This is a genomic window from Paenibacillus ehimensis NBRC 15659 (genome assembly GCF_004000785.1).
Classification (GTDB): domain Bacteria; phylum Bacillota; class Bacilli; order Paenibacillales; family NBRC-103111; genus Paenibacillus_G; species Paenibacillus_G ehimensis.
On record NZ_BILX01000028.1, the window covers coordinates 1 to 57671 of the forward strand.

Below are 57671 nucleotides of genomic sequence, written 5' to 3' on the forward strand. Positions count from 1 at the left end.
GAGCCGCTGCTCGAAGCGCGCGGCCTGACCAGCGGCACCAAGGTGCGCGGCGTCGATCTGACGGTGCGCCGCGGCGAAATCGTCGGCGTAGTCGGTCTGGTCGGCGCGGGCAAGACGGAGCTGTCGCGCCTTCTGTTCGGCGCAGACCCGCTCGACGCGGGCGAGCTGCGGCTGCACGGCTGCGAGCTGAAGCTCCGGGCCCCGGCCGACGCCGTCCGCGCGGGGCTGGCGCTCATCCCGGAGGAGCGGCGCAAGCAAGGCGTGCTCGTCGAGCTGTCGGTGAAGGCGAACCTTGCGTTGACGCTACTTGAGCGGCTCAGCCGGCTCGGCTTCGTCAACCGCCGCAAGGAAACGGAGAATGCGGACGCCCGCATCGCCGAGCTCGGGATTCAGCCGCCGAACCGGGAGCAGCAGGTCAAATATTTGAGCGGCGGCAACCAGCAGAAGGTGGCGGTCGGCAAATGGCTGCCGACGGACGCCGAGGTGTATTTGTTCGACGAACCGACCAAAGGCGTCGACGTGGGCGCCAAAAGCGATATTTTCCGCTTGATCGGACGACTCGCTCAGGAAGGAAAAGGCATTGTGTACTTATCGTGCGAAATCGCGGAAATTCTGGGCATTGCCGACCGGATTCTCGTCATGAGCTACGGACGGATCGTGAAAGAGCTGTCCCGCGACGAAGCGACGCAGGAGAAAATATTGTACTATGCAAGCAGCGGGGAGGCATAAGCAAGTGAAAGGCAAATGGCTGGATGTTTCTTATAAATACGGGGCCTTGTTCATCATCGCCGCCGTCATTGCAATCTTTTCTTTCGTCAATGAAAATTTCTTGTCCTACGACAACATGGCGGACATTCTCCGCTCTATCTCGATTGTAACGTTCATCGCGATCGGCGTGACCTTCTCGCAGATCGTCGACGGATTCGACCTCTCGGTCGGCTCTACCGTTTCGCTAACGACGGTCGTCACGGCGACGCTGATGGTCTGGTTTCAGCTCCCGCTTATCGTCGTACTCATTGTCCCGCTGCTGATCGGCATCGTCATCGGGCTGCTGAATGCGCTCTTGATTGTCAAAGTCAGGATACCGGACTTGCTGGCGACGTTAGCCGTGATGTACATCATCGGCGGCGTCCACAAAACGTATACCCAAGGCTTCTCGATCTATAACAACATGCAGATGACCGACGGAACGAAAGCGCCCGGCAAATTCACCGAGACGTTCCTCTGGATCGGCCAAGGCAAGCTGCTCGGCATCCCGGTGCCGGTTCTGCTGATGATTATCGCCGTCGTCCTCGTTCACGTCTTCCTTACGTACACCCGTTGGGGCCGCCAAATGTACGTGACCGGCGGCAACCAAGAGGCCGCCCGCCTCTCCGGCATCGCCGTCAATCGCGTGCGCACATTCGCATACGTGCTGTCCGGCATCTTTGCCGCCGTCGGCGGCATTCTGTTCGCCGCCCGTGTCGGCTCCGGACAGATCGATGCCGGGGCGCCGCTGCTGATGGAATCGGTCGCCGCCGTATTCGTCGGGTTCTCCGTACTCGGCGCGGGCAAGCCGAACGTGATCGGCACGTTTTTCGGCGCCGTCCTGATCGGCGTGCTGCTGAACGGGCTGACGATGCTCAACCTCCCTTACTATGCCTTTGACATTATCAAAGGATCGGTGCTTGTGCTGGCGCTTGCCATTACGTTCATTCATTTGACCCGGCGCCGTGCCTAACATTACTGTGACGGTCCGGCTGAAGTGCCGTTCCTCGCCAGTCCGTCTATGCCCGCTGCCGCCGGAACGCGCTTCCGTGCCGCAAGCGGGCTTTTTTTTCCGGGAACAGCAAGCCGCCGTCAGTCCAGAGCGGCCACGTGCCCTTGGTGGCGGCGGATCAAATCGACGATCTCGTCGTACTGTTCCTCGGCCACCTTCGCGCTGAGCGCGTAGCGAAGCTCCCGGTCGTCCACGCCGTCGCCGTCTTTGTCGTGCCCGGCTTCGTCCAGCGTGCGGAAGCCGAGATAAGCCCCGGCTGCCGCCGCGCCGGTGGCGGCGATCGGTCCGGCCTCGCTGCCCGCATAACCGACGCCGGCCGGAATCGTCCCCGCACCTGCGACAGCGATCGGAAACAACAGCGGCGTATCGCGGTCCAATGCCTCGTCCAATTCACCGATTTCGACCTGCTCCACCCGGTACGTTTGCAGCTTGATCCGAACGTCCTCGGCTTCGTTTTCCGTATGAAAATAAGCTTGGATCGGTCTGCTCATCCTCCATCGCTCCTTTGTCTGGAAATAGCTTTCTCTTTTTCCTTACCCTTTATTGCCCGTTTTTACTCAAGCACGTCCGCTCTTTCCGCATGTGGCGGGGATTTACCGTCTCTGCCCGATGGAGCGGAGCTCGCGAGTTGCAACCGCCATGACCGGCGTCAGCAAGCCCGTCCCTTCTGCATAACGTTAAGGTTTTAAAACGATGGTGCCTACGGTTTGACGGGATTCAAGCAGCCGGTGGGCTTCCGCCGCTTGCTCCAAGGGCAAGATATGCCGCACGACCGGCTTTAACTGATCGGCGGATATCATTTCGTACAAGTGTTCCAATCCGGCTTTTGCACTCTCGGGGCGGGACGTAAGGAAATGGGCGATATTGAACCCTATGATCGATTTATTTTCAAGCAGCTTGACGAGATCCGCGCGGTCCCATTTTTCATTTACCGCACTTGCCGATCCGAAATAAATAAGACGCCCAAATGGAGCCAACACTTGCAGACTGCCTTGCAGAATGTCTCCTCCCACCATTTCCAATATCAGGTCTGCGCCTTTTCCTCCGGTACACTCCAGCACTTGCTTTGCCCAATCCGGTTCACTGTAATTGATTGCGGCATCCGCCCCCAAAGAGAGAGCCAGCTCTAGCTTGGCGGGCGCGCTTGCCGTTGCGATGATTTTCCCGGCCATCATTCTCCTCGCGATCTGAATCGCCAGACTGCCGACTCCTCCGGCAGCGGCATGAATCAACACTGTTTCACCGGGCTGGATACGCCCCACGCTCTTTAGCGTATGGTATGCCGTCTGCCCCTGTGTTAAAAGCGCGGCGGATTGAACAAGATTAAGCCGGTGGGGAACAGGCAGCAGCATAGAAGAAGGCACGACAACATATTCCGCATAAGCGCCTTGCGGCACTTGCGCGATGACACTTCTCCCAATCTCGACGTTTGTCACGCCTTCGCCCGCTTCAGCCACTTGACCGACCACTTCGGCCCATTGGCCCAAAACGGCCGGAAGGGGAACCGGGAAAGGATAGGTCCCTTTCCGCTGCTGAACTTCTGCATAGTTAACGCCGATCGCTTGAACTTTAAGCAACACTTCGTGCATCCCGGGAATCGGTTTTTCCATGTCTTCCACCTTTAATACTTCCGGTCCTCCGCATTGGTACATTCGAATTGCTTTCATTCCTTCTCCTCCTCAAAGTCTTTGCCTTAAAATTATAGTTGAGCGATCATCTATTTTTAGGTTAAAAAAAATTACTTTTTAGGGTTTGCCAGCCGAAGCGCTCCCTCGGCCATTCTTGAGAAAGTCTCCGCGTCATTATGTATCCTGGCTATTAAGGCTACCCCTTCGGTATAACAAAGCAATGCCTTTGCGGTATCCGGAATTCGTTCTTTGGGAAGCGCTATTAGCTCGTCCTCGTAAGCCTGCGTTATCCACTCTTCAAAATAACCCGTAAAAAGGGAGAAAATTTCTTGAACTTTACGGTTAATTACCTGATCCTGAGTGGCAAGCTCTCCTCCAAGGACGGCAAACGTGCATCCCAGTACCGGCTTCCCCTCGCTGCTCCGATGCGCATGGAGATGACAGGTGCGCATAAAGAACTCCCGGATCTTTTCCAGGGGACTCAGGTTTGACGTTTGAATAGGCGTGAAGATATAATTCCGCGTATCTTCCCACGTTTTCTCCAAAACCGCAATGACCAATTGCTGCTTGGACGGAAACAAATAATAAAAACTTCCGGGTTTAATACCGGCAACATTGCACAATTCCTGCACTCCAACTCCATGATATCCGCGTTCCGGCACTAACCGCGCTGCCGTTTCCAGCAACCGTTCTCTGGCATCGCTTTTTCTCCCCATCTTGCCCACCTCTTTATAGATGTTCACTCAACTATTTATTAATCATACTTCAGACACTTTCAATTTTCAATTAAAAACGTAGACAAATACCACATGGCCTATTATAATCATTATTGATAATGATAATGTTCGAGGTGAAGGCTGTATGAAAGACTCCAAAGCCGACCTGATTTTACACCCGGTCCGCTTCCGCATTCTTGGGCTGCTTGTCGGCGGACGCAGCATGTCCGCGCTCGAAATGGCCGAGGCGCTGCCCGATATTCCTCAAGCGACGCTGTACCGGCATTTGAACAAGCTGTACAAAAGCGGCGTTCTGACGGTAGCCAACGAACGCCAGGTTCGCGGAACGGTCGAGAAGATTTATGCGCTCCCGGATAAGCAAGCCGTACTGTCCGCAGCGGATTTGGCCCATGCCGACCGGGACGACCACCTGCGCTACTTCATGACGTTTGTCGCCTCGCTGGTGGACGATTACGGACGCTATTTGCGGCAGCCCTCGGTGGACTTGGAGGCGGACGGCGTCGGCTACAGGCAGGTGCCGCTATACTTGACGGATGAAGAGTTTGCCGAATTCGTTCAGGCCATTCGCCCTCCGATCCGGGAAGCCATGGCGAATTCTCCCGAACCCGGACGACGGAGGCGCTTATTCACTACCATCATCATCCCGGAGCCGCAAGCATCCGATTCGGAAGGAAAAGAGTGACGATCATGAAACCAATTAGAACCGAATCAATCGAACCGACCGATGCATATGATCGTATCAGACGCCGCTTTTATATGGCGATTCCGCTTTATTTGGCTGTTCCCGCCGTTTTCTGGCTCGCATTCCGCTATGCGGGGTTTCCGGCCGATTGGGCCGCCTTCGGGATCGGAGCGGCCGGTTGGTGGGCCGCGCTCCTGCTTCGCGGTCCGATTGCGCTGCTCGTCCGCAAGCAGCCGAAGGAGCGCGCGGGCCTGCTCGTCGGTGCCGCCTCCGGACCGCTGGAGGAAGGCGTCCGGCTGCTGGCGCTCTGGATAACCGGCTTCTCGTTCAACTCCGCCCTTTCTCTTGGGCAAGGATGGGCCGCCATTGAGGTTGTATTCGCCGTCGTCAACGGGATCGTCCTGGCCACCGTCATCAAGCGGACGGACGAAAAAGCGATGCAGGCCAAGGCCTTCCTCGAGTCGACCGGCCAAATGAACAGCTCTCCGCTATGGGGCGTGCTGGAGCGTCTTTTCGCCAGCATGTTCCACATCGGCAGCACGCTGCTGATCGCCCATATGCCATGGCTGCTTATCCTGATGATCCCGGCGCATACCGGCTTGAACCTGATCTCCGTCCGGTTGGCCAAACGGTCGCTGCCGCTGACAGAGCTGTTCGTAGCCGCGGTCGGAATCATCACCTTAACCGCAGGTCTGCTTGTATGGCAATAAGCCCCCAAGAAAGGAAGTGAACCGCCATGGTCAGCCCGTGGTCCATTGGTTTCATGATCATGACCGCCGTATTGTCCGTCGGCGTACCGACAGCGTTTTTTATCTTCTACTACCGCAAAGAAAGGTTCTCGCTCAAAGCCTTCGGGATCGGCATTCTGGTGTTTATTTTGTTCAGCCAAGTGCTGGAAAAGGTTCTTCACGTCTATGTTTTTCAAGGCAATCCGTACACCGCAAGCCTCATGAGCCGCAATCCGCTGGCCCTGGCAACGTATGGCGCGCTGGCAGCCGGCATCTTCGAGGAGGTCGGGCGCTACATTGCCTTCCGCTTTTGGCTTAAACGCAACCGGGAGCGGAAGGACGGCATCGCGCTCGGGCTCGGCCACGGCGGAATCGAAGCCGTGCTCATCGGCGTGCTGGGCAGCGTGCAATCGCTCTATATATCGCTTCTGATCAACGCCGGACAATTCGACAAGCTGCTGGCTTCGGGCGCTCCGAGCGAACCGCTGCTCGCCGTGAAGTCGCTGCTGCTCACGATGCCCGCCTCGCATTTTGCCTTAGGCGGAATCGAACGGGTCTCCGCGCTGCTGATTCAGATCGCGATGTCGCTCATCGTGCTGCACGCCGTCCGCAGCCGCAAGCTGCTGTATTTGGCGTATGCAATCGGGATTCATGCGCTGATCGACTTTTTGCCAGGGCTCAGTCAAGGGATGAAATTGAACATCTGGCTGCTCGAAGCCGTCGTGGTGGCATTTGGACTCGCTTCGCTGGCCTTCATGCTCAAATCGAAGACTTGGATAAAATGATGAAATAATTCGCCCCTCCTCTTGGTACGCTAACCAATAGAATGGAGGTGAGCAGCCATGTCAGGAAGAAACAACAAGCCGGACAACGACGGACCGGCCAGCCAGCCGGGACGCCTTGACCAATTCGGCGACAAGCTGGCGGAGGAGACGGTCTCCCGCGAGGCAAGCCCTTGCGATACCGGCAAGAAGAAGTAGCTCCGTGCTCCATCAAAAGAACAGAACCGCTCGCCTGCCCCTTCCAAGGGACCCAAGCGAGCGGTTCATTTTCGTCAAAACCGACCATTTTATTCCATTCTATGCTTGGCGGACTTCCAGCCGTTTGGCCAGCAGCGACAACGTGTAGTTGACCACAAAATAGATCAGCGCTCCGGCGATAAAAACCGGGATCACCCAGTTCGGATTTTTCGCAGCCACGATCTGCATATTGTGCATAAGCTCGGCGAGCACGATGACCGTCGCCAGCGACGTATCCTTGAGCAGCGAGATGAACTGGCTGACGATCGGCGGTACCATCCGGCGCAAGGCCTGCGGCAAAATCACATGCCACAAAGCCTGAACGTAAGTGAGCCCCGACGAACGGGCCGCTTCCATCTGCCCCTTCTCGATCGACAGCAGGCCGCTGCGGACAATCTCGGCAATCATCGCCGCTTCGAACACGGTAAGCGCTACGATCGCAGAGTACTCGGCATTTTGAAACATTTTCAGCCCGACCTCGGGCAGCGCAAAGCGCGTGAAAAAGATAATGAGCAGAAGCGGCAAATTGCGGATCGTCTCTACGGCCACCGCAAGCATCTGAGAAAGCACGGGAACGCGCGCGTATCTGAGCGTGCCGACAAGAGCGCCGAGGATAAAGCTGAAAATGATCGAGAAAAAGGCCACTTTTAACGTCACATAAAGCCCCTGCATTAGAAACTTGAGATTTTCCGGGGCATAAGCTCCCGCGAAGTCCATATCGCTTCCCCTCCCTCCCGCGCCGGGCATTAGAACGCCAGCCGTTTCTCCAAATACCGTACGCCGAAGCTTAATGGAATCGTCAGCACGAGATAGAACAGCGCGATAAAAATATAGACGCTGAATGTGACGAACGTCTGCGTCGAGACGATATCGCCGAAGTACATCAGGTCAAGACCGGCGACGACGCCGAGCACGGACGTATTTTTGACCAGGTTCAAAAATTGGTTGCCAAGCGGCGGAACAACGATCTTGATCGCTTGGGGAAGCACCACATGACGCATCGTTTGCAGGTACGTCAGCCCCGACGAACGGGCCGCCTCCGTCTGGCCCTGCGGAATGGCCAGGATGCCCGCCCGGATCGCTTCGGCAATGAAGGCCGCCGTGTAGACCGACAGCGCGATGGTCCCCGATGTAAATCCGTCGAATGGCAGCCCGAGCGTCGGGGCCGCCAAATAAATCAACAGAACGATCAGCAGTAAAGGAATGTTGCGGATAAATTCGACGTATGCCGTACCCAGCCAGTTCAGCGGCTTCAGCGGAGCCATCCGGAATACGGCGATGACCGTTCCTAACACGAAGCTTGCCAGCAGCGCAATCACACTCGCTTTGACCGTATTGCCGAAGCCGAGCATGTAGGTATCCCAATGCTTGATCAAAATATCGAAACGCAGGAGCTGGTCGTTCATGTCCGGTTGAGCCTCCCTTCGGACAACAAGGATGTAAGCTTAGCTGTTTATTTCGCCGGCTTTTCTCCGAACCACTGCTCATACAGCTTGTCGTATTCGCCGCTCGCATTCATCTCCTTCAGGAACTTGTTGACGTAAGCGACAAACTCACCGTCGCCCTTCCGGATCGCCATCCCGTACGGCTCGTCGGTGAAGTTGCCTCCGGCCAACCGGAAGCTCGGATCCTGCTTCACCATCCCGAGCAAAATCGCATTGTCCGTCGTCAGCGCATCCCCTTGACCGGCTTTAAGCGCGGTGAACGCGTCCTGGTAATTGTCGAACTCCAGTACGGTCGCTTCCGGCGCTTTCGCCCGAATATTGACCGCCGACGTGGAGCCTTTGACCGCCATGACCTTCGTGCCTTTCTTCAGATCCGTGATCGATTGAATCGCGCTGTCTTTCTTCACAAGCAGCGACTGGCCCGCTTTGAAATAAACGTCAGTGAAGTCGACCTGCTGCTTGCGCTCTTCATTGATCGTCATCGTGGCGATTATGATGTCGATTTCGCCGTTCTGCAGCATCGGAATCCGCGTTTTGGAGGTAACCTCCTTCAGTTCGACCTTCGTTTCGTCGCCCAAAATGCTTTTCGCCAGCCGCTTGGCCATATCGATATCGAAGCCTTCAACCTTGCCGGTGCCCGGATCCTTCAGCCCGAACAGCTTCGTATCGTATTTGACGCCGGCGATAAGCTTGCCGCGTTTCTTAATGGCTTCAATCGTAGAAGCGGCCGCTTCCGGCTTCCCGGGCGTTCCGCCCCCGGCTCCCGGCTGTTCCGCCGGTTTGGTGCCGCAGCCCGCCACCATCGTAAGCATGAGCATCGAAACGAGCGTAAAGGAAAACAGCTTCTTCATTTTAAGCATTTTCACAGTCCAGTCCCCTCTCCATTGGATATACGACTATCGGATTAGTGATTTAACACCCGGCTGAGAAACGTGCGCGCCCGCTCCTCACGCGGATTCTCGAAAAATTCGGCCGGAGGCGTGGTCTCGAGAATTTGCCCTTGATCCATAAAGACGATCCGGTCGGCCACTTCGCGGGCAAAGCCCATCTCATGGGTGACGACGACCATCGTCATGCCTTCCCGTGCCAAATCGCGCATGACGTCGAGCACTTCTCCGATCATTTCCGGGTCAAGCGCCGACGTAGGCTCGTCGAACAGCATGATCTTGGGCTTCATGGCAAGCCCGCGCGCGATCGCCACACGCTGCTGCTGCCCGCCCGACAGCTGCGAGGGATAGGCTTTCGCTTTTTCGGGAATGCCGACTTTGTTTAAATAAATCATGGCCGTTTCCTCGGCCTCCTGGCGCGAGAGACCGAGCACCTTCATCGGGGCAAGCGTGATGTTCTCCAGCACGGTGCGGTGCGGGTATAAGTTAAAATGCTGGAATACCATGCCGATGTTGCGCCTTAGGCTGTTAATGTCGGTTTTCCTGTCATGGACCTTAATGTTGTCCACCGTCAGCTCCCCTCCCGATATCGTCTCCAGCCGGTTGATGCAGCGGAGCAGTGTGCTTTTTCCCGAACCGGAAGGTCCGATCACGACGACGACCTCGCCCGGTTCAATCGTCAAATTGATGTTTTTCAGTACGTGAAAATGACCATAGTGCTTGTTCACATCCCGGAATTGAATCAAGACGCAACCCCCTTTGTGCATATCGGCTTTGAAGTTGATGCTTTTTGTCCTACGGTCTCAGATTAAGTATGCGGAAACGATGTCAATTATGACTTGGCCATCGAAATTCCGCTTAACAGCAAACGCTTTCATAAAGCTTTTTTATTTCGCTTGCCCGGCTGCCGCTCCCTTTGGGCCGCCCTTGCTGGTTAAGATTGACATGGACAAGGAAAGAAGCGGCTTATATAGTTAATGGAAACGATACCATTAGGCAAAAGGAGGAAGGCGCTTTGCACAAACGTTGGTTAACTTATGCTCTGCCTATTGCCCTGAGCTTCACTTCCGTCTTTTCCGCTTCCATCCCTTCGCATGCCGCCGACGCTTCCGCGTTTACCGATACGAACCGTCACTGGGGCGCCGAAACGATCTCATGGGCCGTACAGAACGGCATCGTTAACGGTTACGAGGACGGTACGTTTCGTCCGAATGCCGTCGTCTCCGAGCCGGAATTTCTCGCGATGCTGCTGCGCGCCTATCCGGACAATGCGGTTCCCGCGCCCGAATCCGGAACGCCGTGGTACGAACCTTATTACTCCTATGCCGCCGCTCGCCATTGGCCGCTGCTCCAAAATACGGACCGGAATTCCTATAACCGCGGCCATGTTGCCCGGCTGATCGCAGCCACACAGCAGCAAGCATTGAATTTGAACGATTCCATCCGCTACTTGCTCGATAAGGGGCTGTCCCGGGGAAAAACGTCTGCAACCGTGGAAGGCTACAAAGCTGCGGATCGCCTGTCGCGGGCGGAAGCGGTTCAGTTCATCCGCAATCTGAAGCAAAACGTTTCCGCGCTCCGTCCCGCCCCCGTTACTTCCACAGAAGCATCGGACGTTCCGTCCGCCTCCCAAGCCGCCGTCTCGGTCAAAGGCGTAGCCATCGGCGATTCGGCCGATGCTGTGGTTCAGAAGCTGGGACAGCCGGCGCGCAAAGACGCAGGCGAATACGGCTTCCAATGGTATATTTATAACCGGGACTATACAGACTATGCCCAAATCGGCGTCAGCGGCGGCAAAGTCGTGGCCTTGTATTCACCGTCCGCCAACTGGCAAACAGACCGCGGAATCGCCGACGGCTCGGGCAAAGCCGAAGTCGAGAAGCAGTACGGCCGTCCGGTCTCTTATATTATGAAGGGAAATACCCGCTTCATGATAAACTACGGCAAAGGCGAATACGGCACGTACGAAATCGCCGGAGCTTATGTCACCTTCTTCTACGATATTCATCGGGGCAGCATGGTGACGGGCTTGCAGGTCATCGAAAAATCGACGGAGCAGGCACTGGCTGCCTTTTATCCGGATGGCAGCGACGCGCTCGCACGCGCGTTCGAGCTTCAGAGCTTCGATCTTGCCAACGCGGCCCGGGCCAAGCTCGGTTTGCAGCCGTTCGTCTGGGACGACAAAGCGGCGGAAACAGCCCGGAAGCATAGCCAGGATATGGGCGCCAAAGGCTACTTCGACCATGACGACCCGAGCGGACGCAGCCCGTTCGACCGGATGAAGCAGGACGGCATTGCTTATCGTGCTGCCGCCGAGAATATCGCCGCCGGACAAGCCAGCGCCATCTTCGCCCACCACGGCTGGATGAACTCGGAGGGCCACCGCAAAAACCTGCTGAGCGACATCAAGCGTCTCGGCGTAGGCGTCAGCTTTGGCGGGCAAATGCACATTTATTACACACAAAACTTTTACACTCCGTAACCCCGTTTGAAACAGCAAACGCCCCGTTCCCGGCGATACATCGCCGGAAAACGAGGCGTTTTTTCATTTGATACGAGACTAAGGCCCTTGCTTCTTTATAAATTCGAATAAAAACGATTGTCCGCCCCGGTAAAAGCGCGGATCGTACAGGCCGAGCCGGGTCTCGTCATCGACGATGACAACGAACGGCGACCATTCATACAGCGTCTTCGCTTTCGGATTGGCGGCAAACAAACGGTCCAGATCCGCGTTCTCTTGGGATTGAAGCTTCGCAACCGGCTTGACGCCCGTCCAGACCGAGCCCTTCAGCAAGTCGACCGTGCCGCCTTGCTTGCCGATCACCGTAAACACTCCCGGCACGAAGTCGGCGGAAAGCGCCACCTGCTCGTACTGTCCGGATGCCTGCTTGTACAGCGCGTAGCCTTGAACGGATTGCACCCCGACGTAGAGCGCCATCAGCATCCAGACGAAGCGGTACACGCGATGCGGAGAACGATCCCGGTCCGTTCTCCGGATGCGTACCCGGAGCCATCCGGCGAGCATAAGCGCCCAGAAGACGAGGTCGACGATCGGAATCGTCCCGAACGTAATGCGCATCGTCGAGATCGGCTCGAAATAGCCGGTCCCCCAGGCGTTGAACAGATCGCTCGTATCGTGAATGAAGACGGCGAGACAGCCGATCAGAAACAAGCGCCAGCCGCGGGTTTTCCACAGGAGCCGCGAGAGGCCTGCGAGCAGCGCCGCCCAGACCGGCACCAGAAAGACCGAATGGGTCAGCCCGCGGTGCCACATCTGGTAACGCCCCGCCGTATCCCACCATGAGGAGATGACATCGATATCGGGAATTTGCGAGCCCGCGACGGTCGTAAACAGCAGCGCCCGCTTTTCCTCCCGGGTCATGCCGCGTTTATCGACCGCTCCGTATAATGTAAGCCCAAACAAGGTATGCGTAATAGTATCCACGGTCTCTCCTCTTCCATTCAGCCGCCTAACCTTCGGGCATTCCTGCTTTCACCGGCATACGCATGACCGGAAGCATGACCAACACGCCAAGTGCAAACAGAACGGCCGACGCTTCATACATCCCCACGATCGAAAACAGCTCCTTCAGCTTGCCGGCCAAGCTCATCGTGATAACCATCGAGCCCATAAAAATCGGGTTCAAAATACCGTTCACGCGCCCGACGAACGCCGTGTCCGTGTTTTGCAAAATCAGCGTGTTAATGCCAATCTGAATACAGGGCATGACCAAGCCTGCAAGAAACTGGGCGAACAGCGTAAACCACAGCACCGTCGAAAATCCGGTCAGAGCGACGCTTATGGCGCTGACCGTCATGCCGATCATGAGCAGCACTTGCGGCGCAAATTTCTTCGACAGCCCCATCGCAAGCGCGCCGCCGACAATCATCGCTACGCCGCTCGCGGTCATCAGCCACTGTAAATTTTCTTTATGCAGCCCGAGCCGTTCCGTCACCAGGAAAACACCGAGCGGCTGAATGAGACCGATCGCGAAACCGGCGATCATGAAGCAAAGGCCGAGCGTGGTCAGCAGTTTCCGGGACAGCACATAGCGGAACCCGGCCATCATTTCCTCGCGAATCGAGGTACGCTCTCCGGCAGACTCCGCTTCGGTATCCGGCGGCAGCATGACAAGCACCAAGGCGGACAGCAGAAAAGCGACGCCCATGATGGCGATGGCTACTTCAATGCCGTAACGCTGGTAGACGAAGGTCCCGAGAATCGGCCCCAGCACCATGAACAGCGCGAACATCGTCTGGTAAATCGACATGCCCGCTTGAATGAGCGCCTCGGGCACGTGCAGCTTGAACAGCCGCATCCCCGAAGGCTGCGAAAACTGGGAGAGGATGGCCGAAACCAATGTAGCGAAAAATACGGCCTTCCAAGAGCCGTATACCAGAGTCAGCAGCACCGCAAAAACGGATACCGCACTGAGAATATCGCACCAGATCATCGTCCGCTTCGGTCTCCAGCGATCCGCGAATGTACCGCCGATAAACGAGAAAATAAAGATCGGAGCAAATTCCGCCACCGAAATCATCGAAACGGCCGTCGCATCCCCATTCGTCTGATCTACGACAAACAGCAAAATGGCAAAGTTGCGCACCCAAATGCCGATTTGCAGCAGCAAACCCGACAGCAGGATGACCTGAACGAACCGGTTGCCAAACAAATTGCCCATTCCCGGTGAAGAAGTGGTCATAGGTTCTCATCCTTTCTCTTGACGAAGCTGTTTTTTACAGGGATTTGAAAAACAATCCGCAGGAAACCATAAGTAATACGCAGCCAATGAAAAAAAGGTTGCTATCTTGTGACGGGGCGGACAAAAATAACGGCCGGACAGCTAAAGCCGCACGGCCATTTTATCTTCGATGCAGCGGACCTGTATCGTAAACACGAAGACGGCTCCGTTTCCCGGGGAAGATTCCGCCCGTATGCTGCCGCCCATCAGCTCCACCAGTTTTTTGCATATCGCCAGACCGAGGCCGGTGCCCCCGTGCTTGCGCGCCGTGGAATCCAATTGATAGAATGGCTGGAATAAATATGGAATCGCTTTTTTCGGGATGCCGATTCCGGTATCCCGGACCGTAAACTCAAGCTCCAATTGCTCTCCCCTGCGATACACTTGCCGAATACGGACCTCAATTCCCCCCTGTTCCGTGAATTTGACGGCATTTCCGATCAGATTGATCAAAACTTGCCTGAGCCGGACTTCGTCTCCGATCAGAAACTCGGGGACACCGGAATCGGAATGCACGTGCAGCTCAAGCGCGCGGTGCTGGAGTTGCGGCGTGAACAGCCGCAGCGTCTCCTGCAGGCATTCCGCCAGATGAAAAGGCTCGTTTTTTAACTTCATTTTACCCGATTCGATCTTGGAAAAATCAAGCACGTCGTTGATGACGGATAGCAGCGCCTTGCCGCTTTTGCCGATAATCTTCACGTACTCGCGCTGATCCTCGTTCAAATCGGTTTCAAGCAGGAGGTCGCTCATCCCGATCACCCCGTTCAAAGGGGTGCGGACTTCGTGACTCATGACGGCGAGAAATTCGCTCTTGACCCGGGCCGCGCGTTCGGCCTCCAGCTTCGCTTCGATCAGCTGCCGCTCCGTTTTTTTCTGTTCGGTGATGTCCTTCGAGATCGTGTAGATATCGACGATCTTTCCGTCCTCCTTCATCGGCACGATGGTCGTGCTCAAATGTACGGTCCGTCCGTCTCGGCGGCGTATAGAGCATTCGACCGTCTGCGGCGTTCCCTCCAGCACTCGGGCAAAGCAGGCGCGGATCTTCATGCTGTCCTGGCGGTTCATAAAGCGGGTGAAGGGCTGGCCGACAAAATGCTCACGGGAATATCCGCTAATGCGCTCGGCGGCGGGATTGGCCTGGAGAACCCTGCCGCTCAAATCGAACAGACAAACCATGTCGGGATTATGCTCGAAGACGGAATCGTACCTTTGCTTGTTCACATCCGCAAGCCGCTGCGCAAACCGCCGTTCCAGAAACTGGCTGAAGGCCAGAAGCAGCAGCACAATAAGCGCCGCCGCTCCGATCCATGAAGCCAGCAGCATATCGTCCAAGCCTTGAAGGTCCTCTCCTGCATCGTGCATCCAAGCCCCGTCCGCTTGAAAATTGGCCGCCACCATGCCGCTATAGTGCATCCCTGCCATGGCGAAGCCAAGCAGAGCGGCCGTCGTGCATTTGGCCCAAAACGATGACGGCCTCCCCTCACGTGTTGTCCGGTACACGGACGCCCAACGGAAAGCGACGAACGAAATGCCAAAAGCGATGAACAGCGACAAGCCGACCCAATACGGGTCGTACGTAATGATGCCGGGAATTTGCATCGCGGCCATACCGGTATAATGCATTCCCGCAATCGCCAGGCCCATCCATAGAAAGCCGGCAAGCGACTGCCGCCGGGCCGGCGCATCCCCGGAGATGGCCGATAACGCGGCCCAAGCGGCGCCTATCGGCAAGAGGATGGATAAAACCATATAATGAGAATGATAACGAACGTCAACGGGGAGATGTAAGGCCAGCATGCCGATAAAATGCATCGACCAAATGCCGAGGCCCATAATGACGGACCCGATTACCATCCATAGCGACTTGGAACGGCCGCAGAGCTTCGGCATCCTTTCACTTAAATCCAGTGCGCAATACGAGGAACAGATGGAAATAAAGACGGACAGCAAGACAAGAGGGATACTGTAGGTTCCATGCAGATGCTGCATACATACACTCCCATCCCTTTGCAATTTTCGCCAAATTTCATCTTCTTTTAATCTATTTCTACCGGAAGACAAGGGATTCCTGCTTTTTCATGTTTTTTCATAAAATTTACTTTATAATGACTCCGCCGAACGGAAGCGCTTCTCTTAGAATCCGTTTGAACAAGGAATCGCTCTGCAAAGGATCGGCCAGCCCGAATCTCGGTCGGGAAGGCTGCAAAAGCACCTTGCCCGAGCCGGTAATTTCCCAATGGTAGTTCATGCGCTGACTTGCAAGCGGGTTGCCGTAGACGCACAGCTGCAGCTTGGCTTCCTCCGGATAAGCGACGAGACACCCGATATCGACATAGACCGGCTCCGACGGATCGATCGTCAGCTCGCACAAAGGGCCGCAGCTGAGCAGACCGAGCGTGCCGCCGCCGGAAAATTTCATCCGAATCCAGTCCTGCGTCACGACGGCTTGTTTGATTTTTTGGAAGCGGCTCTGCAGCTTCATTCCCTCGCTGTACAGCAGCACATACCGGATATCGAACAGCAGGCTGCTATCCTCCGGCAGTTCCATCGCCCGGAAGCTGTAGCCCGCCGGGACTCCCAGCACAAAGCGCGCAGGGCCGGTCAAACGCGACTCGATCCAGCGCTTCTTCCGGTAAACCCCGGCCACATTCAATAGACGGTCCTCCCGGCTTCCAGAACGGCCCTGAAAGGCGATGATCTGCTTCGGATGCAGCACCAAGGCGGCTTCGCCGGCGGCAAGCTCCACGGCAGCCGCTTGTCCGTCGCTCCCCGCTCCTTCTTCGACATGAATCTTCATCCGTTCCCTCCCCGATGGCTTGCGCTGCGGTTCCGGCGCCATACGGCCAGCCGGATCACGCGCATCAGAACAAAGTAGAGCACAACCAGAAGTACTCCCGTCAACGCCGTCCGGACAATTTGTCTCGTACGCTGCGCATTCGCCTGCTCCGTCTCTTCCAGTCGGCGGATCAGCTCCTCCAATTGCTCATTGCGGCTGCGAAGCTCGCGGTTTTCCTCCATCAACCGCTGCTCCGTCGCTTTGTATTGCTGCGCGGCTTCCTCCGAGCGTTTAAGCGTCGTCTCAAGCTGCTCCCGGTTCCGCTCCAGCTCCTGCTTCGTCTCGTTATACTGATCCTGGATCTGTCCAATCTGCTCCGGCATGTCGTAAATGTCTTTCACCCGGTCCAGAAAGCCTGCTTGCGCGACAGGCCAGGGAAGCGTCAGCAGCAGAAAAAGGCAGGCCGTCCCCGCTTTGACCTTGATTCCCCATTCCGGTTTTTTGAACGGACGCGGCATCGTTTTCATCCGTGCTCTCCCCTTCCTATCGTGCGAATTACAGGCTTATTTCCTTTATTTTACCTGTTTTTTCGACAAAAAGGAACATGCTCCCCTTCATCGCGGACAAAGAAAAGACCGCGTTCTTCCGAAAGCTTTCGCCTGCGGAAAGTGCGGTCTTATGACAATAGGCAAATGAAGAGCGGGACGTCCGGGACCAGTCCTCGGACTATCTTAGCGGTACTTTGCCCGTTCGTTAGATGATATGATAGCGGAATAAATAGGTTACAGCGGAGCCTACAAGCTTCATCCAGCCGATGGCGGATACCCACAGCGGTATACTGAGCATCGTCCCTACAACGAGCCCGACGGAAAACCTTCCCTCCATGGCGTCAAGCCTCCTTTTACAGCGATGCCGCTGACAGGTTAATTCCATTATATGATGAAAGCGCTCTATTTTGAATTATTTTTCAGAATTTTATTGAAATTTACCGTTGTCTAGCGATTTGAATTTGCTCTTCCGTTACTTTACAATAAAAGAGGATGTTTTTTTCATTGGCCTGAGCCGTAAGGCTTGGGCTCTTTTTTAAAGGGGGCTTGCTCCTTTATACGAAAGACTCAGCGTTTGGCACGCTCTATTCTCTTGCACCGATCCTCTTTTTGAACCTCTCTTGATCCTTTGCTTTTCCGTTGATTGCTGTTGCGTCCCAAGTTCCGATTCCGATCGATCCGCTGCAAATTTAAACTATTTTAACGATTTTTGGCGTAAACTATAGCTATGGGGTCATTTTCAATCTTGGAGGGAGTTGGATGACAGATGATGTTCCTTAGCCCGACTAGAGGTTCCGTTGCATTGGAGGAAATGGTGAAAATCCTGCACGACTTTGTCCAAGAAGATCAGGAAGCAAGCTATAAATTGGTTATTGGAACGGATTCCCATACGACCCGGCGCAGCACGACGCTCGTTACGGCCGTCATCATTCACCGGATCGGTAAGGGAGCCCGCTTTTTTTACCGCAAACGGACCAGCCGTCCGCTCTTCGACCTGCGCACGCGCATATACCGCGAAACCGAGCTCAGCCTTGAGCTGGTCGAGCTGCTGAACCGCAGCGGAATGAGCGATCTCACTTCCCAATGGCCGCTGGAAATTCATATCGACATCGGCCAGCAGGGCGAAACGAAGGTGCTGATTCAGGAAATTTGCGGCTGGGTCACTTCCGTCGGCTACGAAGCGCGGATTAAGCCGATGTCGTTCGGCGCCAGCTCGGTGGCGGACCGATTTGCGGAGTGAACGCAAAAAAGAGGGCTTGGAGGCCCTTCAGAGTGTGAGAAAGTGAGCTATAGATCTAATAGAGGTGTACGTGGGGGTGGGGTATCTACTTCCGGTCGCTGTTGTCATCGGGAAATTTGATTGGAAGCCGCTTAACAGCGGACATTTCCCGAAGACAAAGGCGAACGCTATCGCTCCTCCAGTAGATACCCCACCTCCGTATGTATCTCTCTATTCTTAGTCAAAACCACATTCTCGCCCCAAGGGGCTTGTCAGCCCTCTTTTTTGTGTCTATATAATAGTAGATAAAATTCGGTCCAGGTTCGCGATCGAACCGGCTGCGCCGGATTTCTGCTCGTCGTCGCCTTCGTACTCGACGGTCAGCCAGCCGTCGTAGCCCGCTTGACGCAGTCTTGTTATCAAGGCGTTTAGATCGATGCTGCCTTCTCCCGCGATACGCCCGGCAAACCGTTCGCCAGACAACGATGGGTACGCCCGGCCTTCGTAGTTTTCGTCCACTCGAACGAAGTCCTTGAAGTGCACATGGGCAACTTGCGCATGCAGTGTCTCCAGCGCTTCTCCCGGGTTCTCGTTCACGAGCAGGAAATTGCCCGTGTCGAACGTGCTGCGCAGGAACGGCGAGTTCACTTCCTGCAAGATACCGAGCACCTGATCGGCCTTTCCGGCGAATACGCCGTGGTTCTCCAGGCACAGCAGGATGTCCTTCTCCGCAGCGTACGCAGCGGCCTCCCGCAGTCCTTCGACAATCCAGCCCTTAACCTCGTCATAGGAGCGGCCGTCCGGCGGAACGTCGCCCGCGAATACGCGTACGATGCGGGTGCCCAATGTCAGGGCCAAATCGACCGCGCCCGTAATCTCGCGGACCTGTTCCGCTCGTTGGGCCGGATCGCCAAAGGAGAAGTTGTTGGAAGCCCCGATTGCGGCTACTTCCAATTGATGGCGGTCGAGCGCAGTCCGGAAGCTTTCCAGCTCCTCCGGCTTCCAATACCGTGTCAGCACCTCGATGCCGGCCGCTTTCGTCTCGTTGGCCACAAATGCAGCCAAATCCGCATGCGACCACTCGCCGCTGTTGAAATAAGAATGAACGCTCCATACGCTCAGCGCAATTTTCATGCCCGTTGCTCCTCCGCTGTTGTTGACCGAGTTTCCATTGTCCGCATTCGTTATTTATAGCGCCGGATAAAATCGACCGCGAGCCGGATATCCACTTCCGGCTGCACGCCGACTTCGCGCTCGATCGTCAGATAGCCTTGATAGCCGACTTCCTGAAGCGCGGCGAAATAAGCGTCAAACGGTACCCGCCCTTCGCCGAGCGGCACTTCCTTGAATATCTCGCCGGATGTGACCATCTGCGCAATTTTGCCGTGATCCATCGGCTCGAAGCCGAGCGCGCCGTACACCTCGCGCGGGTCCACCTCGCGGAACCGGATGCCGTCCTTCACGTGCGTATGAACGATATAATCCTTAAGCAGCCGTACGCCCTCTACCGGGTCGTCTCCCGTGACCATGACCATGTTCGCGGGGTCGAAGTTCACCGAGACGCCGTTCGTACTGAGCGTATCCAAGAAGCTCTTCAGATGAGCGGACCGCTCCGGGCCGGTCTCGATGGCGAAATAAGCGCCGCAGCTTTTCGCATATTGTCCGAGCTCCTCGCAGGCCGTCTGCATGTGGTGGTACACTTCGCCGCTCGTATCCTCGGGCACGATGCCGATATGTGTCGTTACGATGTTGGTGCCCAGATCAAGCGCCAGATCGAGAATGCGCTTCGATTTCTCGACCTTCGCCGGATTCGCCGCGCCGTCCTGGAAGCCGTGCCCGCCCAGATCGCCGCAAAGCGCGGAAATTTCAAGCCCCAGCGAAGCGATGTACGCTTTCAGCTCACGTCTTGCCTCCGCCGTCAGCGCGGCCGGGTCCATCTCGCCGCTGACCGCGTAAATCTGCACGCCGTCGGCGCCGACCTCCTTGGCCTTGCGCAGCCCTTCGCGAACCCCGATACCGAAGCTGTCGACGATGACGCCGATTTTGTTCGTCAATTTCATCTCCGCTCTCCTCCATATTCAGAAGTCCGGCGAACGAAACGAAGCAGCGGATCGTTCTTCCACCCGCGCAGCGCGCCATTCACCAGACTTGGTTTAGAATTGAATTTCGATGCCTTTTTCGCTCGACTCGTAAATGCCGGAGATGATCTTGGTCAGCTCTACGCCGTCTTCGACCGGGCTGATCAGCTCGGCCCGTCCGAGACAGCAGTCGACGAAGGTATTGATTTCGTTCTGGAAGCCTGCCACAAAATCAAAGGTCGAATTGTCGATCTGCGGCGTCAAGTTCAAAATCGTATCGTGCTTTTCCGTGACGATCGTAAAGTCGGGTTCGACCTCCGCGCCGCCCCGATCGCCGAATATTTTTACGGCCACCTCGTTGCTCTTCGCATGCAGCGTAAAGCTGACGTCCACCATCAGCGACGCGCCGTTCTCGAAGCGGATTAAAGCGTTCGCCATATCCTCAACGGTGTTCTTGGAAGCGTCGAAGTCCGCCGCCTGATAATAACTCAAATTTTGTACATTCGAGCGGTTGCCGAGCTTCTTGTACGTATTGCCCGTCACCGATTTCACCTTCGGACGGCCCATCAAGTACCAGCACAGATCGATCACATGCACGCCGATGTCGAGTAGCGGTCCGCCGCCTGAACGTTCGACGTCCGAGAACCAGCCGCCCGGATTGCCGAGGCGGCGCAGGTAAGACGCTTTCGCATAATAGATCTCACCGAGCTCGCCCGCGTCGATGAACTTTTTCAGCACCTTGGTGTTCGTCCCGTACCGGCGCACGAAGCCGACCTGCAGCAGCTTGCCGCTTCGGCGAACCGCCGCTTCCACCTCAAGCGCCTTATCGACGGTCGTGCACAGCGGCTTTTCGCACAGTACATGCTTGCCCGCTTCGAGCGCCGCAATGCTGATCTCGCCATGAGAGTTGTTCCAGGTGCAGATGCTGACCGCTTCCACTTCCGGGTCCGCCAGAAGCTCGCGGTAATCGGTGTATACCTTTTTCGCGCCGAACTTGTCGGCGGCTTGCCGCGCCCGTTCTTCCACCAAATCGCAGACGGCAACGAGCTCCGCCTCGGGATGATTACGGTACGAGGTTAAGTGCATTTCCGAAATCGAGCCTGCGCCAATAACAGCTACTTTTAAACCAGCCATGCTGATTGATCCCCCTCTCTCCACCCGGATACTACCACATTTGTACAAGTCTGTGAATTGCAAATATTTCTCCCCGCATGAGATCAATTTATCCCTTGACCGCTCCGGCCGTCATCCCTTTCATAATCTGCTCCTGGAACAGCAGATAAACGATAATGGTCGGCAGCACCGCGATCGACATCGCAGCCATCGTCAGCTTGTAGTCGGTCGAATACCCGGTGGCGAAAACGGACAAGCTGAGCGGAATCGTTTTTAAAGCGGGCTTGCTGATAAAGACAAGCGCGAACGCGAAGTCGTTCCAGAACCGCAAAAAGCCAAGGATCGCTACGGTCGACAAAGCCGGCAGACTGAGCGGCAGCATCATGCGGAAGAAAATGCCCCAATAGCCCGTGCCGTCGATGAGAGCGGCTTCTTCGATCTCTTTCGGAATCGCAGTCAGGTACGCCGCGACGACGAAGATCGCCAGCGGAAGCTCAAACGCCGTATAAGGGAACACGAGCGCCGCATACGTATCGAGCAGGCCGACTTTTTTCATCAGGACGAACAGCGGCACAAGCGTGCTGTGGATCGGAATGAGCATACCGAGCAAGAACAAGCCCATGAACAAAGGCTTCAGCTTAAAATCAAAGCGTGCCAGCACATAAGCCGCCAGCGCGCCGAGCACCAGCGTCAAAATAAGCGACAAAATGGTAACGATAGTCGAATTGATAAGCGACGTTCCCATCGCCGATACTTCCCAAGCCCGGACGAAGTTGTCCCACTGCCATACCTCCGGCAAGGAGAACGGCTTGGAGTGAAACTCTTCATTCGTTTTAAAAGAGCTGACGAACAGCCAAAACAGAGGATAAAGCGTAACGAGAGCGTAAGCCGTGAGCAGGACGTTAATGAGCCCGCGGCTCCATTTTGCCCCGGCTTTGCCTGCGGCGCTTCCCGTTTTTACTGACAAAGCTTGTTCCATGACGGGTCCCTCCTTTCGGTTATCGGTAATTGCGTTTCATGAGGTATTGGCTTCCCAAGATCAGCAGCAGGCTGAGAATAATGATCGCGGTCGAAACAGCGCTGCCGTAGCCGAAGCGGAAGACGTTGAACGTGTTGTTGTACATATACGAAGCGAGCAGCTCGGTCGAGTGCGCCGGTCCTCCGTTTGTCATCACATAGATCAGGTCGAAAGCCTTCAAGCTGCCCGAGATGCAAAGCACGACGGCGACCTTGATCGTGTCCCAAATCATCGGCAGAGTGATAGAAAACAACTTCCGCACCGGCCCGACGCCGTCGATTCGCGAAGCGTCGTCAATTTCCGGGGAAATATTTTGCAGCGCGGCGATAAACATAATCATGTACGGCCCGATGTAGTTCCAAATAATCGGGATCATGAGCATATACATGGATATTTTCGGATCGGATAACCACTGCATCTTCCAGGATTCGAGGCCGAGACCGTCGAGCAGGAAGTTCAAAATGCCGATTTGCGGGTGGTAAATGTAGCTCCAAATGATCCCCACGACAACCGAGGAAAGCACCATCGGCATAAACACCGAAGCGCGGATCATCCGTTGAAACAGCGAGCTGCTTGTAAGCACAAGCGCCAGAATAAGCGCGATCGGAATTTGACCGAACACCGAAGCGGCGACGATCAGCATGTTGTTTTTAAACGAAAGCCAGAAAATCGGGTCGCGGAAAACTTCCACGTAGTTGTCGAAACCGATGAATTTTGCAGCCCCGATGCCTTTCCAATCGAAAAATCCGTAATACGCAGACCAGAAAATCGGGATAATCGCGAAAAATCCGAAAATCAGCGTGGCCGGGAGAAGACCTATCGCAATAAACCCTCTAATGCGTGCCGCTGCCGTCATGGAATCCCCTCCTTCTTCCGGAACTGGCGATTCCAGCCCGGTGAAGAGCTGGAATCGCGCGGCCCATCTTATTTCGCGCCGACCGACTTGGCTTGCGCGTCTTGAATTTTCTTCGCTATGTCTTCAGGCTTGGCGCCCATCAGCAGCTCCTGCAGGCCGTTGTTCACGACATCGGCTGCGGCGGAGCTCAACCGTCCGTCATAAACCGGCGTCCGCTTCACGGTGCCTACCATGTTGTGGACTTTGGCGAAGAGCGAGGAAACCTTGCTAGTGTCGAGATCGACTTTGTAGCTGACGAGCTGGTTGCTTTCCAGCGTCGCTTTTTGCGCCGCCGGACCGGACATCGCGTAGATCAGCTCGTAAGCCGCCTCTTTGCTTGCGCCGGACGTCTTCTTGCTCATGCCAAGGCCGGTTCCGACGACGCCGGCCAGCGAGTTCGGGTCGCCTTTGCCGTTCGGAACGGAAGGCAGCACCGTTACGTCCATGCCGTCCAGCACCTCTTTGGACGCATTGGCCGCAAGGTTCGTCAGCGCCCAGCCGCCGTCGATCATCATCGCCGCTTTGCCTTGCGCGAACATTTGCTCCATCTGCGTATTGTCGATGCTGTTGAAGCCGTCCTGGAACGCGCCGGCTTTGCCAAGCTGCTGCAGGTACGTCAGCGCCTGCACGAATTCCGGATCGGTGAACTTCGCTCCTTTTTGCTCGGCTGCGTTCAAGAACCATTCCGTCCCGGTCACGCGGTCGGCCAAGGAGCTCAAAATACTGGATTGCGCGAGCCATGCCGCTTTGTTCCCGAGAGCGATCGGCGTTATTTTTTCTTTCTTGAACGTTTCGACCAGGCTCATCAGGTCGTCCCACGTTTTCGGCGGCTTGACATTGTATTTATCAAACATGGCTTTGTTGTAGTACAAAATCGACGTCGGCGACAGCCCCATCGGAGCGGCATAAATGTTGCCGTTCAGCGTGAAGTCGTCGAAGGAGCCCGGCAGGAAGCCGTTTTTCCAGTCCGGCTTGCTGTCCAGCAGCGGGTTGATCGGCTGGAGCAGGTCGCCCCCGGCGAATTCCTTGGTCATGACGCCAGGCCACATGACGAACAAATCAGGCATTTCGTTCGCCGCCGCAACCGTTTTCAAACGGGCTCTGTAGCCATCGGGCGGAATGCCCTGAATATCCAATTCCACGTTCGGATGATCCTTCTTGTACTGCTCCATGATCCCGCGCATCGTTTTGGCGCGCAGATCGTCGCCGGTGAAGTTATGCCATAGCGAAAGCTTTACTTTTTCGGACGCTTTTCCTTTGTCTCCGCCCGCGCTGGCGCCTGCGCCCGCTTGGTCTCCACCCGTGCCGCAGCCGGCGAGGAGCGAAAGCGAGAGGGTCAACAGGACTCCCGTTGTAGCCGCTTTGTTCATCTTACGACCTCCTTGTGTATGTCAATACTGCTTCAGTATAGAGGACAATCCCCGGGATGCGTAACGGGAGAGATTTCGGCCTTAGGGGGGAAAAAATTCAGTCCTTGACCGACTGCCTGAATTCCGACGGCGTCTGTCCGGTATGCTTTTTAAACTGCTGGCTAAAGTATTTAATGTCCTCGTAGCCGACCCGGCCCGCCACTTCGCTGATTTTCGCCTGCGACTCCTGCAAAATCTCCGCGGCGCGCCGCATCCGCTCCCGCGTGACGAATTCGATATAGTTCAGCCCCGTCTCCCGCTTGAACACTTCGCTGAAATGGTTCGGGTTCAAGTGAACGAACTTGGCCACCTGCTGTAGCGACAGATTTTGGTCCAGATGCTCCTTGATGAAGGCGATCGATTTTTGAATATACGCATAGGGCTTGTCGGCAATCGCCTCGTGAAACGCCGCCATCACCGAGGACAGCAGCTTGAACACCTCGTCCTCGGCGCGCGAATCGACCTCGAACGTATGGAGGGCCGCCTCCGGCTGCACGCCGCCCTGCGACCGCTCCAGCCAGCGGTGGCCGGCAATGACCATCGATTGCAGAAACGCCTGCACCGAGGACGGGGTCGCGCTTCGATCTTCGAGCTGCTCCCGCACCTTCCGGTTCACCCAATGCCGCAGGTCGGCCCTGTTGTTGCTCATCAGAATGGCGGCCAGCTCCGATTCCTCCTTCTGGGAGCAAACGGTCCGGCCGCCGCAGCGGTTTGCAATATCCCCGGACGCGTACAGCCCCTCGGCCCCGAGCAGTCCGCGGTACGCAAACACCGTCCCGGCTTCCCGGTAAGAGGCCTGCAGCTCGCCGTACGAAGCCACGGAGCGGCCGAGCGCCGCGAAAACCGTACATTTCAGCGTCTGCCGCACCCGGGCGATGGCCCGCTCCAAGCCGCCGCGGTCGGACACGCGGGCTTCCTCCCGCACGACAAGCACGATTCGGTCGGCCTTCAGCATCGTCACCGTCGGAAGCAGCTCGTAGAGCATATTTTCGGCTGCGCCGAGCAGAAGATTGGCAAGTGCTCCGTCCCCCCAGCCCGACGCCGTGAGCATCAGCACCCGCATCGGCGCCAACGACGATGCGTCCGGCTGCACGCCCTTTTTGCGGAACCAGGCCTGCACCGGCGCCAGGGACGATTCATCGCCTTGGATCAGCAGACGCTCTAAGAGTTGACTTCGCAAAGCTGCCGTTTGCATCGTTTCCTGCTTGGCGTTCTCCCATTTGTCCATGATGCGCTGCTTCGCTTTCATCGCCGCTTTGATGATTTCCTCGGGGCGGCTTGTCTTGAGCAGATAATCGGTCACTCCTTCGCGGAGCGCCTGCTGGGCGTACGCAAAATCGTCGTAGCCCGTCAAAATGACGGTCTCCGTATCCGGGAGCAGCCGCTTCACCTCGTGCGCGAGCTGAATACCGTCCATCCCCTGCATGCGGATATCCGTCAGCAAAATATTCGGCTTCTCCACCGGAATGCGCGTCAGCGCCTCCTCGGCGGACGAAGCCGGGGGAAGCAGCGTAAGACCGAGCTCCTTCCAATCGATTACGGTGCACAGCCCGTTCCTTATGATCACTTCGTCGTCTACGATTAAAATTTTCATGCAGGCTCCTCCAATACCGGGATGCTAAAAGAAACGCGGGTGCCCTTGCCCGGCTCGCTGTCGATCGCCAGCCCTGCTTCGCTGCCGTAATGCAGCAGCAGGCGCTGGTGCACGTTGCGCAAGCCGTAGCTGGTTTTGGCCGCCGGCGCGCCGTTCCCCGTCCAAGCGAGCTGCCGGCGAATTTCGCGCAGCTTGTCCGCCTCGATGCCGACGCCCGTGTCCTCCACGACGAACTTCATCCGCGCGCCGCTCAGCTCGCCGTGAACATACACGAAGCCGGGCTGCTGCTTTTTCTGAATGCCGTGAATGAGACTGTTCTCGATCAGCGGCTGGAGCAGCAGCTTCAGCATCGGCGTCTGGAGCATAGCCGGGTCGATATAAACCTCCAGCTCAAACTGGCCGGGAAAGCGGATCGATTGCACGTAAGCATAGTTCTGCGCATGCGCGATCTCCTGCTGTACGGGACAAAATTCCTCGCCCTTGTTCAGGCTGAACCGGAGAAAATCGCTGAGCGCCCCAACCATCTCGGCGATCTGCCGGTCCTGGTTCATCAAGGCCATCCAATGGATCGAAGATAGCGTATTGTACAAAAAATGCGGATTGATCTGCGCCTGAAGCGCTAGGATGTCCGCTTCCTTTTTCTTCGCTTCGTTCAGCTGCACCTGCTCCTTCAGCCGCTGAATCCGGTCGCTGAGCTTGTTGTAGCTGTGCAGCAGCAGGCCGACCTCGTCGCTGCTTTTCACCTCGTAGGTCGGGATCGGCTCGTCCGGGTTGATGTCCTTCATCGTCTGCGTCATCCGGGTCAGCGGCCGCGTCACCCACTGGATGAAATAAAGCACCAGCCCGGCGGCCAGCAGCAGCGAGATGCCGACTGCAACGGCGGTAACCGTCAGCACGTAGCCGTTCTGCGCGGTATAGATTTCGGTCGGGATGAAGCCGACCAGCTTCCAATTCAGGCTCGGGAGCGTGTAGTACAAAATCGTTTTCTGCCCGTCGCCTTGGCCGTAGTTGAGCACGCCGCTCGCCTCCGGCATCGCCCCGATCTCCGGGAACGGTTCGGTGACCGGACGGTTCAACCACCCGGATTCACCTCCGGATAAAATCCGGTTGTTCGCGTCCAGCAGCAGAACGAACCCTTTGGCTTCCCAGCCGGATTCCTTCAAGTAGCGGGCAATCTCGGCTTCATCCAAGCTGATGGACAGCTCGCCGAGCGGCTTGAAGTTGTTCACGTTGCGGATCGGACGGACAAGGGAGACGACTTTCTTCAAGCCTTCCGTCGTCCGATTCTCGTACAGCGGGGTCCACCATTTGGTGCTGCTGCGGTAAATGTCCTCATGGTTGCGAAGCACCTCCGGCAGGCCCGAATAAAGCACCGTCGTGTTGGAAAGCGGCGGATAGCCGTTGGCCGATTTGATGGTGATGTTGGAAATGTATTTTTTGGAAAAGGCCAGATTGGTCAAAAAGCCGACGTTCAGCGTATAGCGGGCCACGTCCTCCCGGTCGTTGTCCAGATACGCCTGAACTTCCCGCTGGCCGAGAATGAACAGGGACATGTTCTCGACGTCCTGTATAACGAACTCCAGCTTGTCCGCAATTTGACGCAGCGTGTTCATGCCCGATTGCTTGGCCTTCTCCTCCGTGGCGGAGGTCGCTATATTGTACGAAACCGCTCCCGTGGCGAGCAGCGGCAGGACAATCGCAATCAGCAGCAGCAGGGACAGCTTGTGTTTGAGCGACTTCGACAGCCACCGTTTCATTGTGTCGTTCCCCCGTTTAGCTTGGAAATGGAATTGTAAGCGTTGCGATGCCTTAATACTAGCATATTTTCGGGGGGAAGCTAACATACTTTTTTTCAACCAAAAAAACTTTTTGTTTGATTTCGGGCTGGATTATGTTAGTATCTTTCTCAGAATGACCCGGGGACCATGGAGTCCCCGGAAACGACCGGCTTGAAGCGGGGAATTCGCCTTGAATCAGGACGGCGCTCTTATGCTTATCAGAATATTCAAAATATTATGGGAGTGAGTGAGACGATGAACGACCGACTGGATACCCCCAGCGTGATCATCGACACGGACATCATGGAGCGCAACATCCGTTCCATGGCCGACTCGGCCAAAAGGCTTGGCATCGCGCTGCGGCCCCATGCCAAAACGCACAAAATGCCATGGGTCGCGCAGAAGCAGCTGGACGCCGGCGCGGTAGGCATCACCGTCGCGAAAGTGTCCGAGGCGGAAGTGATGGCGGAGCACGGCATCAACAACATTTTCATCGCTTACCCGCTTGTTACCCCGGCCAAAATCGCACGGGCGGTGCGGCTCAGCGGGCAAGTCGAGCTGATCGTCGGCGTCGACAGTCTGGACGGGGCCAAGCTGCTGTCCCAAGCCGCGGCTGAGGCGGGACGCGAGCTGCAGGTCCGCCTCGAGATCGATACCGGTCTGCGCCGGACAGGCGTGCCGTACGACCAGGCGGAAGCGCTGGCATCCGCCATCCACGCGATGGAAGGCCTGCGTCTGACGGGCATCTACACGTTCCGCGGCGCGCTGCTCGGCGGCAAGCCAACGCTCGATCTGCAGGCGGCCGGCGAAGAGGAAGGCCGGCTGATGGCCGGGCTCGCGGACCGCATTCGCGCGCAAGGCGTGCCGATCGCGGACGTCAGCGTCGGCTCCACGCCGACCGGCCTTCAGGCCGCGGTAGCCAAAGGCGTGACCGAAATCCGGCCGGGCACTTACGTGTTTCAAGACCGGATGCAGGCCCGCCTCGGCGTCTGCTCGCTCGGCGATTGCGCCGGCAGCGTCCGTGTGACGGTCGTCAGCCGGCCGGCCGCCGATCTCGCCGTCATCGACGGAGGGAGCAAAACGTTCGCCACCGATGTGCAGCCGAACACGGACCCGATGCAGCTCAAAGGCTTCGGGCACGTCGTCGGGCTGGAAGACGCGGTGCTGGAGCGGATGTCGGAGGAGCATGGCATGCTGCGGCTCGGCCCCGCTGCCCAAGCCTCCGGCTTGAAAGCCGGCGACGTGCTGCACATCATCCCGAATCATATTTGCAGCACGGTCAATCTGCATGACAAGGTGTATTTCAAGAAGGGCGACAACTATGAGGAGCGGGCCGTACTGGCGCGCGGCAAGCTGCAGTAAGCGGGGAGGGCTCGTAATCATGCTGGATCTTATCATTCGTAACGGACGTATTTCGGACGGTACCGGAAACCCTTGGTTTTTCGGCGATGTCGGCGTCAAAGACAGGCGGATCGCGGCCGTCGGCCGGGTGGAGCAGGAAGCGAGAAGCGTCATCGACGCGCACCGCCAGGTCATCGCTCCCGGGTTTATCGACGGGCATTGCCATTCCGACCTGATGATTTTCGATCATCCGCACAGCGAGATCAAAATCCGGCAGGGCGTGACGACGGAAGTCGTCGGCAACTGCGGGCTCGCACCGGCTCCCTTCGTGAAGGAGCGCGCCGAGCTGCTGCAGAGCTACGTCCAGCCGGTGCTCGGCAAGACGGACTGGGCTTGGCCCTGGGAAACCGTCGAGCAGTACATGGAGCATCTGGCCCGCTCCGGCCCGTCGGAGAACGTCGCCACCTACGTCGCGCACGGCGCGCTGCGCATCGCCGTCATGGGCTTTGCGAACCGTCCGGCTGCGCCGCACGAGCTGGAGCGCATGAAGCTGATGCTGGAGGAAGGGCTGCGTGCCGGCGCCATCGGGCTGTCCATCGGCCTGCTGTACGCCCCCGGCAGCTACACGGCCAAGGAAGAAATCGCGGAGCTGTGCTCGATTTTGCCGAAGTACGACGGGCTGTTCTCCACGCATATCCGCGGCGAAGGCAACAATCTGATACCTTCCGTCAAGGAAGTGATCTGGATTGCCGAGAAAGCCGGCGTGCCGCTGCATATCAGCCACTTGAAGGCAGCCGGCAAGCGGAACTGGGGCAAGGTGCTGGAAGCGCTGGAGCTGATCGAGGACGCCCGGGCCCGCGGCATGGACGTCACCTGCGACGTGTACCCTTATCATGCGGGCTCCACGACGCTGACGACCGTTCTTCCGTCATGGGTGCTCGAAGGCGGCATTGAAGGCACGCTGGAAGCGTTCCGGGATCCATCGCTGCGCGCTCGCATCCGCGAGGAGCTCGACCGCGAGCAGGACGATTGGGACAACCTCGTCTGCTCGACCGGCTGGCAGAGCGTCGTCATCTCGGCGGTGCATACGGAGAAGAACCGGCATCTGGAAGGCAAGCATATCGCGGAAATTAGCGAGGAGCGCGGCCAGCATCCGGCGGATTGCATGATGGACCTGCTGTTGGAAGAGGAAGGCCGCATCTCGATCGTGTATTTCCACATGTCGGACGACGACGTCTCGCAGGTGGTCCGCTACGAAAAGTCGCTGATCGCTTCCGACAGCTTGACCTGCGAAACCGGCAAGCCGCATCCCCGGCTGTACGGCACGTTCCCCCGCGTCTTCGCCAAGTACGTGCGCGACCAGCGCGTGCTGTCGCTGGAGGAGGCGGTCCGCAAGCTGACGTCGTTCCCGGCGCAGCGCTTCAAGCTGGGCAAGCGGGGATTGATCGTTCCCGGCTATGCCGCGGATCTGACCGTCTTCAACCCGGATACGATCCAGGATCTGGCCACGTTCGAAGAGCCGAGACAGTATCCGAACGGCATCTCGCACGTCATTGTGGCCGGCAAAACAACGCTCACCGGCGACCGACACACGCATGCCCGCGAAGGCGGACTTATTCGTGCAGCGTCGTGCTGCGCCCATTAATTTAACGAACATATCGGAGGTATTCTTTTTATGTCCCAAATCGAACAGCGTTTACAAGAACTCGGTATCACTCTGCCCCCCTCCCCGGAGCCGCGCTTTACGTACATCCCGTGCAACCGGACGGGCAATCTGCTCTACTTGTCCGGTCAAGATTGCCGCATTAACGGCGAGCTGATGTACGAAGGCAAGCTGGGCAAGGACGTGACGATCGAGCAAGGCCAGGAAGCGGCCCGCCAAACGATCATCAACTGCCTGGCCGTGCTGAAAGGCTACCTGGGCGACCTCGACCGCGTGGTCAAAATCGTCAAGCTGCTCGGCTTCGTCAACAGCGCACCGGGCTTCGGCGACCAGCCGTATGTCATGAACGGCGCATCGAATCTGCTCGTGGACGTCTTCGGCGAGAACGGCAAGCACGCCCGCTCTGCGATCGGCACCAGCGACCTTCCGTTCCACACGCCGGTAGAAATCGAGCTGATTGTGGAAATCCGCGATTAAGCGAAGCAAAAACGGCCTGCTTACAATACGAAGCACCTCCTGCACCGGAATTCCCGAGTGCCGGAGGTGCTTGTTTTATAGCTTATCCTTCAGCCGTATATCCTTGTCCAATGCGGATCCCCAATTTTATGATGACGACTTCTCCTTCTGTTGCCCGGGTGTGCCGGTACGCTATGCCTAAACTTGAAATTCGGTCCCGGAACCGATATAACTGACTATAGACGTTTTTATCCGGAAGCTGCTTCAGCTTTACCCGAGGGAGACCCTGCTATGATCAAAAAAGTTTTGGCTGCTCTGCTGCTTGCCGTCATCTTGATCGGCGCGCTTGACGCCTGGTCGTATAAAGACGCGCTGCGCTACCGCGACCAAGTGGCGGTCCTGATGTACCATCATGTTCATGATACGGACCAAAGCTCGAGCACCGTCTCCACCGCTTTGTTTCGCGATCAGCTCAATTATTTGAAATCGAAAGGCTATCATTTCATTACGCTCAGCGAATTCAAGCAATTTTACGATGGCGGATCCGTGCCCGACAAAGCGGTGCTCGTTACCTTCGATGACGGCTACAAAAGCTTCTACGACTACGCGTATCCGATCTTGAAGGAGCTTGATGTGCCGGCCGTCAATTTCGTCGTCACCAAAGATTTGGACGACCCGCTGGCTCCGTCGATTCCGGCGCTGTCCCGCGACCAGATCCGGCAAATGCTCCGCGAGCGGCCCGGACGGTACGATTTTCAATGCCATTCGAACAATCTGCATTTCAAGCAAGGGAAGACGGCGGCGCTTACCGGGCAGCTGACTCGGGACGACGGCGCGCTGGAAACGCCCGAGCAGGCCGTCGCCCGGGTGGCGGCGGACACGAAAGCCTGCGCGCAGCGGCTAAACGAGCTGTACGGCAGCGATCATGCGGCAGACAGCTACGCCTACCCGTTCGGCATTCATTCCAAGACGGCGCAAGACCTGCTTACGCAAGCGGGCTTTCGTTATGCGTTTACCATTGTGAACGAGATGGCAACCCGCGCCAATCCGCAGCTGGAAATTCCGCGGGTCAACGCAGGCAATCCGGCCATCCGGCCCGAGCTGCTGGACAAGCAGATCATGCTGCGCGTCGAAAGCGTCAAGCCTTTTCCCTGAACGCTCGCTATTACGCGATAAACGGGACTCCTTGAAGACCTGCGAGGTCCGAACGGAGTCCCGTTTTCGTTTCATTGGCCGAGCCCGAACAAATCTGCAAGCAATTCGTACGAACGCAGCCGGGCTTGGAAGTCGTACGTATAGGTCAGTACGATCAGCTCCTCCACTCCGTAGTTCTTGCTGAACTCAAGCATCTGCGCCCTCGCCTTCTCCGGTCCGCCGACGATCATCCGTCTCCGGTTCGCCCGGATCCGCATGCGGTCCCAGTCGGTGTACGGGTAACCGGCCGCTTCCTCCGGCGTCGGGAAAGGCCGGCGGAACTGCCCCTGCTCCAGCAGCAGCAGGCGCAAATCGGTCGAGGACGCCAGCCGTTCCGCTTCTTCGTCCGTTTCGGCGCAGATGACGATCACGCATACGTTTGCCTGTGGAGACGCACCGAGCGGGCCGGGCCGGTAATTGGCAAAATACCGCCGAACCGCCTCGTGTCCGCCGTCGCCGTTAATAAAATGCGCGAACGAGAACGCCCCGCCCAGCTCCGAGGCCCGGTCCGCGCTGAAGCCGCTGGAGCCGAGCAGCCAAAGCTCCGGCGCCGTATCGACGAGCGGCGTCGCCCGCACGCCCTCGAAGCGGTGTCCCGGCTCCAGCCAGTCGGACAGAAAGCCTCCGAGGTCGCGCAGCATCAACGCAAAATGCTCTTCCCGCTCCTTCGGCCGGCCATACCGCAGCGCCTCCGAAGCGATCGGCATGCCGCCGGGCGCCCTTCCGATGCCAAGATCGATCCGTCCCGGATACAGAGCCTCAAGCACCCGGAAATTTTCCGCGACTTTATACGGGCTGTAGTGAGGCAGCAGCACGCCGGCCGAACCGACCCGGATCCGCGACGTATGCGCGGCAATGGCTGCAATCAGAATCTCCGGAGAAGAACCGGCGAGACCGGGCGTGTCATGATGCTCCGACACCCAATATCGCGTATAACCGAGCCGTTCAACCGTTTTGGCCAGCTCTAACGTGCGCGCCATCGCGTCTGCCGCCGTTTCTCCCGGAATGATCGGCGATTGATCCAATACACCCAGCTTTAACATTCAAATCCTCCATTCCCCTCCTCTTATGACGTTCGGACGCGTTCATGAAGCCGGAGGATGCCACTTATTTTCTTCATTCATTATACGCCTGGAAGCCCGGTTGCGCACTTTTACCGTTCCACGCCGCCCCTCTTTCGATCCGGGATTCACAACTTGTAAGAAAACGGACAAGGAAAATTCCCAAAAAGGGTTGAAATTCCAGCATGTTCTGGTATACAATTCAATTGATAAAGATTCTCATTATCATCGTTCTTGTCATTGTGCTCTCGCCGGGCACTTGTTGAATAAGATCTCCTGCCTCGGAGTTCAGCTAAATTTTAAGGGAGTGGTTGGGTTGGAACGGTTATATACGGAACGGTTGGATATTGCCTACGGGGAACGGTCTATTGTGCAAAATTTGAATATCAGCATTCCCTCGGGACAAATTACGGCGCTGGTCGGCGCGAACGGATCGGGTAAATCGACGATCCTGAAAGCGATGGCCCGCATGATGAAGCCGAAGCAGGGCAGCGTCTTCCTGGACGGCAAGTCGATCCATCAGCAATCGACCAAAGAAGTGGCCAAGCAGCTCGCCATTTTGCCGCAAAATCCGACGGCCCCGGACGGATTGACCGTCTCCGAACTCGTCACCTACGGCCGCTTCCCTCATCAGAAAGGATTCGGCTCTCTGACCAAGGAGGATCGCGAGATCGTACGCTGGTCGATTGCCATGACAGGAATGGAGGAATTTCACGACCGTCCCGTCGACCAATTGTCCGGCGGACAGCGTCAGCGCGCCTGGATTGCCATGGCGCTTGCGCAAGGAACCGACATTCTGTTCCTTGACGAGCCGACAACGTTCCTCGACATGGCTCATCAGCTTGAAGTGCTCAAGCTGCTGGAAAAACTAAACCTCGAAGAGCGGCGCACCATCGTTATGGTCGTTCACGATTTGAACCATGCGACCCGTTACGCGCACCATATGGTGGCGATTAAACGCGGGACGGTAGCGGCGGTAGGCAGCCCGGCGGAAGTCATGACACCGGAGATGCTGCAGAACGTCTTCGGGATCGAAGCGGACATTGTGCCGGACCCCCGCACCGGCGTTCCGCTGTGCATTCCGTACGAGCTGGCGGGCCACAGCCGGCCGGTTCAGGTCGCTGCCGCCTCCCCCGTCTCCAGACGCTCCGAAGCGCGGGAGCTTGTTGCGGCTGCCAAGTAGAACGGGACGCTTGTTTGCGGTATCATACGATTTTCGGGACTCCTTGCGTTGAGGGGTCCTTTTTTCGTTGCTGGCTGCCATAAGAAAGAAACATTTTCCGTAGATTTTTCGTTTAATTAAATATCACAGGCGTTCGGAACGAATCTATACCCGATCGAAGGAGGGAACGCGAATGAACAGGCGCCGACAGCTTGCTATCGCTTTGATGCTCATCACGAGCACCATCATTTTGAATTGGTCCTATCCAAGTACCACGGCGCTCGGCGAGCAGCTTTTTCAATGGCTCGGGCTCCCCATATGGTCGCAAGGCACCAGCGGCTTGAACTACGTTGGCATCACCTCAATGCTGCTGCTGTTAGCCGGTCTGTTTACGCTTAGAACCTCACTGCAGCGCCACGCCAGAAAGATTACCCTGCTTGCTTTAATTTTATCCTTTTGGCTGCCCTCCCAACTGGTCTTAGCTTACCAAACCGTATGGGCCAAAGGGATCTATGCCTTGGAATTCGTCAAGAGCGAAAGCAGCTGCCATTTCAGTAAAAAAGAAGATCAGGTCACCGGTACCTGCTCGTTGACCTTTATTAACCATAGCGCTCAAGATATCAACTTCACTGCTTCCATCCGCAATCAGCAGCGGTATCTCGTCGGCTCGTTCTTGGAATCGCTTGACATTCTCGGGGATCAAACCTTGACCATGCCTTCCAAGGAAAAGAAGACGATCGACGTAGCTTTCAGCAAAATGGCATCCGATCCCCGCATTCCTGCCAATGGGGCGTTCTCCGTCATGCAGTTGGCAGTGAAGAGCGGCGAACAAGAAAGAGATTTATAGGCGTTTCGGCCCGCCGGATGCCAAAAAGCCGCATCGCCCCTGCTGCCAGGGGGTGCGGCTTTGTTTTTACTGTAGATGATGCCTGGTTTAAGGCAGTCCTGTAATCCGGTCTGCAGGCTGCTCTACCGCCGCCTCGGCTTAGCGATTGTCGACCTTCTCCGGATACAGATCATGATTCAGCAGACGGTGCTCGGCCATCTGTTCGTATTTTGTCCCCGGACGCCCGTAGTTGCAGTAAGGATCGATGGAAATGCCTCCGCGCGGAGTAAATTTCCCCCACACTTCAATGTACTTGGGGTCCATTAACTTTATCAAATCGTTCATAATGATGTTCATGCAATCCTCGTGGAAATCGCCATGATTGCGGAAGCTGAACAAATACAGCTTGAGCGACTTGCTCTCGACCATTTTAAGGTCCGGGATGTAGCTGATATAGATTGTCGCGAAGTCCGGCTGGCCGGTAATCGGGCACAGGCTTGTAAATTCGGGACAATTGAATTTGACAAAATAATCGCGGTACGGATGCTTGTTATCGAACGATTCGAGCATCTCCGGCGCGTAGTTCGTCGGATATTTTGTTTGCTGGTTGCCGAGCAGCGTCAAGTCGAGCTCGCCTTCTTTTCTTCCTGCCATGGTGTAATTGGCTCCTTTCTCTTCCTAAACCTTTATTATAGCTGATCTATGAGCTAAAGGTAAGATTTTGTAAGAAAAAGGAAGGGGTCGATCCACTGCACGGTCGTCCGTTCAATCCTTCCCCCGCCCTCTTCCACGACTCGGCGGTTGTTCTCCTTCAGAGCTTTGATCTAGAAGGGCCGGTCACTCCTGTTGTTCAAAAAGCCACATTCCGTCATCGTTCTGCACCCGTTTATTCACGTTTTTTCGAAAGCTAGAAATTACGACAAAAATTTGCAAAACCTCTTGAAGGTTTCGGAATAAGATGGTAATATAACAACGAATGATGAGCGGAAGAACCGCCTTATCCATGCTTTAGTGGGTAGGGCGGTTTTTGTGTTTTTGGAGCAAGAAAAATCTGTAAATTAAGCACGGTCATGGTACAATGGACCTAGTCCTTTTGGATCTGGAAATACATAACTTCGAATTCACTCGAAAGGAAGATGTTTGATGAAGCGAATTGTCCCCCTGGTCGTATCCATGATGTTAATGAGCGCCTGCAGTCCCAATGCTCATACGCTGGTTGCCGCAGAGCAGCCGAACTCGGCCGTGGAGCCAAAAGCAGGCGTGTCTTTAAACGATATTTCCGGGCATTGGGCGGAATCCGATATTAAGGCGATTGTGGCAGCCGGATACGTTGACGGTTATCCGGACGGATCGTTCAAACCGGACCACACCGTTACGAGGGCCGAATTTATCACCATGACGGCCAAAGCAGCCGGATTGAAGCCGGTGCCTGCTGGCGGTAACAAGGAATGGTATGCTCCTTATGTCGCAGCGCTCGTGGAAGCCGGAATCCACCAATACAAGGACTTTTCTTCCGGTGACTGGAATACGCCTATTACCCGGCTGGAAATGGCCCGCCTCGCCGTCCGGGCATCGGACAAATCGCTGCAGTCGCCTGAGGATAGCACCGACGCGAAAAAATTTATGTTTTTGGCCACGCAGAAGGGATTGATCACGGGTCTGGCCGGCGGCGAGCTTGGAAAAGAAGAATCGGCCACGCGAGCGCAATCCGTGAAGATCATTCAGCGGATTTTGGATGTGAGCCAGGGCAAGAAGCTTGAAATAGACAAGCGTGCGGCGAGCTATGCGGAAGTGGAGTTGACGGGAAGTAACGTGCAGACGATGTGGGGAAGCCATGTGGTTGAGCTGCCTTATAAGATGCCGTTGCGGAATACGAAAGCTACCGTGACGATCAGGCAAATTTTGATCATTGACTTGAAGGAAAATGACGGGGCCTATAGGACAATGTTTAATGGTGAACTAAGGAAAGTTGATGGTAAACCAATTGGCGATGAATATTTGGTTGCTTTGAAAATAGATCTAAAAAACGAAACGGGGGGCCCACTTGATTACTCATTGTGGGGGCAATTATCTCCTGATTTAGAGGCTACACAAGTAAATATGCTTGATAAGAATCAGGAAGTAGATGATAGATTTTTGATACCCAAAATGAACTCTGAAGGGTGGTACCTTTTGTTAACGCCAAGAAAAGAAGCTGAGAAAGATATAAAAAAGTATGATTTTGTATATCTTAGATTACTTGAAAATAATGGGACTTCTATTGAACTGGGAAAAAAAAGATAGAAGAGGAGGAAGGCTGCTATGTTTACAAAAAGCAATTGGAAAAAAATTATTGTAGCAGCCTTAATCTTCATGTTAGCTTTCTCAGTATTCGTGTTTCTACGGCCGGATTACATCATGGCTGCGATAAATTTTAAAACGTTCGAGCCAACATCTACCCTGACGAATTATTCAATGCCCTTGAACTCAGGTACACAAAAAGTAGAACGTGTCGATGTGTACATGAAGGACTCTAAAGGTGTGGAAAGAAAGATTGATGTAAATAAGTACGAAGTAGTCACCGATCAAATCGTATTCAAAAATTTAACAGATGGCATCCCTGTTCCATTGTATGGAAGACAGTATGCAAACCCTGGACACATCATATGGCGTGATCCAAGTGGGAAGTATTGGGATACCGAAGGAGAAAGAACGAAGCATTACCAATTTGAGGGAAGTTGTATTAGTTCCCCGGATCCAGTTCCTTCTCCTTGCCCTGGTTTGTTCCCTAATGATGCAACAATCTATCCTCCCGATGGCAAGAGTTTCCCAGGGGAATACGCTGTCTTTGATGAACCTGATTTAAGGAAATATGACGGGTCGGCAGTAACTACAGCATATCAAGTCCCCCCACCAACGGAATTCTTTTTTGATGAAGAGAGAAGAGAACCTATAAATTTTGATCGAATAGAACCTAATAGTATTACAATTAGAAATGCAATTGCTAAGTCAGAAGGATTGCTAGTTGAGGAATTTGGAAGAAAGGTGGACGGTTTTGGGTACTTAAAAGTATCGAAGCCTTTTACCTCGTCATACAATCGGTTAAATATGGATTATCTCTTTTGGCCAGAAGGTACTCCAACCTACAACAAGTATCAACAAGGACGAAATTACGTGATGGGTGCTGATACATATTGGACCGCCACGACCTACAAATTCGAAGGCCGCATTGAAGTGTTCTACAAAGCGCCTACCTTTCCCGACCTGATCCCTATCGATCTCAAGTCGAACGGACCGGTGAAGATCGGCGAACCGACGACGTTCACCTACACATTCCGTAACGTCGGAGAGCCGGTCAAAAACAAAACCTTCTCGATCCTGATCCAGAACCGTTCCAACGGCCAAACGATTCACAAGGCGTCGTTTACGAACGCCGAGCAGAACGTGGATATTACCGGCACGTTTCAGTATACGGTGACGGACCCGGGGAAGCTATTGACCGGATTTTATGTCGATTCGGACAATACAATCGATGAAGGTACGACAGGCGGGGAAGACAATAACTATAAGCCGTTTGATTTTCCGGTCGATATCGGCATCGACGGTGACTTTCGAATTAGGCCCGGACCGACGATCAAAATCCGGGACAACTTCGAACTGGAGCCTGTTGATTTTAAAATCCCGAAAGGCTGTACCTATTTCGGTCATCAATACCGGTTCAACTATAACGGCCAGACATGGTCGACGAATCGGGTGAAAGGGCAATCGCAGAACAGCGCATTCCCCTATCCGAATGGGAGACCGTTTTATTTTGGAGAAGGGAGCAACTACATAAGTCTGAAAATTCAAACTTCTTGTGGCGAAACGGACTGGATTAAGGAAAAACCGTTAACGGTTCTCCCCGATCCGAACAATAAACCGCCCTATTTTCAGGCAGGTTGGTTTTACGATCAAGATCGGAACGGGATCTATCCGCCGGAATATTTTTTGGTAGGCGATATGGTCAACGTCCGCGTTATTCACAACCAGTACACGAATCCAAAGTCGCCATCGGACCCGGACAACGATCCGATCCAGTGGAAATGGGATTTTGATTCCGGTTCGCACCCTTGGGTTCAAAAGTTAGCGAAGCAGCTGCACGAAGATTGGGGCAAGACGCTCGACGCCGAAGGCTATTACCACATCAAAGCGGATACGCCGGGAACTTTCTCCGTGAAAGTTACGGCGGATGACGGGCGCGGCGGGATGCGAACTGAAAACGTACCCTTGACTGTGATGGAACCGAATCCGATCCCGGTCTGCACCGCGCCAGCGGAGATTAAGGAAAATCGTCCGATCCCTGCCGGAGCGATCCACGCGAATAAAAGCTGGAGCCCGGCGAGACGTTCCATTGATCACTCGAAGGACTTGTGGGTTAACAAGCTTGATAAGTACTATAACGGCACCTTGCAGGACGTTACCGCGACCGTTACGCTGGCAAAAGTCGTGGACAGCACGGGCATGGAATCGACCGGCTACAGCACGTGCAGCATTACGGTGCACCCGGACTTGCCTCCGATAGGCAAAATCGTCGTGCCGCCGCTCGGTATCCGGAATCAGCCCATCACCATCAGGAACCAATCGTACTCGCCGGACGGCGATCAGATCGTTTCCGTCAAATGGCGTTTCAAATACGACGCTGCAAACAACGGTTTTCAGGACGATCCGTGGTTGGATATCCTAGGGACAGACAACAGAGTCGTATCCTTTGATAACAACACGCTTGTATTTAAGACTGACATGGTCGGTAAATACCTGTTCGATGTTCAAGTGACGGAGGACTACGGGAAAAGCGCCCTGGCATCCGATACGCAACCGGAAGCGCCGCGTACGATGGATATCGTCAACAATGCGCCGCACGTTTCCTTTGCCATCGAAGGGCAAAACGATCAACCGGGTATGAATCCGCCTATTGTGTTTAACGCCAATACAATTGTAAATACGTGGACTCTGTTCGATACGAACACAAATAACCGGATCAACAACTATGTTTACCGGTGGGCTGCCGAAGGTAACGCCGTCCTGCGTGCGGGCTTGGGAAGAGAAACGGAGCGTCAGGAAAGCATCATCAAGCGAGATAGCCCGCCACAGGGACCTACCAACGTTTTCGGAACGTTCTTATGGCCGGACCTCGGTTTCGGCGCAAACTTTGTCAGCGCGTATAAAGGTACGGTTTACCAGTGGGTGAACGGCAGACCCACGCTGACCAGTACACCCGTCTTAGTCCCATCAACGATATGGGATCCAGATGCAAGGACGTATGTGGACGGGTATGCTCCGGCGAAGTTCAATTCGATCGTACGTACGAACAAAACATATCTTTATTTTGACGAGGGCTCGAAGCTGTATGCCTTTAATAAAAAGAAGCTGCCGCAGTACAGCAGAAAATGGAACAATTCCGCTAACAACCTGTTTCATCTATGGGATCGGGACCCGTATGATTTTATCCTCGCGCCGGACAAGTATACCGTCGCCGTACCGTTCCGGGATTCTCCGAATGGGCCGACCTATACGAAAGAAGTATACTTGGAGAGCGAGTATCAAGGTTCTGTGAAGTATGAGGTCGCAGGCGGAATCATCTACAAGGTTTCGAACATCAAAATGTATGACTATTTCACCACTTGCCGTAACGATGATGGTTCGAGAAGCTGGACGTGCGGCGTCGGCAAGGCCAACAACTCCTTTATGATCGAGGCATACGATGCGTATACCGGTAAGCTGCTTTCGAGTAATAAAGATAACCCGCTTAAGAGCGGCTGGGAAGTGCTTGGGATGTCGGTTGATGAAAAGGAATATACGGGGCGGAAGACATTCTCGCTATTAACCAAGGGCGAAAGCCTGGTCATCGTATACCAAAGAGGCTTTGATCAGCCGCGCGAGATTGGATTCGTCGAGATTAATCCGCAGCTCCAGGAAGTCAGAAGAGGCGGGCAATCGTTCCCGGACAGCACGATTAAATATCAAAGAAAATATTATAATACGATGCTGGGGCGCCCGGTTCCCGAACAGTATCCGGAAACCTACCAATGCAGATACAGCGATCTAAACGGGTTATGGAAAGGGCCTGACGGGGAGTTTTACACCTACATCAAGCGTTCCTGCGACCGGGACGACGGCTACATCAAAATCGACAGAAGGTATAACGAAGATGCTCCGATCGGCGTTTATCTGCTGCGCATCAATAAGGACTTGAGCATGGGATGGACCGCCAGGTTGGCGGGCATGGACTGGTCGTATCCTTCTAACACATCAATGGGAGGGGAAATGCTTTACAACAATTTTACGGCGTTGATCGTGAATCCATATCATCGGACCTTACTGGCCCGGAGTCATACCAATATGGATCTTATGAATGGCCGTGGCGCCCATCACGAATATGGACAATATGTCAGTATGGACACAGGTGCGGTATCGGACGGACCTTATCCATCCAACTATCCGTACACGGTTGGCGTAACACCTGGGGGCGGATTCGATGGTGGAGGCGGAGGCTGCTCCTGGGCGACGGATGGAAAATGCAGCCGTTTCAATGTTCATGAGGGCGAATTATTGAATGAAGCGTCGAACGAACAAGAGCGGGGAGACAATTACTTAGGCGGATTTTATGTAGGGGACGGCCTGTTTTTGGGAATGTACAATACGGTGAAAAGACAAACGGGCAATGGCTATTATTTCACGGAAACGGATAAGTATATGTACCTCGAAAGCGGTCCATTGGATCAAGACCCGGTATTGCGGAAAGGGTTTGTTCTCGGCCAGTTTGTTTCGCCGGACAGCTATCGTGATACGGACATTACGTTCCGAATGAAAATGACAAGTCCGAGCGAGGATACGAGTCTCAGCGGTTTTTCGTTCCGAATGCTCGACCCGACCAACCGGTACAGTCTGGAAACGGACGGCTCGACACTGTATTTAAGCCGTTACGTCGGCGGCAGCCGAACCGTGCTTCGCAGCCAGGCATGGCCGTTCGATAACACGGACAATTTGTTCAAGATCAGCCTGTCAGGCGATACGATTCAAGTATTCATGAACGGCGTGCCGGTGTTTGAGGTACAGGACGCGACGTTCACCGATGGAAAAATGGGGCCTTTCACGGACAAATCGTTTGTCACGTTCACGGCCATTTCCGTCAAACAGAACCAAGATAGCCGGGATTGGATGTCCGACTACGCCATTTGGGAGAACGGATCGGCTTCGGCCAACGTCCGGTATAAAAATATTTTGTTCGAAGATCCGGAATACGATCCGATGGCCGGCAACTTCCGCTGGGGAGTTACGCATACGCCGAAGTTCCTAAATAATCAGGGGCTGTCGGCACTAAACGGGAAGACGTTCGAGGCTCCGCAGCAAACCTTTGACGCGGTCGGGGTATATTTGCTCACGCTACGGGCGCAAGACGATCCGAACCGGAACTATTTATGGGCGAGCATGGTATTCGATCAGTATCGCAAATGGTCCAATACGTTCCAGAAAAAATTGACGGTTCACCGCAGGCCAATCGCACAGTTCACGCTCTCGGAGAACGGGGACGGTACGGTCGTCTGGAATGATACGTCCTACGATCCGGACCGGTTCGATCCGAATCGGGCGGCTTGGGACCCGGCACGCTGCAGCGCGTCCGATGTGACGGGCTACGATTATTGCCGCATGCGCGGGATCGTTTCCCGGGAGTACGGCTACGTTGACCCCGACGGTAATTTTGTCGCCGAAAAGCTGACGAGGCCGAAAAAGCCTGGACTTTATACCGCGTATTTACAGGTCATCGATGAGTACGGGGCAAAGTCTTACCCTGCTACCGCTTCGATCCAGCTCAAAGGCAACGTCCCTGAAATTCCAAAACCGACGGTCCAGCTAACGTATCCGATCGGAACGCGGGATAATCCGACACTGGAACACGGAACGAGACCGACGATCCATTGGAGGCAGGATGACCCGGCGGGCCATTCGTTTACGGGGTACGAGGTTCAAATCATGGATTCGTATGGAAGTCTCGTCATCAGCAGCGGGGAAACAAGCCAGAATGCGCCGCCGCATAGTACGGCATCGTGGCAGGTGACGACGGATTTGATCCGTGGCGAGCTGTATCAAGTTCGGGTGCGTGCGCAAAATCCATACTATTGGACGGAATGGTCCAATATCGGATGGATCGTCATCAATTCGGCGCCAAAGGTTGTCATTACGCATCCGAACGGACCCGACGCCTATAACCCGACGCTTATTCTGGATAACAAACGACCGTTGATTACTTGGATTCAGTCGGACGGCCAGAAGAACTACTACGCGAAAATGTACATCGAAATTTTGGACGAGACCGGCGGCATGGTCTACAATACCGGATGGAATGCGTATCAGAACACCACGGCAACAACGAATAGCTTCCAAGTGCCGACAGAGCTGCCGACAGGCGTTCCTTTGCAAGCACGGATGAAGGTCACCGATGACGATCCGAGCCTATGGTCCGAATGGAGCAACACTGTATGGTTCTACATCAACATGACGCCGACCGTGACGATGAACGTACCTTCCGGAACGCAAGCGAATCCGACGCCGATGAGCCCGACGCCAACGGTTTCGTTCACCCAGAGCGATCCGGACCCGAACACGACGTTCACGAAATATCAAGTCCAATTCATCAATGAAGCGGGAAATACCGTGCTCTATGATACGGGAGAACAAGGGCAGCACCTTCAAGGGCAGGTATCGATACAAAGCGTCTCCGTTCCCAAGGACCACCCGCTGCCGGCGGGAGCCAAAGTTCAGGTTCGGGCGCGTGCCTTTGACGGATTTGTATGGTCGGCATGGTCTGCGCCAACTTGGTTGCTGACGAACCGCCCTCCGACGGGAAATATTACGTTTGTCACGCCGATTTACGAGCATGATACCCCCGTATTCACCGTCTCGGTCTCCGATCCGGACGGCGACGCGATCGACGTCACCGTGGAAAGCAGCTTGAACGGCGGCGCGTTCGGAATCATTCAGCAGTGGAGCGCTGTTCCGTCCGGGCAAAGCAAGGCGTTCACCTACGGGCCGCTGCCTCAAGGAAACTACACCTTGCGGTTATCCCTCAGCGACGGCAAGGGCGGAACGTTCAGCCAGATCTATTCGTTCGTCGTATTGCCGCTGTCAATTAAGGGTTATGTCACACATACGCCGGAGTGGGAAAGCTACCGGCTGCTGTGGAACGAGAAGCACCCGGATGCGTCCCGGGCGGCCGACGTCTTTTGGGCTGGGGAAGCGTTCGAGCTGTCGGCGACGGTGACCGATACCGGTACCAGCGCAACCAAGCCGCAGTCGGTCGATGCGACGCTTTTGGGAACCGGCGAGCAAGTCAAGCTTGATTCCTCCGACCGCATCCGCTTCGGCGGTCAGCTTGTCAATCCGGATCATGCCCAATCGCTGCGCAGCGGACAAACCTATACGTTCCGGTTCCGCGTGCACTGGAGCAACGGCTTAGTTCAGACCGACGATGTGCCGGTCAAAATTCAAGGGAGCATATATGATGTGATCGTCAATCAGATCCGGCATTGATGGCGTGCGAGTTCGTCTGAAATAGGCGATAGCTCAAGGACTAGCCGCACGCTTTCCCACCCGGTTTGACGATCCGAATCTAAACATTTACAATTTAAGGCAGGCATGTCAACCAGTCTGCTGGAGACCCCCGACAGGGGGTCTTTCGTATTCGCATTCCATTCCATTCCATTCCATTCCATTCGGAGGTGCAACCATTCATGAACGCCGTAATTGATCTGCTCCAAAGCCACCGCTCCATCCGCAAATTCAAGGACGTTCCGCTGCAGCCGGAACACATCGACGCCATCGTCGCTTCCGCTCAAATGGCCTCGACTTCAAGCAACGTCCAAGCCTACAGCATCATTGCCGTGACCGACACGGAGAAAAAGCAGGAGCTGGCCCGGCTCGCCGGAAATCAGGCCTATGTCGAGCATTCCGGCCTGTTCCTTGTGTTCTGTGCAGATTTGTACCGGCTCCGCGAAGCGACCGAGCTTAACGGCGAGACGTTCCATCAAAATACGGAAAGCTTCATCGTTGCCACCGTCGATGCGACGCTTGCCGCGCAAAATGCCGCTGTCGCCGCCGAATCGCTAGGTTTCGGCATCGTGTACATTGGGGGTATCCGCAACGCGCCCGAGGACGTAAGCCGGCTGCTCCAACTGCCCGAGCTCGTCTATCCGGTGTTCGGCATGTGTATCGGCGTGCCCGATCAAGAGCCTTCGGCCCGGCCGCGGCTGCCGCAGCAGGCCGTCCTGCACTATAACGGCTACCATACGGACGATGTACGCCAGCACATCGAAACGTACGACGAGACGATGCAGGAGTATTACCGGACGCGAACCGGAGGCAAAACGGTGACCACCTGGTCCAGAGGGATGGCGGACAAATTCCGGCAGCCGGTACGCGCGCATGTGCGAAGCTTTTTGGAAAGCCGGGGCTTTAAGCTGGAATAGCGTTATTGCGGCTTCCGCCGATCTGCATATTTAAGCGCTTCACGGATACTGAGCGGCGATAGCGCAGTTTCGGCGACGAACCTGCGGACCGCCGCTTCGTCCGTTTTGGAATATTCCCGGAGCGCCCAACCGATCGCCTTCCGGATGAAAAACTCCTTCGAGTCCGCGCATTGCCGGATCAGATCAAAAAGTAAAGCCGCATCCGTCCGCTCCTTGAGCGAAGCTGGAACAATAAAGCCGTCCGCTGCAGCCACATCGAATTCGAAGCCATCCATCTTTGCGTGCGGACCGGAATTAGCCCGGGAAACCGGGTGAACAACTCTCCTACCGCATGTCCCGCCAATTCATCCACCGTATCCCACCACGATTTGGTCGTTATGAGCTCTTCCAAAAGCTCGATTCGGGATGCATCTGCGGTCTTGCTCCTTTTCCCGAGCAGCGTTAGCGCCGCATACTGGAATTCGCGTTCCGGCTGCGCCCATAATTCCCGGACCGCTTTTTCCAATTCCCCATTTTCCGGCACGCCGTTCTCTTGCAGAAACTGCCGGACAAGCGCCGCGCGTTCAGGCGATTTGATCCCCAGAAAAGCGAATTGGCCGCGTATATAATCCTGCATCGGACCTGCCAAATCCGGGTTCGCATGGGATCGCAGGCGGGCCTGCAAACGTCCGGCATAATCGGAAGTAACGTAAGCCAAGAAACCAACCTCCAGTATCTTTATTTTCTTCACTTTACAAAAAAGCGGTCAGGCAAGCAACAAAGGGCGTGGTAAATTATTGAAACCGGTTATACAATAAAATTAACCTGACGACGGGAGGAAAATCGTTTGGAAACCCAACAGTACGCCAACCACCGCAAATTCGATCCGCTGTTCCATTTTGTACTTCTTTGGCTGACTTTGATCGTTCTCGTCGGCGCCATTGTTTATGCCGTCCGTTCCCTGATAGCGGGAGAAGGCGTGTCCGCCGCGCTGCTTCTGCTCGGGCTAAGCGTCATCGCTGCCATCCTGGTCATGTTGGTACGGACGTATGCGCTCAAGGCTCAAGACCGAGCCATCCGGGCGGAAGAACAGCTCCGGCACTTTATCCTGACCGGCAAGCCCATGGATCCCCGGTTATCGCTGCGACAAATCATCGCTTTGCGATTCGCCGGCGATCAGGAATATCCGAAGCTGTGCCGCCAAGCGGCGGAAGACAACATGCGGCCCGATGACATCAAGAAAGCGATCCGGACTTGGCGGGCGGATCACCACCGGCTGTAACAAGCCATGGCAAGCCTGGCGTGAATAGAGGAACTGGAATGAGCTATAGGCTTCACCCGACGCCTTTGGCAATAATTAAAGGAACTGCGATGCGCTATAACTTCCTTTTGAGGCAAAACGAACTATTTTCGACACCAATAACGAACGTATGTTGCTCTATATTTTGTCAGAGGCCACGATCCCTCGGTTAGCACATCGGAGTTCCTCTATTCGCCCTCAAACCAACGGGTCCGACGATCCGCCGCCATGCAGCGCCACAATGCCGCAAAGCCTGCCGGGAAAATCCTGCGTTGGGAGAAATTCCCTGTTTTGGGGATCAGTCCGCACAGCCTTCGGACCCGCTTTTTCATCCTTAGAGACTAACAGGATGATCTCTCGCGGATTCGACCACGATCATGCGGCTCCGTGTCGTGTACCGCGAGGAGTGCAGCAGATAAGGACCGGAGGAAGACACAAGTAAGTCCGGGGAAATTACATAAAAAAGAAAAAACACGCCAAACGACGTGTTTTAACCCCACACCTGCACTTCCATTCTACAGTTTAGCCAGAATCGCCTTCAGGTTGTCAATCGAGCGGACGGAGCCTTCCTTCTGCTCGTCATCGCCTTCGTATTCCACGGTCAACCAGCCCTGATAGCCGCTTCGTTTCAGCTTGCCAAGCAAATGCTTCAAATCGACGATGCCTTCCCCCGGCACTTTTCCTGCATATAGAACCCCGCCGAGCGACTTGTACTTCCGTCCGGCATAGTCTTCACCGACAGGGAGAAAATCCTTGAAATGCACATGGGATACAACGCCAAGCAATTTGTCCATAGCTTCGTTCGGCTGATCGTCGACGAGCAGGAAATTCCCCGTGTCGAACGTGCTGCGCAGCGCAGGCGAATTCACTTCATCGATGACTTCCAGTACCTGATCGGCTTTTCCGGCAAAATACCCATGGTTTTCGAGGCACAACGTGATCCCCCGCTGCTGCGCATAAGCAGCACCTTCCTTCAGCCCCTCAATGATCCAAGCCTTCGCTTGCTCATAGGTAACGTCTGCCGCCTTGTCGCCCGAAAACACACGAACGACCTTGGCTCCAAGCTGAGCCGCTTTGTCGACGGATCCGGTCACATCCGCGATCTGCTCCCGGCGCTCCGCCGGATCGGTGACGGCGAGATTGTTGCAAGCCCCGAAGCACGCCAGCTCCAATCCGTTGCGAGCCAGCGCTTCGCGCACCTGTTGCGCATCGTCTTTTTGATCATTCCAAAAAACGCTCAGCAATTCTACGCCCTGTGCCCCTGTCTTACCGACAAAGTCAATAAAGCCGATATTGTCCATGCTTCCGTTTTGAACGTAGCGGTGAACGCTCCAAATGCTCAAGCTCGTTTTCATGCAGCAAGGCCTCCTTGAGTTCTTTTCACCCATCATATCGGAGGATAAGGAAGTTTGTAAAGGTTTTTCCCTTTTTATTAATAATTAATGGAGATTTTATTCACCAAAAAAAAACATATCGTTCACATTCTCATCTCAATCGATAACCCCATTTTGAAATCGTGACAGATCTGCATCGAGATGTACCTCGTTCCAAGCAAAAAGGACAGCTTCATCCGCTGTCCTTTCGCCTCTATGCGCCGCCCGACATACACGTTAAGGTCGCAAAATTGCCGAGCATGAAGCCCACTAGGCCTGCCTTATTGGCGATTCCCCGGGCTTCCGTTCATCTCAACCGACCAATCGACGTTGACGTATCGTTTAATAACAACGTTGCGAATCAGGGTGAGCCGTTCCGGCACGGTCAGCATCCCGGGGATTCGGAACTTATTGTCCCCTCCCAGTTCGATCGTCCAATCTGATCCGTTCAATCTCGAAAGCCCATATATCGAATGCCCTGTCATCAAAGCCGAGTACTCTTTCCCCTCCGAATTCCGTACCGTCCAATCTTCGTACGACGGCTCGTTCCAGAGTTTCCCATCGACATACAGCACGCCTTCCGTTTCCTTACTGTCCGTATCTGGCGGTTGTTTGATTGTAAATCCTTTCAACCGGATATTGTCCCCATCCGTACGGAAGAACACCGGTTCCTCCTTCAGACGGGCAGGCTCAAAGCTCACCGACGAGCCGTCCCGCTCCGCTACCGAATAACCGTCGAAGACGAAACGGTACGGCTGGTCCTCCGGCAAATCTTTAAACGTGTAGCTTAAGTGCATCAGACCGCGGCTATCCCCCGGCGTCTGAGATTTAGCCATCACACTGGGAAAATCGCCGCCTCTCCCGACGCTATGAATTTCGTTACCTGCCGCGTCCTCAAAATGAAACATCAACTCCTGCTTCTGCCACAGGTCACCCGGAGACCGCATCAATGCCTCCGGACTGAGCTCCGTATCCAATTCCAATCGAACCCCTTGCACCATTCGGGTCAACCGCTTTAAGCGAACCGTCAGACCGCCTGGGGAATTGTATTCCCCTTGCAATTCGGTAATCTTCGTTTGCTTCTGCGCCTCGGTCATATCGATCGGGAACTCGAAATTCCAGTTTCCTTTAATAACGGGAAATCCCTTTTCCCAAGGATCTCCATCCAATACACCAATCTGGCCCTCGATCGTGATGCGATTCGATGGAATCGGCTCTGAAAAAAACGCAACGAGATAATAAAAGTCACTTGTCATCCCATAATCGTATAAGCTTCCAAACACTTTCCCCTGCTCATCCTTAACAACTATGCGGTTTCCGTTTCTTTCTTCCAAGAGTTTCAAGCGTTCCCGCTCGTGCTTTCCGTCCGGGCCGAACAACTGCAGCGCCATAACAACGCGGGTAGGATCGGCGACCGCTTCGTCGATCTTCAGCGTATAGCCCTTGTCCTTCACTTTGATATTCGGATGCTGCACCAAACCGAATTCCTGTGCCCGCAGCAAGCCGATATCTACATTGTTGCGTGAAAACAAGGAACGGATGATTTCCGCGACCGTAGGAACCGAATAAAATGAGGCCACGCCCAGAAGCACAAGGATGGAAGCTACTCCTGCCGCAGCCCACCACATTTTCCTTCTGCGTTTCACCACCGCACGGCCTGCCCGTTCGGTCATCGGTGCTGGTGCTACTGACTCCATCTCTTCGTCCCGCAGCGCGGACATGACTTGATCCGTGAATGATTCCGGCAGCGTTTCCGCATACATTTCCCGGGACCACTGCTCCTGTTCCTGCAAAAGAGCGTCCTTCAAGCGTTGACAATCCGAGCAAGCGGCGATATGATCGGCGATTCCGCTGCGGTTGGTAACGGCGGACTGTGTCAGGAACATCTCCATTTCATCGCGGCTCAAGCATTTCATACTCCATCCCCTCCTTGTCCTCGATCATGAGCTGTTTAAGCCGTTTTTTCGCCCGGTACAAGTCGTTCTGGACTTTGCTGACCGGGACCTCCAACAGTTCGCCGATCTCTTCGTAGCTCAAATCATTCGTGTACCTTAACAGCAGCGCCATCCGGTAATTGGCCGGAAGCTGAGCCAGCAGCCGCTGAAATTCCGTTCGCCGCTCCGTCCGAAGCACCGATTGCTCCGGACCGTCGCTGACCGCAGCCTCGGCCTGCCCGATCGAATGCTCCTCGAATCGATACTTTTTCTTATGGTCCTTCAGCAGATTGGCGGCTATCGCATACAACCAGGAAGCAAAGCTTTTGTCCGGTTGGTGCGATGCAAGCTTGCGGTAAGCCTTAATAAAGGCTTCCTGCGTCAAATCCTGCGCATCCATAGGACTGGCCCCCATCCCTCGAAGGAGGCCGTAAATTTTCTGTTTGTAGCGATCCACCAGAATGCGAAAATCTTGCTTGCTTCCCGCCACAATCCGATGAATAAGCTCCCGTTCCGACTCCTGCCGGATATCGCGTTCTTCCACCACTCGGTCCTCCTAGCGTTCTATACTGTATAGACGACGAATCGGAATCCGATCTCTCACCTTGGGGAACATTTTTGACTAGGAGGCCGACGGGAGAAAAAAAAAGAAACTTTTCGTTTCCCTGCGTCGTCTATGTAAGTAAGAACGCTAAAACGCGCGTGCATTTAAATACGGAAAGGATTTGGCTCTATTGAACTCTCGTCGTACGACCGCTGCAGCGCTGCTGCTTGCCGCCATCATGCTCGTATCCGCCGCATGCGGAGACGCCGGCAGCAAAACGCAGGCCGACTCCGCAGCAGGAACCTCGTCGCCTCCCGCCTCATCGAATACCGGATCGACGGACGCTGGCGCAGATGCAACCAAGTCGAAACCGTCCGACACACCTGCCGCTTCTACCAACGGACAGGACCAAGCTGACGCCACCCCGGGCGGCTTAAAGCAGACCGCTCAATCGGGTACCAAATCCGGTGCGAAGCAAAACGCCTCCTCCTCGGGAAAAACAGGCGACGTTCAGGTCGTCGCGAACCCGGCGGACATTGCGGTTCTTGTCAACAAAACGTATAAGCTGCCGGAAAATTACAAGCCGCAGGACTTGGTTGACCCAAATGTGCCCTTTACGTTCAAAGAAAAGCTTGAAAAGCGCAAAATGCGCAAGGAAGCGGCGGCAGCGCTCGAAAAGCTGTTTGAAGCGGCCAAGAAGGACAACCTGCCGCTGGCCGGCGTCTCCGCTTACCGCTCCCATGAAACGCAAAAAACGGTCTACAACCGTTACGTGCAAAAAGACGGCGAGGCCGCGGCGAACAAATACAGCGCCAAGCCGGGACACAGCGAGCATGAGACGGGGCTGGCCATCGATGTGGCCGGCAGCTCGGGCAAGTGCGCGGCGCAGGACTGCTTCGGCGCGACCAAGGAAGCGAAATGGCTTGCCGAGCATGCTGCCGATTACGGGTTTATCATCCGGTATCCGGAGGGCAAAGAAAGCATTACCGGCTACCAATACGAGCCTTGGCACCTCCGTTATGTCGGCGTAGACACTGCCAAAGCGATCGTCAAGCAAGGCGTGACGCTGGAAGAATACGTCAAGAACGCCGTACCTGTAGCCAAGCCAAAATCGTAACCCGTTTCACAAGAAGCAACAAAACAAACGCCTGATTCTTTTCTCCGCGAAGGATAAAGAATCAGGCGTTTTCGCTATTACGGTTTATATACTTCGATGGAGTATAAGCTTTCCTCTCCCTCGGTCTTCACCTTCGCGCCCAATTGCTCGGCCACGAACCGGACCGGAACGTAGAGCGCGCCTTGTTTCAGTACAGCGGGTTCGCCGATGTTTTTGTCCGTACCGTTCACCCGGGCCGTCGCGCTGCCCGATTGCAGGACGATCTCCGTCTCGGAGCCGGCGATGGTCAGCGTATTCGTCCCCGCATCCCATGTCACCTTGTAGCCAAGCCCTTCCCCGAGCTCTTTCCCTTGCACAAAGGCGGTATTTTGGGATGAGATATAAGCGGCATTGTAAGCGTACCCCGGATAAGCCTCCGGCCCCGATAAGGTGTTGTCCAGCTCGGATTCCGGCCAAATATAAAAGTACAGATACTTCTCCGTGATCCGAAGCTGCTCTTTCAACAGCTTATAGAAGGCCGAATCCGGCTGCACAACCTGTCTCAAGCTCTCTTCGTTCGATAACTCCTCGTAGAAGACCGCGTCCTTCGCGGAGATGATGTCCGGCTTCACCTCTCCATTGATGTTCCATCGGTCCATCCGGACGGTAAGCTTGCCTCCGCGGATTCCGTCTTCCATCCCCGGGGGGCTATGCATGGCGATTTCGGCGTTCCACTGGCGAATATGCTTGCTCTCGTCCACGAATGCATCCGCTTTGAGCTTGGTTTGGCTCAGCAGCTCCTGCTCCCAAGCTCCACCCGTTTCGGAGGTCAAATAAAGCGCAATGGCTTTCGCGCCCGTATAGACCGCTTCCGTACCGAGCTGCCGGTCTTGGAACAGCTCGTCCGCGAAGCCAAGTTCTTTTAGCTCCGGATGGAACTTATCGTAGATGACGACAGCCAGCTCGCGCAAGCCTTGGTCGTCCAAAGCCGTGTTTTTGAACAACGACCGGAATAACGAGGCAAATTCCTCTCCCGATACGTCAAACCGGAGCTGATGCCCGCTTACCGTCTGCCCCTGGATCGTCTCCGTCTTCTTCTCTACGGCGAGGGAGGCGGCGTTGGGAAGATTTTTGGCCAATAAGCCTACCGCTTTCTTGGTCACCTCTTGATGATCTACAAAGCGCATTTCCTCCATGAGCCTTTTCAGCCTATGGACCCAAAAATCGTCATACATGGTCACCTCGTGGTAGAGACCGGTCAGCTCGTTCGTACGCCAATCGGCAATGGCGATCGGCTTGTTCGCGCCCTCCACGGTCAGCAGCGCACCGTCCTTATCCAGGGAAAGGGCAAACGGAAGGTTCAGCTTGGCGGCAGAGAGCGTCCCTTTGGCCGACATCGTCTGCTCCCTTCCGTTCACCTTTAAGCTGGATACGTTTAATTGCAATCCGTTCCACAAGGCCAATCGTTCCTTGTCGTAGTCGGACAAGGCGTCCGTGTTTCCCACATCGTATTGCAGCGCCATCGACAGCGAAGCCTCGTAGGTTTCCGTCTTCCATTCGTTTTCGATAGTCTGATTCATATCCAAACCGCCAAGCGGCTGGCAGCCGGCCGTAAAAACAAGAGCCGCGCTCATGACCCATACGCCGATTTTTTTAAACAACGGGCATCTCTCCTTGGTTGTCATGTGTACTCGGCTAAAGATTCTACGGCATGGAATCGTTTTCCTCCTTTTAACGTGCAGCCAATAGAAAAAGACGTTCCCGCCTAACGGAAACGTCACATTTGACCGGTCAGCGTACCGACCGCATATCCGGTGACGGAGACGACCACCCAGACGATTAAGCCGAGAATCATCGGCCTTACCCCGGTTGCGGTCATTTGCCGGAAGTCGGCGGATAAGCCGACCGCGGTCAGCGCCACCACGATCATAAACTGCGCCGCCAGATGAATCCACTGCAGGAGCTGCTCCCCGAAAAGCCCGAGCGTGTACAGCAGCGAAGCGGCGAGAAACCACAAAATAAACCAAGGAAACACCTGTTTGATCGAAAACGATCCTCCCTCCGTGCCGGCTTCACGCTTCTTGTTCCAGCCGACGACAACCGCCATAAGGATCGCAATCGGCACGATCATCGTGGTGCGCGTCAGCTTCACGATGGTGGCGTAATCCCCTGCGGCCGTGCTGAACGCATACCCTGCGGCGACGACGGAAGACGTGTCGTTCACCGCGGTCCCCGCCCATAACCCGAAGCCTGCATCGGATAAGCCGAGCGCATGCCCGAGCGCCGGAAAAACAAGGACTGCGACGATGTTGAACAAGAAGATCGTCGAGATTGAATACGCGATCTCCGCTTCCTCCGCTTCAATGACCGGCGAGATGGCCGCGATGGCCGAACCGCCGCAAATGCCGGTCCCTGCGCCGATCAACGTCGCCATGCGCGGCGGAATGCGGAGCAGCCGTCCGAACCCGTAGGCGGCGGCGAACGAAAGCAGCAGCGTCACGATCATGACCGCGAACGTCTCCGTGCCCGTCTTCCATACCTCCGACAGGCTGAGACGGCAGCCAAGCAAAATAATTGCCCATTGAAGCACCTTTTTGGAGCAAAAACGAATGCCCTGCCATGTATTTTGCGGCTTGCGCCATAAATTGTTCACCAGGATGCCGATCACAATACCGAAGACCGAGCCGCCGATCAGCGGAAACAGCAGGCCGAGCCCGTAAGACACGGCCGCGATGACTCCCGTGAGCGCAAGACCCGGACCGAGCGATTTCAAACCGTTCATCGATGTTTCCCCCCGATTCCCCATGTACTTCCAACAGGTGTAATCGTAAGAGATTCGGGAGGAAAATACAAATACGAATCCTTGATGCTATAAATAAGCTTTTATTATGATTGACGGGAAGGCTTCAAATTTTCATCGTGAAGAGGCGGTACAGAAACGCGATGACGACACCGGTCCAGAAGAGCGCGGGAACGTGCAGCCAAGCGGCCGCTCCGCCGGCGGCGACAACGATCAGAAGGGCTATTAAAGAGGGATACAGACGGGGAGCGGCAGCCGTGCCGTCCCAATAAGTCAAAGCGTCCAGCAGCCGGTCTTGCGTCTTCGCCTCGGCTCCGCAGTGAGGGCAGATCGAAGCGTCCAAAGGATGAACGCCGGAGCAGTGAGGACAACGTGCCGTCATCGGAATCACCCATTCCTTTCGGTTAATTCATAGTTATTTTATCGGATAAATAAAGATATTGCAATCCTCCTTGGGGCCTAACGCAAAAAAACTTGCCGCCTATGCGACAAGCTTTTTGCGACTTCCTTATTTTTTCGCCAAATACTTGCGAATATCAAATGCGACGGCGGCTACGATGATCAGCCCTTTAATAATAAGCTGCCAATACGGGCTGACGCCGATGAAGGTCAAGCCGTAGTTGATGACGCCGAAGATGAGCACCCCGGCCAGCACGCCCGGCACGGTGCCGATCCCGCCCGCCGTCGATACGCCGCCGACCACGCACGCGGCAATCGCGTCAAGCTCGTACATGTTGCCGTAGTTGTTCGTCGCGCCGCCCGTGCGGGCCGCCTCCAGCACTCCGCCCAAGCCGTACAGCGCGCCTGCGATCGCATAAATATAGATCAGGTTGCGCTTGACGTTAATCCCGGAGACGACCGCCGCCTGCATGTTGCCGCCGATGGCGTACATATTTTTGCCGAGCCGCGTCTTATTGAAAATGATCCAGACGACAAAAGCGACGACAATCGCGATGATGACGATATACGGCAGCGAATACGGCCCGTTCGGACCGATAAAGCCGGTGCCGATCGTTGTGAAATCCTGGCGCAAGCCGGCAATTGGCTGCGATTCGTTCGGCTTCAAGTCGAAGTAGATGGAGTTGGCCCCATAGACGATGACCATCGTACCAAGCGTTGCGATGAACGGCGGCACGCTCAGCTTGGATACGATCCAGCCGTTGATCAAGCCGACGAGCAGCCCTGCGGCAATCCCGATCAAGATCGGCGCCCAGACCGGCAGTTCCGGCATGTCCGGGAAAAACCGGCGCGGGTAATCGGCCGTCTGCAGCATCGAAGCGGACAACACCGCTGTCAGCCCAACGACGCGACCCGCGGACAAGTCGGTTCCTCCCGTAATCAGCACGAACGCGGCTCCCAGTGCGATAATGGCGCGGGTCGAGTTTTGCAGCAAAATGTCCCGCAATATATCGACCGACAGGAACCGCGGATCGGACGCCGCAATGCCTGCTACAAGAAGGATCAGAACGATATAAATGGCGTATTGTGTAAAAAAATGATTCAGCTTTCCCGTCTTCATGAGCCCGGTTCTCCTCCTTCGCGATGTCCTCTTCTAGTTGGCGGCAAGCCGCATAATTTCTTGCTCGGTAGCCTGCCGCCCGTCCAGAATGCCCGTCAACCGGCCCTCCGACATGACCATAATGCGGTCCGACATGCCTAGCAGCTCGGGCATTTCCGAGGAAATCATAATGATGCTTTTGCCTTGCTTGGCCAGATCGGCGATGATCGTATAGATCTCGAATTTGGCCCCGACGTCGATGCCCCGGGTAGGCTCGTCAAGCAGCAAAATGTCCGGCTCGGTCAAAAGCCACCTCGCCAGCAGCACCTTCTGCTGGTTGCCGCCCGACAAATTTTTGATCAGCTCCTTAATCGAAGGCGTCTTGACGCGCAGCTTCTCGACGCTCCCGGCGACTTCCGCACGCCCCTTCCGCTCGTTCAGCAGGAAGAACGGATTGATATACCGGTCCAGATTGGCGATCATTGTATTTTCCAGAATCGACAGGACAGGAAAAATGCCCGTCACCCGCCGCTCTTCGGTCAGCAGCGCGATTTTGTGCTTCTTGGCGTCGATCGGCGATTTGATCTTGACCTTGCGTCCGCGGAGGCTGATCTCGCCGGAGGCGACCGAGCGCAGCCCGAACAACGCTTCGATCAGCTCGGTGCGCTGCGCGCCGACCAGGCCGCCGACGCCCAGAATCTCGCCCTGCCGCAGCTCGAACGATACGTCCCGGAACGATTTCGGAAAAGGCGAGGTCAGCTTCTCCACCTTCAGCAGCACGTCGCCGGGCTTGTTGTGGCGATCCGGGAAGCGCTCCTTCAAGTCGCGGCCGACCATGCGGGAGATGATGAGATCCGTCGTCAGCTCGGGCGCCGGCCACGTGCCGATCAGCCTACCGTCCCGCATGA

At 55.4% G+C, this 57671-nt stretch carries 50 protein-coding genes and 1 pseudogene (1 of these 51 running past the window's edge); 19 read left to right on the forward strand and 32 right to left on the reverse strand.

From position 1 onward, the window contains the following. Both PEH01S_RS17160 and PEH01S_RS17165 read left to right on the forward strand, forming a co-directional pair. Positions 1-729 (forward strand): ATP-binding cassette domain-containing protein (locus PEH01S_RS17160; RefSeq protein WP_164827893.1); only part of this gene is annotated, 729 nt, incomplete at its 5' end. 4 nt (positions 730-733) lie between these two features. Further along, positions 734-1720: an ABC transporter permease gene (locus PEH01S_RS17165; protein WP_025847417.1), complete on the forward strand. Its 987-nt coding sequence runs from the start codon at positions 734-736 to the stop codon at positions 1718-1720. A 119-nt stretch (positions 1721-1839) separates the two neighbouring features. On the opposite strand, the gene PEH01S_RS17170 is transcribed toward PEH01S_RS17165, so the two are convergent. The 3 genes from PEH01S_RS17170 to PEH01S_RS17180 form a co-directional block, all read right to left on the reverse strand. Then, positions 1840-2250, reverse strand: coding sequence for a hypothetical protein (locus PEH01S_RS17170; protein ID WP_127486950.1), 411 nt, complete (start codon positions 2248-2250; stop codon positions 1840-1842). A gap of 186 nt (positions 2251-2436) precedes the next feature. Further along, entirely contained in the window at positions 2437-3426 is a 990-nt protein-coding gene (locus PEH01S_RS17175; RefSeq protein ID WP_127486953.1) for a quinone oxidoreductase family protein, read from the reverse strand. A 71-nt stretch (positions 3427-3497) separates the two neighbouring features. Beyond that, on the reverse strand, positions 3498-4103 hold the full coding sequence (locus tag PEH01S_RS17180; RefSeq protein ID WP_025847424.1) for a TetR/AcrR family transcriptional regulator: 606 nt from the start codon (positions 4101-4103) through the stop codon (positions 3498-3500). A gap of 145 nt (positions 4104-4248) precedes the next feature. On the opposite strand from PEH01S_RS17180, the gene PEH01S_RS17185 reads away from it, so the two are divergent. From PEH01S_RS17185 to PEH01S_RS34645, 4 genes are read left to right on the forward strand one after another with little or no spacing between them, the layout of a single operon-like run. Next, on the forward strand, positions 4249-4806 hold the full coding sequence (locus tag PEH01S_RS17185) for a helix-turn-helix domain-containing protein (RefSeq protein WP_127486955.1): 558 nt from the start codon (positions 4249-4251) through the stop codon (positions 4804-4806). Between the two features lie 5 nt (positions 4807-4811). Beyond that, positions 4812-5516, forward strand: coding sequence for a YhfC family glutamic-type intramembrane protease (locus PEH01S_RS17190; protein WP_025847427.1), 705 nt, complete (start codon positions 4812-4814; stop codon positions 5514-5516). Positions 5517-5542: 26 nt separating this feature from the next. Then, positions 5543-6319 carry a YhfC family intramembrane metalloprotease gene (locus PEH01S_RS17195; protein WP_025847429.1) on the forward strand — a complete coding sequence of 259 codons (777 nt, stop codon included), beginning with the start codon at positions 5543-5545 and terminating at the stop codon, positions 6317-6319. A gap of 57 nt (positions 6320-6376) precedes the next feature. Continuing rightward, on the forward strand, positions 6377-6514 hold the full coding sequence (locus tag PEH01S_RS34645; protein ID WP_164827895.1) for a hypothetical protein: 138 nt from the start codon (positions 6377-6379) through the stop codon (positions 6512-6514). Positions 6515-6613: 99 nt separating this feature from the next. On the opposite strand, the gene PEH01S_RS17200 is transcribed toward PEH01S_RS34645, so the two are convergent. From PEH01S_RS17200 to PEH01S_RS17215, 4 genes are read right to left on the reverse strand one after another with little or no spacing between them, the layout of a single operon-like run. After that, positions 6614-7270, reverse strand: a complete 657-nt coding sequence (locus PEH01S_RS17200; RefSeq protein ID WP_127486957.1) for an amino acid ABC transporter permease — start codon at positions 7268-7270, stop codon at positions 6614-6616. Positions 7271-7299: 29 nt separating this feature from the next. Next, the gene (locus tag PEH01S_RS17205; RefSeq protein ID WP_127486959.1) at positions 7300-7959 is read right to left on the reverse strand and encodes an amino acid ABC transporter permease; all 660 of its coding nucleotides are present in this window, start codon (positions 7957-7959) and stop codon (positions 7300-7302) included. Positions 7960-8006: 47 nt separating this feature from the next. Continuing rightward, positions 8007-8858, reverse strand: coding sequence for a glutamate ABC transporter substrate-binding protein (locus tag PEH01S_RS17210; protein WP_127487032.1), 852 nt, complete (start codon positions 8856-8858; stop codon positions 8007-8009). Positions 8859-8902: 44 nt separating this feature from the next. Then, on the reverse strand, positions 8903-9631 hold the full coding sequence (locus PEH01S_RS17215) for an amino acid ABC transporter ATP-binding protein (RefSeq protein WP_127486961.1): 729 nt from the start codon (positions 9629-9631) through the stop codon (positions 8903-8905). A 269-nt stretch (positions 9632-9900) separates the two neighbouring features. Here PEH01S_RS17215 and PEH01S_RS17220 point away from each other — a divergent pair, with 269 nt between their 5' ends. Beyond that, positions 9901-11367 carry a CAP-associated domain-containing protein gene (locus PEH01S_RS17220; protein ID WP_025847436.1) on the forward strand — a complete coding sequence of 489 codons (1467 nt, stop codon included), beginning with the start codon at positions 9901-9903 and terminating at the stop codon, positions 11365-11367. A gap of 78 nt (positions 11368-11445) precedes the next feature. Here PEH01S_RS17220 and PEH01S_RS17225 read toward each other — a convergent pair whose 3' ends face one another. The 6 genes from PEH01S_RS17225 to PEH01S_RS35825 form a co-directional block, all read right to left on the reverse strand. Continuing rightward, a complete protein-coding gene (locus PEH01S_RS17225) occupies positions 11446-12330 on the reverse strand; it encodes a metal-dependent hydrolase (protein ID WP_127486963.1) in 885 nt (294 codons plus the stop codon). 25 nt (positions 12331-12355) lie between these two features. Continuing rightward, a complete protein-coding gene (locus PEH01S_RS17230) occupies positions 12356-13588 on the reverse strand; it encodes an MFS transporter (RefSeq protein ID WP_025847440.1) in 1233 nt (410 codons plus the stop codon). A gap of 141 nt (positions 13589-13729) precedes the next feature. Beyond that, positions 13730-15616, reverse strand: a complete 1887-nt coding sequence (locus PEH01S_RS17235; protein WP_127486965.1) for an MHYT domain-containing protein — start codon at positions 15614-15616, stop codon at positions 13730-13732. Positions 15617-15722: 106 nt separating this feature from the next. Continuing rightward, positions 15723-16424, reverse strand: a complete 702-nt coding sequence (locus PEH01S_RS17240; RefSeq protein WP_025847443.1) for an AIM24 family protein — start codon at positions 16422-16424, stop codon at positions 15723-15725. Further along, positions 16421-16930 (reverse strand): coiled-coil domain-containing protein, encoded by a 510-nt coding sequence (locus tag PEH01S_RS17245; protein WP_025847444.1) that lies wholly within the window; start codon positions 16928-16930, stop codon positions 16421-16423. The genes PEH01S_RS17240 and PEH01S_RS17245 overlap by 4 nt, the downstream gene beginning before the upstream one ends. A 226-nt stretch (positions 16931-17156) precedes the next feature. After that, complete coding sequence (locus tag PEH01S_RS35825; protein WP_275452141.1) at positions 17157-17288, reverse strand: hypothetical protein; 132 nt, start codon at positions 17286-17288, stop codon at positions 17157-17159. A 429-nt stretch (positions 17289-17717) separates the two neighbouring features. Here PEH01S_RS35825 and PEH01S_RS17250 point away from each other — a divergent pair, with 429 nt between their 5' ends. After that, a complete protein-coding gene (locus tag PEH01S_RS17250; protein WP_025847446.1) occupies positions 17718-18191 on the forward strand; it encodes a ribonuclease H-like YkuK family protein in 474 nt (157 codons plus the stop codon). A gap of 270 nt (positions 18192-18461) precedes the next feature. Here PEH01S_RS17250 and PEH01S_RS17255 read toward each other — a convergent pair whose 3' ends face one another. The 8 genes from PEH01S_RS17255 to PEH01S_RS17290 all read right to left on the reverse strand — a co-directional run bounded on the left by PEH01S_RS17255 (position 18462) and on the right by PEH01S_RS17290 (position 28034). Further along, positions 18462-19304 (reverse strand): sugar phosphate isomerase/epimerase family protein, encoded by an 843-nt coding sequence (locus PEH01S_RS17255; protein ID WP_127486967.1) that lies wholly within the window; start codon positions 19302-19304, stop codon positions 18462-18464. A gap of 50 nt (positions 19305-19354) precedes the next feature. Continuing rightward, a complete protein-coding gene (locus PEH01S_RS17260) occupies positions 19355-20230 on the reverse strand; it encodes a sugar phosphate isomerase/epimerase family protein (protein WP_127486969.1) in 876 nt (291 codons plus the stop codon). 93 nt (positions 20231-20323) lie between these two features. Continuing rightward, the gene (locus PEH01S_RS17265) at positions 20324-21382 is read right to left on the reverse strand and encodes a Gfo/Idh/MocA family protein (protein WP_127486971.1); all 1059 of its coding nucleotides are present in this window, start codon (positions 21380-21382) and stop codon (positions 20324-20326) included. 88 nt (positions 21383-21470) lie between these two features. Further along, positions 21471-22340 carry a carbohydrate ABC transporter permease gene (locus tag PEH01S_RS17270; protein ID WP_127486973.1) on the reverse strand — a complete coding sequence of 290 codons (870 nt, stop codon included), beginning with the start codon at positions 22338-22340 and terminating at the stop codon, positions 21471-21473. Between the two features lie 19 nt (positions 22341-22359). Then, positions 22360-23235, reverse strand: a complete 876-nt coding sequence (locus PEH01S_RS17275) for a carbohydrate ABC transporter permease (protein ID WP_127486975.1) — start codon at positions 23233-23235, stop codon at positions 22360-22362. Positions 23236-23303: 68 nt separating this feature from the next. Beyond that, entirely contained in the window at positions 23304-24644 is a 1341-nt protein-coding gene (locus PEH01S_RS17280) for an extracellular solute-binding protein (RefSeq protein ID WP_127486977.1), read from the reverse strand. Between the two features lie 97 nt (positions 24645-24741). Next, entirely contained in the window at positions 24742-26277 is a 1536-nt protein-coding gene (locus tag PEH01S_RS17285; protein WP_127486979.1) for a helix-turn-helix domain-containing protein, read from the reverse strand. Further along, positions 26274-28034 carry a cache domain-containing sensor histidine kinase gene (locus PEH01S_RS17290; protein ID WP_025847459.1) on the reverse strand — a complete coding sequence of 587 codons (1761 nt, stop codon included), beginning with the start codon at positions 28032-28034 and terminating at the stop codon, positions 26274-26276. The genes PEH01S_RS17285 and PEH01S_RS17290 overlap by 4 nt, the downstream gene beginning before the upstream one ends. 276 nt (positions 28035-28310) lie before the next feature. Here PEH01S_RS17290 and PEH01S_RS17295 point away from each other — a divergent pair, with 276 nt between their 5' ends. The 4 genes from PEH01S_RS17295 (at position 28311) to PEH01S_RS17310 (ending at position 32670) form a co-directional block, all read left to right on the forward strand. Further along, positions 28311-29417, forward strand: coding sequence for an alanine racemase (locus tag PEH01S_RS17295; protein WP_127486981.1), 1107 nt, complete (start codon positions 28311-28313; stop codon positions 29415-29417). A gap of 19 nt (positions 29418-29436) precedes the next feature. Continuing rightward, entirely contained in the window at positions 29437-31041 is a 1605-nt protein-coding gene (locus PEH01S_RS17300; RefSeq protein ID WP_127486983.1) for an N-acyl-D-amino-acid deacylase family protein, read from the forward strand. A gap of 30 nt (positions 31042-31071) precedes the next feature. Then, entirely contained in the window at positions 31072-31536 is a 465-nt protein-coding gene (locus PEH01S_RS17305) for a RidA family protein (RefSeq protein WP_025847462.1), read from the forward strand. A gap of 270 nt (positions 31537-31806) precedes the next feature. Then, the gene (locus PEH01S_RS17310; RefSeq protein WP_127486985.1) at positions 31807-32670 is read left to right on the forward strand and encodes a polysaccharide deacetylase family protein; all 864 of its coding nucleotides are present in this window, start codon (positions 31807-31809) and stop codon (positions 32668-32670) included. Between the two features lie 71 nt (positions 32671-32741). On the opposite strand, the gene PEH01S_RS17315 is transcribed toward PEH01S_RS17310, so the two are convergent. Beyond that, positions 32742-33752, reverse strand: a complete 1011-nt coding sequence (locus PEH01S_RS17315; RefSeq protein WP_127486987.1) for an LLM class flavin-dependent oxidoreductase — start codon at positions 33750-33752, stop codon at positions 32742-32744. A gap of 334 nt (positions 33753-34086) precedes the next feature. Here PEH01S_RS17315 and PEH01S_RS17320 point away from each other — a divergent pair, with 334 nt between their 5' ends. Beyond that, positions 34087-34953, forward strand: a complete 867-nt coding sequence (locus PEH01S_RS17320) for an ABC transporter ATP-binding protein (RefSeq protein ID WP_025847465.1) — start codon at positions 34087-34089, stop codon at positions 34951-34953. Between the two features lie 172 nt (positions 34954-35125). Next, positions 35126-35779, forward strand: a complete 654-nt coding sequence (locus PEH01S_RS17325; protein ID WP_127486989.1) for a hypothetical protein — start codon at positions 35126-35128, stop codon at positions 35777-35779. A 138-nt stretch (positions 35780-35917) separates the two neighbouring features. On the opposite strand, the gene queF is transcribed toward PEH01S_RS17325, so the two are convergent. Next, positions 35918-36412 (reverse strand): preQ(1) synthase, encoded by a 495-nt coding sequence (gene queF, locus PEH01S_RS17330; protein WP_025847467.1) that lies wholly within the window; start codon positions 36410-36412, stop codon positions 35918-35920. Between the two features lie 489 nt (positions 36413-36901). On the opposite strand from queF, the gene PEH01S_RS17335 reads away from it, so the two are divergent. The 3 genes from PEH01S_RS17335 (at position 36902) to nfsA (ending at position 46239) form a co-directional block, all read left to right on the forward strand. Beyond that, on the forward strand, positions 36902-38041 hold the full coding sequence (locus PEH01S_RS17335) for an S-layer homology domain-containing protein (RefSeq protein WP_025847469.1): 1140 nt from the start codon (positions 36902-36904) through the stop codon (positions 38039-38041). 873 nt (positions 38042-38914) lie between these two features. After that, entirely contained in the window at positions 38915-45304 is a 6390-nt protein-coding gene (locus PEH01S_RS17340; protein ID WP_164827897.1) for a hypothetical protein, read from the forward strand. Between the two features lie 200 nt (positions 45305-45504). Then, the gene (gene nfsA / locus PEH01S_RS17345; RefSeq protein ID WP_127486993.1) at positions 45505-46239 is read left to right on the forward strand and encodes an oxygen-insensitive NADPH nitroreductase; all 735 of its coding nucleotides are present in this window, start codon (positions 45505-45507) and stop codon (positions 46237-46239) included. A 2-nt stretch (positions 46240-46241) separates the two neighbouring features. On the opposite strand, the pseudogene PEH01S_RS17350 reads toward nfsA, so the two are convergent. Beyond that, positions 46242-46855, reverse strand: a pseudogene (locus PEH01S_RS17350) (DNA alkylation repair protein). Positions 46856-47065: 210 nt separating this feature from the next. Here PEH01S_RS17350 and PEH01S_RS17355 point away from each other — a divergent pair. Further along, a complete protein-coding gene (locus PEH01S_RS17355) occupies positions 47066-47500 on the forward strand; it encodes a DUF6526 family protein (RefSeq protein WP_025847477.1) in 435 nt (144 codons plus the stop codon). A 533-nt stretch (positions 47501-48033) separates the two neighbouring features. Here the strand turns inward: PEH01S_RS17355 and PEH01S_RS17360 are convergent. The 3 genes from PEH01S_RS17360 to PEH01S_RS17370 all read right to left on the reverse strand — a co-directional run bounded on the left by PEH01S_RS17360 (position 48034) and on the right by PEH01S_RS17370 (position 51369). After that, positions 48034-48873 (reverse strand): sugar phosphate isomerase/epimerase family protein, encoded by an 840-nt coding sequence (locus PEH01S_RS17360; protein WP_127486995.1) that lies wholly within the window; start codon positions 48871-48873, stop codon positions 48034-48036. A 299-nt stretch (positions 48874-49172) separates the two neighbouring features. After that, positions 49173-50807 carry a DUF4179 domain-containing protein gene (locus tag PEH01S_RS17365; RefSeq protein ID WP_127486997.1) on the reverse strand — a complete coding sequence of 545 codons (1635 nt, stop codon included), beginning with the start codon at positions 50805-50807 and terminating at the stop codon, positions 49173-49175. Beyond that, entirely contained in the window at positions 50785-51369 is a 585-nt protein-coding gene (locus tag PEH01S_RS17370; RefSeq protein WP_246062967.1) for an RNA polymerase sigma factor, read from the reverse strand. Before PEH01S_RS17370 ends, PEH01S_RS17365 begins: the two co-directional genes overlap by 23 nt. 190 nt (positions 51370-51559) lie before the next feature. On the opposite strand from PEH01S_RS17370, the gene PEH01S_RS17375 reads away from it, so the two are divergent. Then, positions 51560-52486 carry a M15 family metallopeptidase gene (locus tag PEH01S_RS17375; protein ID WP_025847484.1) on the forward strand — a complete coding sequence of 309 codons (927 nt, stop codon included), beginning with the start codon at positions 51560-51562 and terminating at the stop codon, positions 52484-52486. A gap of 77 nt (positions 52487-52563) precedes the next feature. Here PEH01S_RS17375 and PEH01S_RS17380 read toward each other — a convergent pair whose 3' ends face one another. The 5 genes from PEH01S_RS17380 to PEH01S_RS17400 form a co-directional block, all read right to left on the reverse strand. After that, on the reverse strand, positions 52564-54126 hold the full coding sequence (locus PEH01S_RS17380; protein WP_164827899.1) for a copper amine oxidase N-terminal domain-containing protein: 1563 nt from the start codon (positions 54124-54126) through the stop codon (positions 52564-52566). A 116-nt stretch (positions 54127-54242) separates the two neighbouring features. Continuing rightward, complete coding sequence (locus PEH01S_RS17385; RefSeq protein ID WP_025847488.1) at positions 54243-55247, reverse strand: YeiH family protein; 1005 nt, start codon at positions 55245-55247, stop codon at positions 54243-54245. 124 nt (positions 55248-55371) lie between these two features. Then, positions 55372-55647: a hypothetical protein gene (locus PEH01S_RS17390; protein WP_127487003.1), complete on the reverse strand. Its 276-nt coding sequence runs from the start codon at positions 55645-55647 to the stop codon at positions 55372-55374. A 126-nt stretch (positions 55648-55773) separates the two neighbouring features. Then, on the reverse strand, positions 55774-56784 hold the full coding sequence (gene mglC / locus PEH01S_RS17395; protein ID WP_127487005.1) for a galactose/methyl galactoside ABC transporter permease MglC: 1011 nt from the start codon (positions 56782-56784) through the stop codon (positions 55774-55776). Positions 56785-56817: 33 nt separating this feature from the next. Beyond that, positions 56818-57671 carry the 3' portion of a sugar ABC transporter ATP-binding protein gene (locus PEH01S_RS17400; RefSeq protein ID WP_127487007.1) on the reverse strand. 655 nt of this gene lie beyond the right edge of the window, so only the last 854 of its 1509 coding nucleotides appear in the window; its start codon lies beyond the right edge, outside the window; its stop codon occupies positions 56818-56820.

Coding starts and splice junctions, on each gene's coding strand:
- PEH01S_RS17170 (WP_127486950.1), bottom strand. CDS start 2,250: ATGAGCAGACCGATCCAAGCTTATTTTCATACGGAAAACGAAGCCGAG.
- PEH01S_RS17175 (WP_127486953.1), bottom strand. CDS start 3,426: ATGAAAGCAATTCGAATGTACCAATGCGGAGGACCGGAAGTATTAAAG.
- PEH01S_RS17180 (WP_025847424.1), bottom strand. CDS start 4,103: ATGGGGAGAAAAAGCGATGCCAGAGAACGGTTGCTGGAAACGGCAGCG.
- PEH01S_RS17185 (WP_127486955.1), top strand. CDS start 4,249: ATGAAAGACTCCAAAGCCGACCTGATTTTACACCCGGTCCGCTTCCGC.
- PEH01S_RS17190 (WP_025847427.1), top strand. CDS start 4,812: ATGAAACCAATTAGAACCGAATCAATCGAACCGACCGATGCATATGAT.
- PEH01S_RS17195 (WP_025847429.1), top strand. CDS start 5,543: ATGGTCAGCCCGTGGTCCATTGGTTTCATGATCATGACCGCCGTATTG.
- PEH01S_RS34645 (WP_164827895.1), top strand. CDS start 6,377: ATGTCAGGAAGAAACAACAAGCCGGACAACGACGGACCGGCCAGCCAG.
- PEH01S_RS17200 (WP_127486957.1), bottom strand. CDS start 7,270: ATGGACTTCGCGGGAGCTTATGCCCCGGAAAATCTCAAGTTTCTAATG.
- PEH01S_RS17205 (WP_127486959.1), bottom strand. CDS start 7,959: ATGAACGACCAGCTCCTGCGTTTCGATATTTTGATCAAGCATTGGGAT.
- PEH01S_RS17210 (WP_127487032.1), bottom strand. CDS start 8,858: ATGCTTAAAATGAAGAAGCTGTTTTCCTTTACGCTCGTTTCGATGCTC.
- PEH01S_RS17230 (WP_025847440.1), bottom strand. CDS start 13,588: ATGACCACTTCTTCACCGGGAATGGGCAATTTGTTTGGCAACCGGTTC.
- PEH01S_RS17235 (WP_127486965.1), bottom strand. CDS start 15,616: ATGCAGCATCTGCATGGAACCTACAGTATCCCTCTTGTCTTGCTGTCC.
- PEH01S_RS17240 (WP_025847443.1), bottom strand. CDS start 16,424: ATGAAGATTCATGTCGAAGAAGGAGCGGGGAGCGACGGACAAGCGGCT.
- PEH01S_RS17245 (WP_025847444.1), bottom strand. CDS start 16,930: ATGAAAACGATGCCGCGTCCGTTCAAAAAACCGGAATGGGGAATCAAG.
- PEH01S_RS35825 (WP_275452141.1), bottom strand. CDS start 17,288: ATGGAGGGAAGGTTTTCCGTCGGGCTCGTTGTAGGGACGATGCTCAGT.
- PEH01S_RS17250 (WP_025847446.1), top strand. CDS start 17,718: ATGATGTTCCTTAGCCCGACTAGAGGTTCCGTTGCATTGGAGGAAATG.
- PEH01S_RS17255 (WP_127486967.1), bottom strand. CDS start 19,304: ATGAAAATTGCGCTGAGCGTATGGAGCGTTCATTCTTATTTCAACAGC.
- PEH01S_RS17260 (WP_127486969.1), bottom strand. CDS start 20,230: ATGAAATTGACGAACAAAATCGGCGTCATCGTCGACAGCTTCGGTATC.
- PEH01S_RS17265 (WP_127486971.1), bottom strand. CDS start 21,382: ATGGCTGGTTTAAAAGTAGCTGTTATTGGCGCAGGCTCGATTTCGGAA.
- PEH01S_RS17270 (WP_127486973.1), bottom strand. CDS start 22,340: ATGGAACAAGCTTTGTCAGTAAAAACGGGAAGCGCCGCAGGCAAAGCC.
- PEH01S_RS17275 (WP_127486975.1), bottom strand. CDS start 23,235: ATGACGGCAGCGGCACGCATTAGAGGGTTTATTGCGATAGGTCTTCTC.
- PEH01S_RS17280 (WP_127486977.1), bottom strand. CDS start 24,644: ATGAACAAAGCGGCTACAACGGGAGTCCTGTTGACCCTCTCGCTTTCG.
- PEH01S_RS17285 (WP_127486979.1), bottom strand. CDS start 26,277: ATGAAAATTTTAATCGTAGACGACGAAGTGATCATAAGGAACGGGCTG.
- PEH01S_RS17290 (WP_025847459.1), bottom strand. CDS start 28,034: ATGAAACGGTGGCTGTCGAAGTCGCTCAAACACAAGCTGTCCCTGCTG.
- PEH01S_RS17295 (WP_127486981.1), top strand. CDS start 28,311: ATGAACGACCGACTGGATACCCCCAGCGTGATCATCGACACGGACATC.
- PEH01S_RS17300 (WP_127486983.1), top strand. CDS start 29,437: ATGCTGGATCTTATCATTCGTAACGGACGTATTTCGGACGGTACCGGA.
- PEH01S_RS17305 (WP_025847462.1), top strand. CDS start 31,072: ATGTCCCAAATCGAACAGCGTTTACAAGAACTCGGTATCACTCTGCCC.
- PEH01S_RS17310 (WP_127486985.1), top strand. CDS start 31,807: ATGATCAAAAAAGTTTTGGCTGCTCTGCTGCTTGCCGTCATCTTGATC.
- PEH01S_RS17315 (WP_127486987.1), bottom strand. CDS start 33,752: ATGTTAAAGCTGGGTGTATTGGATCAATCGCCGATCATTCCGGGAGAA.
- PEH01S_RS17325 (WP_127486989.1), top strand. CDS start 35,126: ATGAACAGGCGCCGACAGCTTGCTATCGCTTTGATGCTCATCACGAGC.
- queF (WP_025847467.1), bottom strand. CDS start 36,412: ATGGCAGGAAGAAAAGAAGGCGAGCTCGACTTGACGCTGCTCGGCAAC.
- PEH01S_RS17335 (WP_025847469.1), top strand. CDS start 36,902: ATGAAGCGAATTGTCCCCCTGGTCGTATCCATGATGTTAATGAGCGCC.
- PEH01S_RS17340 (WP_164827897.1), top strand. CDS start 38,915: ATGGGTGCTGATACATATTGGACCGCCACGACCTACAAATTCGAAGGC.
- nfsA (WP_127486993.1), top strand. CDS start 45,505: ATGAACGCCGTAATTGATCTGCTCCAAAGCCACCGCTCCATCCGCAAA.
- PEH01S_RS17360 (WP_127486995.1), bottom strand. CDS start 48,873: ATGAAAACGAGCTTGAGCATTTGGAGCGTTCACCGCTACGTTCAAAAC.
- PEH01S_RS17365 (WP_127486997.1), bottom strand. CDS start 50,807: ATGAAATGCTTGAGCCGCGATGAAATGGAGATGTTCCTGACACAGTCC.
- PEH01S_RS17385 (WP_025847488.1), bottom strand. CDS start 55,247: ATGAACGGTTTGAAATCGCTCGGTCCGGGTCTTGCGCTCACGGGAGTC.
- PEH01S_RS17390 (WP_127487003.1), bottom strand. CDS start 55,647: ATGACGGCACGTTGTCCTCACTGCTCCGGCGTTCATCCTTTGGACGCT.
- mglC (WP_127487005.1), bottom strand. CDS start 56,784: ATGAAGACGGGAAAGCTGAATCATTTTTTTACACAATACGCCATTTAT.